The 57,671-nt window shown below is 36.5% G+C and carries 46 protein-coding genes (1 of these 46 running past the window's edge); 16 read left to right on the top strand and 30 right to left on the bottom strand.

Annotated elements, in window-relative coordinates; genetic code table 11:
* The 4 genes from HGC4_RS13790 to HGC4_RS13775 form a co-directional block, all read right to left on the bottom strand.
* Positions 1 to 338 carry the beginning of a family 16 glycosylhydrolase gene (locus tag HGC4_RS13790; RefSeq protein ID WP_242047190.1) on the bottom strand. It extends 745 nt beyond the left edge of the window, so 338 of the gene's 1,083 nt are visible here — the first part of the coding sequence; its start codon is at positions 336 to 338; its stop codon lies off the left edge, out of view.
* A gap of 76 nt (positions 339 to 414) precedes the next feature.
* Complete coding sequence (locus HGC4_RS13785; RefSeq protein ID WP_050710718.1) at positions 415 to 1,287, bottom strand: hypothetical protein; 873 nt, start codon at positions 1,285 to 1,287, stop codon at positions 415 to 417.
* 76 nt (positions 1,288 to 1,363) lie between these two features.
* Entirely contained in the window at positions 1,364 to 2,872 is a 1,509-nt protein-coding gene (locus tag HGC4_RS13780) for a RagB/SusD family nutrient uptake outer membrane protein (RefSeq protein ID WP_050710717.1), read from the bottom strand.
* Between the two features lie 19 nt (positions 2,873 to 2,891).
* Complete coding sequence (locus tag HGC4_RS13775; RefSeq protein ID WP_242047191.1) at positions 2,892 to 6,038, bottom strand: SusC/RagA family TonB-linked outer membrane protein; 3,147 nt, start codon at positions 6,036 to 6,038, stop codon at positions 2,892 to 2,894.
* Positions 6,039 to 6,307: 269 nt separating this feature from the next.
* Between HGC4_RS13775 and HGC4_RS13770 the strand changes: the two genes are divergently transcribed.
* From HGC4_RS13770 to HGC4_RS13750, 5 genes are all read left to right on the top strand, one after another.
* A complete protein-coding gene (locus HGC4_RS13770) occupies positions 6,308 to 9,139 on the top strand; it encodes a triple tyrosine motif-containing protein (protein ID WP_050710716.1) in 2,832 nt (943 codons plus the stop codon).
* A gap of 648 nt (positions 9,140 to 9,787) precedes the next feature.
* Positions 9,788 to 10,966, top strand: coding sequence for a hypothetical protein (locus HGC4_RS13765; protein ID WP_242047192.1), 1,179 nt, complete (start codon positions 9,788 to 9,790; stop codon positions 10,964 to 10,966).
* A gap of 92 nt (positions 10,967 to 11,058) precedes the next feature.
* Entirely contained in the window at positions 11,059 to 12,276 is a 1,218-nt protein-coding gene (locus tag HGC4_RS13760; protein ID WP_050710715.1) for a quaternary amine ABC transporter ATP-binding protein, read from the top strand.
* Positions 12,277 to 12,353: 77 nt separating this feature from the next.
* Entirely contained in the window at positions 12,354 to 13,235 is an 882-nt protein-coding gene (locus HGC4_RS13755) for an ABC transporter permease (protein WP_050710714.1), read from the top strand.
* Positions 13,235 to 14,092 (top strand): glycine betaine ABC transporter substrate-binding protein, encoded by an 858-nt coding sequence (locus HGC4_RS13750; RefSeq protein WP_050710713.1) that lies wholly within the window; start codon positions 13,235 to 13,237, stop codon positions 14,090 to 14,092. Before HGC4_RS13755 ends, HGC4_RS13750 begins: the two co-directional genes overlap by 1 nt.
* 159 nt (positions 14,093 to 14,251) lie before the next feature.
* Here HGC4_RS13750 and HGC4_RS13745 read toward each other — a convergent pair whose 3' ends face one another.
* From HGC4_RS13745 to HGC4_RS13730, 4 genes are all read right to left on the bottom strand, one after another.
* A complete protein-coding gene (locus HGC4_RS13745) occupies positions 14,252 to 15,031 on the bottom strand; it encodes a gluconate 5-dehydrogenase (protein ID WP_050710712.1) in 780 nt (259 codons plus the stop codon).
* A gap of 176 nt (positions 15,032 to 15,207) precedes the next feature.
* Positions 15,208 to 16,362, bottom strand: coding sequence for a DUF4861 family protein (locus HGC4_RS13740; protein ID WP_050710711.1), 1,155 nt, complete (start codon positions 16,360 to 16,362; stop codon positions 15,208 to 15,210).
* 367 nt (positions 16,363 to 16,729) lie between these two features.
* Positions 16,730 to 17,452, bottom strand: coding sequence for a porin family protein (locus tag HGC4_RS13735; protein WP_050710710.1), 723 nt, complete (start codon positions 17,450 to 17,452; stop codon positions 16,730 to 16,732).
* 411 nt (positions 17,453 to 17,863) lie between these two features.
* On the bottom strand, positions 17,864 to 20,686 hold the full coding sequence (locus HGC4_RS13730) for an FAD-binding and (Fe-S)-binding domain-containing protein (protein ID WP_050710709.1): 2,823 nt from the start codon (positions 20,684 to 20,686) through the stop codon (positions 17,864 to 17,866).
* Between the two features lie 290 nt (positions 20,687 to 20,976).
* On the opposite strand from HGC4_RS13730, the gene HGC4_RS13725 reads away from it, so the two are divergent.
* From HGC4_RS13725 to HGC4_RS13715, 3 genes are read left to right on the top strand one after another with little or no spacing between them, the layout of a single operon-like run.
* On the top strand, positions 20,977 to 22,209 hold the full coding sequence (locus HGC4_RS13725) for a DUF438 domain-containing protein (RefSeq protein ID WP_050710708.1): 1,233 nt from the start codon (positions 20,977 to 20,979) through the stop codon (positions 22,207 to 22,209).
* 1 nt (position 22,210) lies between these two features.
* Entirely contained in the window at positions 22,211 to 22,729 is a 519-nt protein-coding gene (locus tag HGC4_RS13720) for a DUF1858 domain-containing protein (protein WP_050710707.1), read from the top strand.
* A gap of 4 nt (positions 22,730 to 22,733) precedes the next feature.
* On the top strand, positions 22,734 to 23,030 hold the full coding sequence (locus tag HGC4_RS13715) for a cupin domain-containing protein (protein WP_050710706.1): 297 nt from the start codon (positions 22,734 to 22,736) through the stop codon (positions 23,028 to 23,030).
* A gap of 108 nt (positions 23,031 to 23,138) precedes the next feature.
* Here HGC4_RS13715 and HGC4_RS13710 read toward each other — a convergent pair whose 3' ends face one another.
* Positions 23,139 to 23,510 carry a DoxX family protein gene (locus HGC4_RS13710; RefSeq protein WP_050710705.1) on the bottom strand — a complete coding sequence of 124 codons (372 nt, stop codon included), beginning with the start codon at positions 23,508 to 23,510 and terminating at the stop codon, positions 23,139 to 23,141.
* Between the two features lie 80 nt (positions 23,511 to 23,590).
* Between HGC4_RS13710 and HGC4_RS13705 the strand changes: the two genes are divergently transcribed.
* From HGC4_RS13705 to HGC4_RS13690, 4 genes are all read left to right on the top strand, one after another.
* Positions 23,591 to 23,950 (top strand): winged helix-turn-helix transcriptional regulator, encoded by a 360-nt coding sequence (locus HGC4_RS13705; RefSeq protein WP_050710704.1) that lies wholly within the window; start codon positions 23,591 to 23,593, stop codon positions 23,948 to 23,950.
* A 67-nt stretch (positions 23,951 to 24,017) separates the two neighbouring features.
* Positions 24,018 to 24,383, top strand: a complete 366-nt coding sequence (locus HGC4_RS13700; RefSeq protein ID WP_199327783.1) for a DUF6249 domain-containing protein — start codon at positions 24,018 to 24,020, stop codon at positions 24,381 to 24,383.
* 5 nt (positions 24,384 to 24,388) lie between these two features.
* Complete coding sequence (locus HGC4_RS13695) at positions 24,389 to 24,946, top strand: RNA polymerase sigma factor (RefSeq protein ID WP_050710703.1); 558 nt, start codon at positions 24,389 to 24,391, stop codon at positions 24,944 to 24,946.
* A 43-nt stretch (positions 24,947 to 24,989) separates the two neighbouring features.
* Positions 24,990 to 25,352 (top strand): hypothetical protein, encoded by a 363-nt coding sequence (locus tag HGC4_RS13690; RefSeq protein WP_050710702.1) that lies wholly within the window; start codon positions 24,990 to 24,992, stop codon positions 25,350 to 25,352.
* 80 nt (positions 25,353 to 25,432) lie between these two features.
* On the opposite strand, the gene HGC4_RS13685 is transcribed toward HGC4_RS13690, so the two are convergent.
* The 3 genes from HGC4_RS13685 to HGC4_RS13675 form a co-directional block, all read right to left on the bottom strand.
* Positions 25,433 to 25,924, bottom strand: a complete 492-nt coding sequence (locus tag HGC4_RS13685) for a metallophosphoesterase family protein (protein WP_050710701.1) — start codon at positions 25,922 to 25,924, stop codon at positions 25,433 to 25,435.
* A 3-nt stretch (positions 25,925 to 25,927) separates the two neighbouring features.
* Positions 25,928 to 26,422 carry a pyridoxamine 5'-phosphate oxidase family protein gene (locus tag HGC4_RS13680; RefSeq protein WP_050710700.1) on the bottom strand — a complete coding sequence of 165 codons (495 nt, stop codon included), beginning with the start codon at positions 26,420 to 26,422 and terminating at the stop codon, positions 25,928 to 25,930.
* A gap of 105 nt (positions 26,423 to 26,527) precedes the next feature.
* Positions 26,528 to 27,277, bottom strand: a complete 750-nt coding sequence (locus tag HGC4_RS13675; protein ID WP_050710699.1) for a hypothetical protein — start codon at positions 27,275 to 27,277, stop codon at positions 26,528 to 26,530.
* Positions 27,278 to 27,427: 150 nt separating this feature from the next.
* Here HGC4_RS13675 and HGC4_RS13670 point away from each other — a divergent pair, with 150 nt between their 5' ends.
* Entirely contained in the window at positions 27,428 to 28,495 is a 1,068-nt protein-coding gene (locus HGC4_RS13670) for a M20 family metallo-hydrolase (RefSeq protein ID WP_050710698.1), read from the top strand.
* Positions 28,496 to 28,534: 39 nt separating this feature from the next.
* Here the strand turns inward: HGC4_RS13670 and HGC4_RS13665 are convergent, their stop codons facing one another.
* From HGC4_RS13665 to mutY, 12 genes are all read right to left on the bottom strand, one after another.
* Positions 28,535 to 30,517, bottom strand: coding sequence for a KUP/HAK/KT family potassium transporter (locus HGC4_RS13665; RefSeq protein ID WP_050710697.1), 1,983 nt, complete (start codon positions 30,515 to 30,517; stop codon positions 28,535 to 28,537).
* Between the two features lie 280 nt (positions 30,518 to 30,797).
* On the bottom strand, positions 30,798 to 31,895 hold the full coding sequence (locus HGC4_RS13660; RefSeq protein ID WP_050710696.1) for a DegT/DnrJ/EryC1/StrS family aminotransferase: 1,098 nt from the start codon (positions 31,893 to 31,895) through the stop codon (positions 30,798 to 30,800).
* A 31-nt stretch (positions 31,896 to 31,926) separates the two neighbouring features.
* Positions 31,927 to 33,588, bottom strand: a complete 1,662-nt coding sequence (locus HGC4_RS13655) for an amino acid permease (RefSeq protein ID WP_050710695.1) — start codon at positions 33,586 to 33,588, stop codon at positions 31,927 to 31,929.
* A gap of 89 nt (positions 33,589 to 33,677) precedes the next feature.
* Entirely contained in the window at positions 33,678 to 34,622 is a 945-nt protein-coding gene (locus tag HGC4_RS13650; protein WP_050710694.1) for a GNAT family N-acetyltransferase, read from the bottom strand.
* Positions 34,623 to 34,662: 40 nt separating this feature from the next.
* Positions 34,663 to 35,556: a WxcM-like domain-containing protein gene (locus HGC4_RS13645; protein ID WP_242047193.1), complete on the bottom strand. Its 894-nt coding sequence runs from the start codon at positions 35,554 to 35,556 to the stop codon at positions 34,663 to 34,665.
* On the bottom strand, positions 35,541 to 36,932 hold the full coding sequence (locus HGC4_RS13640; protein WP_050710693.1) for a murein hydrolase activator EnvC family protein: 1,392 nt from the start codon (positions 36,930 to 36,932) through the stop codon (positions 35,541 to 35,543). Before HGC4_RS13640 ends, HGC4_RS13645 begins: the two co-directional genes overlap by 16 nt.
* 96 nt (positions 36,933 to 37,028) lie before the next feature.
* Positions 37,029 to 37,883, bottom strand: coding sequence for a lipoprotein insertase outer membrane protein LolB1 (locus HGC4_RS13635; RefSeq protein WP_082204183.1), 855 nt, complete (start codon positions 37,881 to 37,883; stop codon positions 37,029 to 37,031).
* Positions 37,880 to 39,637 (bottom strand): tetratricopeptide repeat protein, encoded by a 1,758-nt coding sequence (locus tag HGC4_RS13630; RefSeq protein WP_050710691.1) that lies wholly within the window; start codon positions 39,635 to 39,637, stop codon positions 37,880 to 37,882. Before HGC4_RS13630 ends, HGC4_RS13635 begins: the two co-directional genes overlap by 4 nt.
* Before the next feature lie 31 nt (positions 39,638 to 39,668).
* Positions 39,669 to 40,100: a dUTP diphosphatase gene (dut, locus tag HGC4_RS13625; protein WP_050710690.1), complete on the bottom strand. Its 432-nt coding sequence runs from the start codon at positions 40,098 to 40,100 to the stop codon at positions 39,669 to 39,671.
* A gap of 84 nt (positions 40,101 to 40,184) precedes the next feature.
* On the bottom strand, positions 40,185 to 41,087 hold the full coding sequence (locus tag HGC4_RS13620) for an EamA family transporter (RefSeq protein WP_050710689.1): 903 nt from the start codon (positions 41,085 to 41,087) through the stop codon (positions 40,185 to 40,187).
* 128 nt (positions 41,088 to 41,215) lie between these two features.
* On the bottom strand, positions 41,216 to 41,704 hold the full coding sequence (locus HGC4_RS13615) for a low molecular weight protein-tyrosine-phosphatase (RefSeq protein ID WP_050710688.1): 489 nt from the start codon (positions 41,702 to 41,704) through the stop codon (positions 41,216 to 41,218).
* A 133-nt stretch (positions 41,705 to 41,837) separates the two neighbouring features.
* Complete coding sequence (gene mutY, locus HGC4_RS13610) at positions 41,838 to 42,941, bottom strand: A/G-specific adenine glycosylase (protein ID WP_199327784.1); 1,104 nt, start codon at positions 42,939 to 42,941, stop codon at positions 41,838 to 41,840.
* Positions 42,942 to 43,123: 182 nt separating this feature from the next.
* Between mutY and HGC4_RS13605 the strand changes: the two genes are divergently transcribed.
* The 3 genes from HGC4_RS13605 to metG all read left to right on the top strand — a co-directional run bounded on the left by HGC4_RS13605 (position 43,124) and on the right by metG (position 47,498).
* Complete coding sequence (locus HGC4_RS13605; protein WP_026627129.1) at positions 43,124 to 43,399, top strand: HU family DNA-binding protein; 276 nt, start codon at positions 43,124 to 43,126, stop codon at positions 43,397 to 43,399.
* A gap of 292 nt (positions 43,400 to 43,691) precedes the next feature.
* Complete coding sequence (locus HGC4_RS13600) at positions 43,692 to 45,266, top strand: Rne/Rng family ribonuclease (RefSeq protein WP_050710687.1); 1,575 nt, start codon at positions 43,692 to 43,694, stop codon at positions 45,264 to 45,266.
* Between the two features lie 192 nt (positions 45,267 to 45,458).
* Positions 45,459 to 47,498, top strand: a complete 2,040-nt coding sequence (gene metG, locus HGC4_RS13595; protein WP_050710686.1) for a methionine--tRNA ligase — start codon at positions 45,459 to 45,461, stop codon at positions 47,496 to 47,498.
* A gap of 157 nt (positions 47,499 to 47,655) precedes the next feature.
* Here the strand turns inward: metG and thiL are convergent, their stop codons facing one another.
* The 6 genes from thiL to HGC4_RS13565 all read right to left on the bottom strand — a co-directional run bounded on the left by thiL (position 47,656) and on the right by HGC4_RS13565 (position 57,457).
* Complete coding sequence (thiL, locus tag HGC4_RS13590; RefSeq protein ID WP_050710685.1) at positions 47,656 to 48,702, bottom strand: thiamine-phosphate kinase; 1,047 nt, start codon at positions 48,700 to 48,702, stop codon at positions 47,656 to 47,658.
* Positions 48,702 to 49,520 carry a purine-nucleoside phosphorylase gene (locus HGC4_RS13585; protein WP_050710684.1) on the bottom strand — a complete coding sequence of 273 codons (819 nt, stop codon included), beginning with the start codon at positions 49,518 to 49,520 and terminating at the stop codon, positions 48,702 to 48,704. The genes thiL and HGC4_RS13585 overlap by 1 nt, the downstream gene beginning before the upstream one ends.
* Complete coding sequence (lpxK, locus tag HGC4_RS13580; RefSeq protein ID WP_050710683.1) at positions 49,501 to 50,586, bottom strand: tetraacyldisaccharide 4'-kinase; 1,086 nt, start codon at positions 50,584 to 50,586, stop codon at positions 49,501 to 49,503. The genes HGC4_RS13585 and lpxK overlap by 20 nt, the downstream gene beginning before the upstream one ends.
* Before the next feature lie 100 nt (positions 50,587 to 50,686).
* Positions 50,687 to 52,462 carry a signal peptide peptidase SppA gene (gene sppA, locus HGC4_RS13575; protein WP_050710682.1) on the bottom strand — a complete coding sequence of 592 codons (1,776 nt, stop codon included), beginning with the start codon at positions 52,460 to 52,462 and terminating at the stop codon, positions 50,687 to 50,689.
* Positions 52,463 to 52,643: 181 nt separating this feature from the next.
* Entirely contained in the window at positions 52,644 to 54,236 is a 1,593-nt protein-coding gene (locus HGC4_RS13570) for a SusD/RagB family nutrient-binding outer membrane lipoprotein (protein WP_050710681.1), read from the bottom strand.
* Positions 54,237 to 54,274: 38 nt separating this feature from the next.
* Positions 54,275 to 57,457: a SusC/RagA family TonB-linked outer membrane protein gene (locus HGC4_RS13565; RefSeq protein ID WP_242047194.1), complete on the bottom strand. Its 3,183-nt coding sequence runs from the start codon at positions 57,455 to 57,457 to the stop codon at positions 54,275 to 54,277.
* Between the last annotated feature and the right edge of the window lie 214 nt (positions 57,458 to 57,671).

The following is a 57,671-nucleotide window of genomic DNA, read 5'->3' as shown; positions in this document are numbered from 1 at the left end:
TCGGTTGTATTCATTCGTGCCGATACATAGTTCATTCCATAATATGGTTTCGGGCGTTTTATGGCTGTAATAATCAGATTACCTCCTTTAATTTTGGCAACAGTATCGGTTCCCGCAACACGGTCTGTATAATATTGGAGCTCGTTATTTCCCCAACCATTACCTCCGGTTTCAAACCACCATTTATCTCCCGGTAGAGGCAAAGAGCCATCAGAATTGGGAGCCTCATTAAATTCTTCCTGCCACACCAAATCATATCCTGTCGGAGCTTGTGATTTGCAAAGTAATGTGCTGCAAAACAAGAATACTATACCTATAAATATATGTTTGTTTTTCATGCGCATACTATTTTTTTTAGGTGAAGCAGATTACCTTTTATACTAATTCAGGTAATCTGCTCTCCTGCTTAATGATTTACTGTTTAACTTTAAATCTCATATACCAATTGATACCAGAGCCTTTCCATTGCAGTTGTAATGTATTTTCGGTAAGCTCTAATATTTCGTACCGTACATTACCCAATACATCGGGATGCGCTACATAACTTGGAAAACCTTTATTAGAGAACGTCAAATAAAGCTTGCCATCAGCATCTCTATCCATAAACCAAGTCTGACCCTTAGGCTGTGTGTAAGGAACTGTTACAGCAACATCCGATCCGTTAGGAAATAAATCGGGAGCCATTGTTTTCGCAGCAGCCTCATTCACATAAATATCGTTGTTGGTTTTTAGAGAATAATCACGTGTTGAATTAAGAATAAATGTCAATTCATCATCATAAATACCTCTGCCTTTTAATTCGTTAGGACCCGCACTCCACCAATTAGGAGTAGTTGTGCTTGGCTCTCCACATCCTAAGTGACCCGCAACAGAAGAATCCCATATCCAAACTTTAGGTGTATCCTTTCCTGTCAATATATAGATTATCGGATCATTATTAGGAACACTCACTTTGAATGCCTTAGGTTCACTTAAACCGCCTCTTCCAAATGCTTGTATAGAGCCGTCATATTCTCCAGCCCACATATACTTCATAGAGAATGATCTTTTGTTTGTTGACATTACAGAGCCATCCAATTTCTTGATTGCCCAATAAGGAGAAATAAGATCACTCGTGAAGTCGAACTGAATTGTATTGGCATCTTGGGCACTAGGTGTCATCGTGAATTTAATATCATCTACCGATGGTGCATTGCCAATACTTGGTTTATCTCCTACATCGGGATCGCATGCCGTAAAAAACAGAGCCATACCTAGAAGACCTAATATATATTTTTTTGCTTTCATGATTTTCTAAAATTAAAGTTTCAATTAAGGTCTGAGACCTTTTTAATACTTTGGCAATTATATAGTATATAACCGATTAGTATGGATTTTGAGTTAATGTACCTTGAGCCTTATCAATTTCTGATTGAGGTATAGGTAAATGTTTCTTGTTGGGTGTAAAGCCTCTTTCTCCCAATACTTGCTCAGCCTTGCCAAAGCGAACTAAATCCCAAAAGCGGTGTCCTTCCAATGCAAACTCCAAACGATTCTCCATTAATAGATTGTCAAGCGTTGCTACTTTTTTATAATTACCTGTATTATTATACGCTCTACCTCTTACTTTATTTAGGTATTCATCAGCTAGAGTTTGACTTCCTCCTGTGCGAACAAGTAATTCCGAAGCAATCAGTAATGTTTCAGAGAAACGGTATACACGATAGTTGTTTCTGTAATTCAAATCTTTATCCCCCGCACTCTTGCTGTTTCCCCCTTGACGAGGCAGATATTTACGATTGAAAAATCCGGTATCATCGTAACGTGGATCATAACTTGCTTCTGGAAATTCTTTTTTATGTTGATCAAAGCTCAAAATACCTCCATCTTTACGTTGGTCAGCCTCTTGATAACTATCATACAATGCTTTTTCAACAGGCTCAAAACCCCATCCTCCTGCAAACTCAGGGCTTTTCAAACTATTAATACCTATTAGAGTAGGATATACGCTACCACCGGTTGCTAAAGGATTACCCCAGCTACGTCCACTCAAATCATCCGAATAATTAACCTCGAAAATCGATTCTTTATTCCACTCTCCTTTATCTTCCCATATATCAGCAAAAGATGCGGTAAGATCATATAATCCTGTTCCAATGATTGCTTGCATATCTTTCAAAACAACAGCATATCTGGTTTCATCATTTTGATACATAACAGTATTAGCTCTCAACATTTGAGCACCAGCCTTTGTTAAACGTCCAATCTGATTGCTAGCAACTGTTGCCGGAAGTTTATCGCCATCCAGAGCAAAATCCAGATCTTGAATAATCTTAGTATACAGTTCGTCAGCAGTTATCTGAGGTACAAGGAAAGGTGGTGTTGATGGATTTACATCATAATAAGGTACATTGCCCCATAGTTTCCATAACCAGAAATAATAGTATGCTCTCAAAGTATGAGCTTCTGCTAATATTCTATCTTTTGTTGCAGGGTTTAGATTTGGCACATCATCTATACGTTGTATTACAATATTCGAACGGTTAATACCTGAGTAAAATACTGTCCAAAGTGCATCACATACATACACCGGCGTTGCATTAAAGAAACGCATACGTTGTAAATGCTCGTTATCCTTGGCGTTTCCACCTCCTACACGTGCATCATCAGACATTACATCTGATACAAACTGAAGGGGATTATACTGCCCGAATGCCCAATCAGGCCATTGAAGCGGAGCATAAGCTGCTATTAAACCTTGAGTGATTCGTTCTTCCGAATTATAAAATTCTTCTTTGGGTATTTGTGTTGTTGGCGAAGACTCCAGAAAAGAGTCTGTACAAGAGCTTAACACTAATAGTGAAGTCAAGCCAAATATCAATATCTTTTTCATTGTAATTTCTTTTTAATAGTTAGAATGTAATGTTTGCACCTATAGAAACTGTTCTAGCCTGAGGATATACGCCTCGGTCTACACCTAATGAGGTACCTCCTGATGAAATTTCAGGTTCAAAGCCATCATAAGAAGTGAAAGTCAATAAATTTTCAGCTGAAACATAAACTCTTACACCTCCTAAGTATGCTTTTTTCACTATAGTTGCAGGTAGGTTATAACCAATTTGCAAATTCTTTACTCTAAGGAAAGATCCATCTTTCACGTATAGATCAGAAGATTGCCAGTTGCCGTTATCATCGGTTAAAGTTAAACGTGGTATTCTATTTGAAGATCCAGGTCCTGTCCATCTATCCAGCATATATCCGGGTAAATTGATGCTTGCAAGATCAATTCTTCGAGTACCATCGAAAATATCATTACCCGATGTTCCTTGAAGTATTATATTAAGATCAAAACCTTTCCATTGCGCTCCAACATTAAATCCAAACATCCAATCAGGCATACCTTTACCCAATTTTGTACGATCTTCATCATTAATTACTCCATCTCCATTAAGATCCACAAATCTCACATCACCGGGCTGTGCCTTTGGTTGTATCAGCTTCCCATCTTTATTTACATATTCGTTTATCTCTTGTTGAGTCTGGAATATTCCATTTGTCTTAAGTCCATAGAAGAAAGGGAATGGCTCTCCGTTTGCAGCTCTGGTTATTGTTCCGATACTTTGTATAGCATCATAATTGGCCCATCCATTGCTATTACCTAATTCTATCAGTTCATTTTTGATATAAGAAGCATTTCCACCTACATGAAGAGATACATCTCCAACTTTAAATTGATAAGAAGCATCAAACTCAATCCCTGTATTTTTCATATCACCTACGTTACCCATTGGAGGGGTGTCGCCAATATAAGCAGGTAAAGGCATTTGCATCAACATACCGTTGGTTCTTTTATCAAACCAATCCACAGTAAATGATAGAGCACCATTAAAGAAACGAGTATCAATACCTATATTGGTTTGTTCTGACTCCTCCCAACCAATAGTTTCATTAGGATATCCATTCGGTTTAGAGCCCGGAGCAACTATAATAGCCCCCTCTTTACCTAATATGTAGTTGTTTCCACCATCAATCATTGTAGTATATCTGAAATCTCCGATTTGGTCATTTCCATTTTGTCCCCAGCTACCACGCAATTTCAACGATGTGATAAAATCGGGTCTGTTAGCCATGAACTTTTCATTTGTAATATTCCATCCCAGTGAAACAGAATAGAAATTAGCCCACTTATTACTTGGTCCGAATTTGGTTGAACCGTCTTTACGGAACGTAAATTCACCCATATATCTTTCTTGGTAATTATAGCTTAAACGACCAAAATACGAAGCAAGTCTATAATAAGGACTCATTCTACCACTTGCCTCTCTAGCTTTTTGAGGTTGATCTGTAAAGTCAATATTAGCTCTATCAGGATTAGTATCTCTCAATAAATAACTTTGTCCCCACAAAGAACGAGATCTCTCAGACAAAGCGGATTGACCTAGTAAGATTGTAAAACTATGGTCTTCGATTTCTTTCACATAAGATAATGTATTTTCGACCTGCCATTTAAACCCTCTGTTCATCGATGACCAAACTCTTGACTCATCCACATGGTTACTCTTTCCTAGATAATAAGGTTGAATGTATCCATCAGTACCCCAAAATGCAAGGTCAACACCATAAGACGATCTGAACTTAAGATTCTTATACAGTTCTACTTCTCCCCAAAAATTAGCTATAATTTTATCGGAGTTATTTTTTTCTGGAGGTAATGACAAATATGCCAAAGGGTTAGTAATTTCGTTATACTGATCACCAACAATTGTAAATACGTTTCCGTTTCTATCTCTTACCGCTGTTGGATGAGCTGCTAAAGTAGCTTCGGGGTCTTGTGCCAATACGGGTAGCATTGGGGAAATAGATAAAGCACTACCTAATACCGAGCCAAACTCACTATTTGTTCCAATACCGGTAGAGTTAATACGACCATATGTAAGGTTACTACCTATCTTAAGAGTAGAAAGAAAGCTTCGTGTTTTCGATTCGTCGAATACAGTATAATTATTATTCAAACGGATAGAATATCTTTCGTAATTAGATCTTCCGAAGTTACCACCTACGATACCCTCTTGATTGAAATAACCCAATGACAAATAGTAGTTTCCTCTGTCACTACCACCTGCTACACTCACTTGATGTTCATACATCGGAGCATCAGCATTAAATACTTCTTTTTGCCAGTCGGTACCTCTACCATATGATTGAGGGTCGCTATAAATAGGAGATTTACCCGAGTTCATATTCTGCTCATTCATCAAGATAGCATATTCAGTAGCATCAAGTACAGCTCTTTTCTTAGCTGCATTTTGCCATCCGTATGTAAAGTTGTAATTAACTACAGCTTTTCCTGATTTACCTTGCTTAGTTGTTACCAAGATTACACCATTTGCACCACGTGTACCATAAATAGCAGCAGAAGCCGCATCTTTAAGGACTTCTACTGACATAACGTCAGCTGGATTGATGTTATCGATACCTCCCGAAATAGGCATTCCGTCTACAATGTATAGAGGATCACTATTGTTGATAGTACCGATACCACGGATACGAACTCTAGATCCATCGCCGGGCTGTCCTGATGCTTGGGTAATGTTCACCCCTGATACCATTCCTTTCAGAACGTTATCAATACGTGTAGGAGCTTTTAATGCTAAATCGTCTCCTTTTACACTACTGATAGCTGCAGTTACTACGCTTTTCTTTTGAACGCCATAACCTACAATAACAACTTCATCGATAAGTTTTGTGGCTTCTTTTAGTCTTACATTTAAAGATTGTGAAGAGGCTTTAACTTCCAGATTTTCATAACCTAGATAGCTAAATACAAGATCCGAATTTATAGGTGCATTTATTTGAAAAGCTCCATCCAAATCGGTTACGGATCCATTAGTGGTGTTTTTCTGAATAACAGATACTCCGACTAGAGCTTCACCCGTTTGGGCATCTGTAACAATTCCTTTGATTTGATTGCTTTGTGCGAAAGCAATCATCGGGAAAAAGATTAGGAACATAGTAAGTCCTAATAATTGCCGATTGATAGCAAACATTTTTTTCTTCATGGTTTGATTTTTTAAAGGTTGGGCAGATATTGATAATCTGCAGAAAACTTCTTTTCGGTGGATGAAGATATTGTGTCATCTATCTTTCTTAAAAAAATTAACTACGTCAAAAACTCAAAAATCAAAATCTTATATACGACAAGACTACTACACACTAAATATAATTACCTTACAACTAATTTTTTACAGATAAAAAATATACTTCAAAAAACTTTTCTTTACATTTAAAAATGTTTTATAACTTAGTGTGCTTTTAACTATTAGAAACTATGCGATATCGACTATATATAATTTACGGCTTATTGTTGTTTTCATTACCAACTTTTGCATCTTGGCAACGGAACATAATTAACCACGAAAGAAACACCTATAAAGGTGGTTTTCAGAACTGGATGGTTGAGCAGGCAGACAATCAATGGATGTATTTTGCCAATACAAACGGATTACTTGAGTTTGATGGGGTAAATTGGAACTTATATCCCATAAAGAATAAGATTGTGAGATCAGTAGAAATCGCAGGCAAGAGAATATATGTAGGCGGAAGCTCCGAATTTGGCTATTTTGAGGCAAATAGTATTGGGTTACCCACCTATCATTCTCTTTCGGATAAACTTTCTAACTGGTGGGGCGAAGTTTGGAGCATATACACAATAGATAATCAAACCTATTTTCTGGATGATGGAAATATTCTCATCTATAATAACTCAAAAGATACAATTGAGAAGATAGCCACTAATTACAAAATAGATTGTTCTACACTTATAAACAACAAGGTATACTTAGGAACAACCGATGGTATATTTTTTCTAAACCATAGAAATAAGATCGAACTTCTTGCTCCATCTGAAGTTTTAAAAGGAAAAAAGATTGTAGAATTACTTCCTTATGATAATAAAATATTAGTAGTAACCGCACGCAGTGGGCTGTATTTGCTTGACAACTCGTGGTGTGAAAATATACACTCGATAGCAGATAACTTTATTGCTAAAAATCAATTATTCTGTGCATCACTTGCAGAGTCGCAAGTGGCACTAGGATCAGTTCAGAATGGAGTATTCTTATTTGACTTGAAAAAGAAAGATTATCATGAAGAGTTTAATCTGGCAAACGGATTGAGCAACAATACCGTTTTAAGCTCTACTTTCGATCGAAATAACAATCTCTGGCTAGGGCTCGATAAAGGTATTAGCTACATCGATCTACAATCACCCATACGCCCTATGTTTGCCATAAACTCACCTATTGGTACAGGATATTGTTCCGCCTTATTTAATAACGAATTGTATTTGGGTACCAATCAAGGATTATATAAGATGGACAAGAATGGAGGATATCAGCTCATAAAAGATTCGGAAGGGCAAATATGGTCACTAACAATTTATGACAATACTTTATTCTGTGGAGGCGATAATGGCATTACTGTTATTTCGGCACAATCGACCTATAAGATAAATCTTACAGGCATATGGGAAATACATCCTTTGGCATCTAATCCCAATCGTATGATTGCAGGGGCTTATTCGGGATTCAGGATTCTTGAAAAGAAAAACGGTATTTGGCAATTCTCTCATAATGTTGCCAATTTCTTTAATTCATCCAGAGGATTTATTGAAGATGAGATAAATAATACTTTCTGGGTCGTAAACATGGGTACTTCTATACAAAGAATTACATTGAACAGCACTCAAGATTCTCTGATCAACCGTAAAGAATATAATCTGAAAGATATAATAATAGGAGAAAATACCACTTTCAGAAAGATCGATAATAACCTTGTTATATGTGCCTTGGACGGCATTTATCAATACAGTCGTATATCCGATAACTTCGACCGTTATGCACAACTTGAAAAGCTACTTGATGGAAGTAAGTATTATGAATACCTAAAGGTTGACGAACTGAAAAACATATGGTACGTATCAGATAAAAGCCTTAAACTACTACCATACGGAAAGGATGGATACAATCAAAACACCTTTAATATCGGACTGGCAAATGACCTTATCAGTGGTTATGAAAATGTTACCTTATTAGATTCAGTATCTGCGATTGTAGCTGTAGATAAAGCTTTTGTGAAAGTAGACTTATCATCAGATCATAATAGAAATACGAGGCTGAATATAGCCATCCGTAAACTTGTGGCAACAAGCAATGATAGTACTCTATTTTATGGTAACTCGTCCGAACCAATCACAATACCTTATTCACTTAACTCAATCAACATTCATTTTGCAGCGACTGAATACTCTAAGAACGAAGACATTCTTTATTCATACCGCCTTAAAGAAATAGATGATAAATGGAGTACTCCCGCACCCAAAACCATTAAAGAATACACCAATCTAATAGAAGGGGAATATACCTTTGAGGTTAAAGCTATTATAAAAGGAGATAGCAAAGCAGGGGAAACGACTTACATTAAATTCAAAATACTATCGCCCTGGTATCGATCTATGTGGGCATGGATTGTATATGGCTTGTTCTTACTATTACTATCATACATTATATATAAAAGAACGATAGGAAAACAGAAAAAAATAATCAACGAAAAGGGTGAATTGCTTATTGCTCAAAGCAAACAATATGAAGAAGAACGTATGCTTAAGGATAAGAAGATATATGAATTACAGAATGAGAATCTAAAAACCAAACTTCATTATAAGACTCAAGAACTATCGGGCTATATATTGAATATTGTGCGTAAGAATGAAATGCTGGAAGATGTCAGAAAAAATGTGATGAGTATTTCTAAATCTCTCGACGAAAATAAACAGCCCAATATTATAAAACAGAAAGTAGTACGTTTAATTACTCAAATTAATAACAATATAGACCACGATAAAGATTTTGAGGTATTTCAATCGAACTTTAACCTTATACATAAAGACCTCTTTACATTATTAGATAACAAATATCCTCATCTGACAAGAAACGATAAAATTCTATGCGCTTACTTAAAGATGAATCTCACATCGAAAGAAATAGCTCCTCTTCTAAATATTTCGATTCGCGGAGTAGAAGTCAGCAGATATCGATTGAGAAAGAAAATGAATCTGGATAAGGATCTCAATCTCTCTGACTTTTTACATAATTTGAAATAAGGTCACAGACCTTTTTAGGACTTCAAGTATAGAACAACCTTGACTCATTTCAAGTAAAACCGAGTCTACAAATAAAATATACAATAAGTAGCTGAAAGGTGGTAAAATTTAATTTTATCACCTTTTTTTATTGAAAAAAAGTCAACATTTCATAGTTCACCATAACACGCTAAAAAACAGCACGGTGCCACCGTTTTAACGAAATAAAAGTACACCTGTATTTTTAACTAAATTTCAATTAGAGACATTAAAGTCCTGATATTTAATTGTTTTTTTATATCTTTGCATTAATGGAGAGAGTATTCTCTCATTATTCAGATTAGGTCAGCCGTGTATTTTTTGTCAAAAAATCGTTTGACAAAGACCATTCGAAAATCTGAATTCTATTTGTTTTTAGCATAGCATCTTTGGACTCTAATAATCATTTGACATGATTTGTCCTAACATGTGTTGTTATGCGCCTAATGTATAATAGTTGTTTTATTAACACCCGAACCAATTATTTAAAGATCCTTATCAAATAAGGTTCCAGTTGGTTATTTGGCTATAATAGCAAGTCTATTATCGTATAATTAAATCATAATAAGCTTTGGTCTAAACAAATACTAGACCAAACATAAGGTATAAGACCTTAAACATTCGAATTACATGTATAAAATATGTATTAATATTACTTACTTCTTTGTTTTCTGTGCATCTGCTATATGTGCAGAAAATGACAGTATAAAAAAAGATTTTTTCAAACTTGGTGGAGCTGTACGTTTCAATGCAGTTATGGAAAATTACGAAACAAGTAACAACGACTTAGATACATACGTAAGGATGGATACGTGGTTTTTATCTACTGAAGCTCACCAAAAGGGATTCGACCTCAGTTTCCAATACCGTTTCTTCCCCGAATTTAAGACCCATTTTCTACATCATGCTTATATCGGTTATCAAATCGATAGCGATTGGTATGTCAAGTTAGGAGTATTTCAGAAACCATTTGGAATCGGAGATTTTGCATCACACTCATGGTGGTTTCAAGTACCTTACTATATGGGATGGGAAGATACCTATAATACAGGAATCGGATTCTTTTATAAACGAGACAAACTGACCATCGATGCAGCTTATTTCAGACAAGCCGCACCCAAAGGATCAGTATCATCCAATGCAGAAGACAACTCGGTAGGAAACGGTAGATATTCGTACGCCATAGTTCCAACATATGGTTATAGTAATGGAAAGAAGCTAGATGCTTATATCAGAGAGCTTGATCAATTCAACGGACGCGTACGCTATCAAATATCACCGGAGGTAGAATTAGGTTTTTCCGGAGAAATGGGTAGTATATACAACGAAACACTAAACAGACGAAATTGGGGGTTTAGTTGGGCTATACATACCTTAATAAATTGTGACAGATGGAATTTCAAAGGAGAAGTTATAAGCTATAATTACAATGCACAGTCGGATAATGACGAACGTCTTGATATTGTGCAAATGGGAGCATACGGCTCAGCATACGATGTTGCCGCAAAAGGTACTATTTATGTAGCCGGTCTTGCTTATACAATACCCATCAACAGACGATTTATTTCGAGCATACAACCTTATCTCGACTACTCAATTGTACACAAAAGCGAGAACAGGTTTCACGATACTCAACAGTTCGTACCGGGAATGCTAATCACATCAGGTCCCATATATACATACGTAGATTATGCATTGGGCAAGAATCATCCATGGCTAACATCCGATTTTGGTGAAGGCTTGGGAGAAGGCAGTAGCGATGCACGTTGGAACAGCCGTCTGAATATAAATATAGGGTACTACTTCTAAGGTATCATCCTCATTTACATAACAGGTAAAATAGAAACACAAGCAGAAAGTATAATCAATAGGTCTCAGACCTTCAATTACATTCTTAAAATATGAGTAAAATAGAAATAAAAGATTTGTATCTGGTATTTGGATCAGCCAAAAAACAGGCAATCAAAATGTTGAAAAGCGGAAGAAGCAAAAAAGAAATTCATTCAAAAACAAGATGTACCATTGCAGTAAACAATGCAAACCTATCTATAAACGAAGGTGAGATATTTGTTATTATGGGGTTATCGGGGAGCGGCAAATCGTCACTCTTAAGATGCTTCAATATGCTGAATGTACCAACATCTGGCTCATTAGTTATAGATGGAGAAGACATTACAAAAATGGATAAAGATGCTCTCCTCAATCTACGCAGAAAAAAGGTTGGAATGGTTTTCCAACATTTCGGATTACTCCCTCACCGTACCATTTTAGATAATGTTGCTTTCGGGTTAGAAATACAAGGTCTACCTCAGGAAGAAAGGCATAACAAAGCAAAAGAGATACTTAATATGGTAGGACTTTCGGGCTACGAAAGTTCATTTCCACATCAACTAAGTGGAGGTATGCAGCAACGTGTGGGTATTGCCCGTGCTATTGCTACCGATTCGCAGATATTATTGATGGATGAGGCATTTAGTGCCTTAGACCCTCTTATCAGGACACAAATGCAGGATGAGTTGGTCGAGATTCAACAATCCCTAAAGAAAACAATCATATTTATTACTCACGATTTGGATGAGGCAATCAAGGTAGGTAATACAATTGCCATAATGAAAGATGGGGTAATAGTACAACAAGGCACACCTGAAGATATATTGCTTAATCCTGCTGATGATTATGTGAAAGCTTTCATTGGAAATGTAGATATGGCAAAAATCATTACGGCCTCAGCTATAAACGAACCTTTCAAAGCTCGAATATGGCAGGGAAAAGATGGTCCTGCATCTGCACTCAGGTTGATGGAACGCCATTTACTGAAATTTCTCCCTGTTGTCGATCACTTAGGACGTCTTATCGGATATGTAGGAGAGAAAGATGTACGCAAAAAGATTACCAATAAAGAAAACAATATTGACTCTATCATAACAGATATACCTAAAGTTTCGATGGATACTTCTATAACTGACTTATTACCCTTATTTATTAATCAAAAATACCCTTTGGCTGTGGTTGATCATAAAGACCGCCCAGTCGGTTATATCCGACATTCAGACGTGGTATCTATGGTAACAGGTTATGACGATGACAAGGTACAATCTATTATAGAAAGTGCCAACTAAGGTCTCAGACCAATTTACAACTTAATCGGAATAAGAAGAATCAATATTTACAATACTAAAAAAGAAGAAAATATAATATGGAAAATTTAAATATAGGAAAATATGTGGAACACTTTGTTGATTGGCTTTCTGATGCTGGAGAGCCTATTTTCCGACAAATTACCATCATCATAGAAAATTGTGTAGATGTGATGCAAGGGGCATTACTATCCATCCCTTTTTATATACTCATTGCATTATTTGCACTACTTACATTCTTTATCAAGAACAAAAGCTGTCGTAAGTCTAATGTAACAAAAGCAAATGCAAAAGATATATTCGATCTGCCTATCTTCTGCATTTTGGGATTCCTCCTTATCTATTGGATGGGATTTTGGGAAGAAACAATCAATACTTTAGTGTTAGTAATAGTTGCCACATTTATAATTCTGCTCATTGGTATTCCTTTAGGAATATGGTGTGCTCGTAATAAAAATGTGAATGCTATTGTTAGACCCCTACTCGACCTCATGCAAACGATGCCTGCTTTTGTATATCTCATTCCCGCAATCTTGTTTTTCTCGGTAGGAAACGTTCCGGGAGTAGTAGCTACGGTTATTTTCTCTCTACCTCCTGCAGTTCGTATGACTGCTCTGGGTATACGTGATGTACCTAAGGAAATAGTAGAAGCTTCCGTAGCTTTCGGATGTACAGGTAGACAGACCTTGTTTAAAGTACAAATACCATTAGCAATGGCAACCATATTGGCAGGAGTAAATCAGGTGATAATGTTAGCGTTATCTATGGTTGTTATTTCGTCTATGGTAGGAGCCGGAGGGTTAGGAGAAAGTGTATATGCAGGTATTCAGCAAGCAGACGTAGCTCTTGGCTTCGAAGCTGGGTTATGTATTGTAATTCTGGCTATTATACTTGATAGAACAACACAATCAATAGGACAGAAGAAGGAGGCAGCAAAATAATGAAAAAGAATATACTATTTATATTATTGGCTTGCCTTATCGTTATGCCCTCTTGTCAACGTATAAAAAAACAAGACGTACTACTACTCTACCCTAATTGGGCAGAAGGTATAGCCATTACTAATCTCGCACAGATTATTCTGGAAGAAAAAGGATATACAGTCACTATCAAGCGCTTGGAGTTAGGTCCGATCTATGCCTCGCTATCACGCGGTGATGCCGATGTATGTATGGACACTTGGTTACCTAATACTCATAAAGATTATTGGACTCGCTATGGCAACAAGATTGACATCTTAGGCACTACCTTTGACGATGGTATAACAGGCCTTGTTGTTCCAACTTATGTAGACATTAATTCAATAGAAGAATTAAACGCCAACAAAGACAAATTTAATGGAAAGATATACGGAATTGCATCGGGCGCCGGTATTTACAGAACTACAGAAGATGCAATCAAAGAATATAATCTGGAACTGACCCAGATTTCATCTTCCGAAACATCAATGATTACAGCTCTAAAAAAGGCTATTGCTCATAAAGAGTGGGTAGTTATCACAGGATGGAAACCTCACTTTATGTGGGCCGAGTATGACTTGAAACCTCTGAAAGACCCTAAGAATATTTATCCGAAAGATGAAATAAAGATTATTGCACGAAAAGGATTCTCGACAGACAAACCTGAACTTGCCAAATTCTTCACAAACTTCAGTATGGATGAGAAAATGCTCAATGAACTGATGAGTGATGTTTTAAAAGACAACGACCCAACTATTGGTGCTCGGCTCTTTTATAATAAACACAAAGAACTCTTGCAATCGTGGGTAGTAGAAAAAGAAACAGCAAAGCAATTATAATCTTTATAAGGCGAGATACAACTCATTAGAGACTTGCATCTATTCAATACAGAAATAGCAGTTCTTAAGACTGCTATTTTTGGTAATATAGGAATCCCATTGTAACAAAGAGTTACAATGGGATTCTTTTCTATTTTAGCTCGTAAATACTTTACGAAATCAAGGTTGTTTTCCGATATAAGCAAGAATACCTCCATCAACGTACAGAACGTGTCCGTTTACGAAGTTAGAAGCATCTGATGCAAGGAATACAGCTGGTCCTGCCAAATCTTCGGGAGTTCCCCAACGAGCTGCTGGTGTTTTTGCAATAATAAAAGAGTTGAAAGGATGTCCTTCTTCTCTTAATGGTGCTGTTTGAGGTGTAGCAATATAACCCGGTCCTAAGCCATTACATTGAATATTGAATTCTCCATATTCTGAGGCAATATTGCGTGTCAACATTTTCAAACCACCTTTTGCTGCTGCATAAGCCGATACAGTTTCACGTCCTAGCTCGCTCATCATCGAACAGATATTAATAATTTTACCTGCTCCTTTTTTGATCATACTAGGAATAACTGCTTTAGCTACAATAAATGGGCCATTCAAATCAATATCGATTACTTGACGAAATTCTGCTGCCGACATTTCTATCATTGGGATACGTTTAATAATTCCTGCATTATTTACAAGAATATCAATTACTCCCACTTCTTTTTCGATCTGAGCTACCATTGCATTTATCTGATCTTCGTTGGTTACATCGCTTACATAACCTTTGGCATCTATTCCTGCTTCTTTGTAGGCAGCTAAGCCTTTATCTACAAACTCTTGTTTCAAGTCATTGAATACTATTTTTGCTCCTGCACCTGCTAGAGCCGAAGCAATAGCAAAGCCTATTCCGTAAGAAGCTCCTGTAACAAGGGCTACTTTTCCTTCTAAACAAAATTGATTTTTCATGTTATAAATTTATTTAAAGTCCTATTTTTTTTATCCTTTTGAATATGCTTCAACAAACGATATTATACCAAGTACGCATACAGCTCCGATTACTTTCCAGCCACCTTCAACCTTTTTCCATGTACGGAGATTTCTTGTTTCACGTTATCTTATGTTGTGTGTTTATATCATTCAATTTAAAACTTCACAACTAGTGGTTGTTTTAAACCTTTAGAAAAATTACTTGTATATGTTTGGAATGCTGCTTCATCAGCAAAACCAAATTTGCTCCAGCCATAACCTGTATAATATACTATTGGTTGGTTAGCTTTATATGTTGTAACAGCTAAAACATGAGAGAAGGTATCCTCTTTTTTAGTTTTAGCATTAGCTACTTTGTAAGTATCTATAACCATAGAGTCGATACCTGTAGGAAATACTAGTCCTAAGTAAACAGGACCTGCTTTTTCGCTAGGCTCTCTATAAATGATATAGTCTTTTTCAGGTGAAAAAATGATAGTATCATTTGCTGCACGCTTTGCAATTCCGGCAGCAACTGTCATATCTTCAGTTACACCATATTCTTGTATTACTTTCGAGTATTGAGAACCTGCATCAATAGAGAAAGTACGTGTTTCGCTATATGCTTTTCCATCTACATTAAGATCTTTATATGTTAACTTCAATGTAGTACGAAGTGGTCCGTTTTCTAATAATTCTTGAGAAGCAAAATTTTCGTTCAACCATAGTTTTCCATTCACAAATGGAGCCATAGCACCTGCACCCAACGAACGACCTACTTTATAATCATCTAAGCCTTCGCCATGATCTTCGTGATAAGAAGCTGTTTCTGCAATATCGTCTTTGTACCATTGGTCAATTTTCATATCATTAGTACGTTTGTACCAAATATCCAAACCATTGCTTGGTCCATCCGAAGCAATAAGAGCCGGTCCGTAAATACGGAAAGCAACACGATCGTTTTCCCAAGCAAAGTCATCCTTACGCTCAGTAATGAAACGACCATAAGTTTGCGCTTTAAATTCTTGTTTCTCTCCTGCTGAAACTGTAAAAGATACTGTTTCTTTTGCTTTTACGCCTGATTGAAAAATAAATTTTCCATCATAAGTTACTTGTGAAGGAATGATTTCTCCTTTAGTATTCTTTACAACATAAGTCTGACCTTCTGCCAAAGTTACTTTTGCTTTCACTGCATCTAACGATAGCTCTACTAAATCGGTAGTTCGATCAAAATCACTTGGGTTTTCGACTGTTACAGTCATTTCTTTTGGTTTACTGTTGCAAGATGCAAGCAGAACCGCTGCGAATAATAAATAAATTACTCTTTTCATCTTTTATAATTTTATTTTTAAATAAGTAGTCATTCGTTTTTGTCTAAAGTCAACACATGTGTGCCCGAACACACTCTCGTTTATTGAAACAGAGATGTCCATTTTTAAATAATCTTATGCGGATATTACTCTAATATGCAGATATTTAGAAATGTTTTTCATCTTCTCAGAAAATAGATTCGGTTTATTTAGCTCCTAAAGTTAGCAATAAGTGGCAAATCTCATAGTATTTCTATCAGAAAAAGGCGATATAGATATTTCAAACACATAAATAACATTGAAAAGATGAAATAACAAGACAAGTCGTTTAAATAAAAAAGTTGCATCTGACTAGATGCAACTTCGATAAAAAGCTAAAACAATTTATTTAAAACTTATACCCGATAGAGAATACTGCATTTCTATTCTTCCAAGTTGAAAAATCTCCACCAGTATAACTATTTTTTCCTGTAGATAGTTCACGTAAACCCAACTCATAATTGGCATTAAGTGAAAATTTCTTATACTCAATACCAAGGCCTCCTATCAATCCATAATCAGTATCGCCAGATTTGGAATCTTTAGTCTTCTCATAAGAAGTATTAGTTGTTCCATCTGTATTCAAAGTCTTCGTCCATGTTTCATATGTACCTTTAGCATCGATACCATAAGCAAAATAAGCTCCAGCATTAAAAGTTACATTCACATCTTTAGAAACAGGAATTTTATATCCTATTGTCAGTGGCACTTGAAGGTACTTAAACCTTCGCGAATCTTTCGAAAAGCCAGTTGTCAGGAAGCTTTCACCCTCCTCTGAAAGGTAATAAGCGGGATAATTAAAGACCCGGTTATCAGCTCCTTTAGTCGTAAATTCGAGACCGGAGCTCAAAAAGAAGCCCTTACGCAAAGCGTACTCCACGGTCACTCCTCCATTAAACCCAATAGTCCCATCTGTATTACCTGGAGTACTATGAGTATCAACATTGAAGGTTGATGCATTAATACCTGCCTTGACACCGAATGTCCATGGTGATTCAGCCTTTTGTGCCTTAACTACGGGAGCTGCGCACAGACTGATTCCCGAGATAGCTAGTAGTGTAAACGTTTTCATAAATCTAGGTTTAGTGATTTTAACGCTGCAAATCTAAGAGAAGTTTTAACAAACCAATACTGTTAAAAAAAGAATCATTGTTAAAGATTTAACCCAATTTACCCGAATTATATAAAAATGGGAATACCAATCTCTTTTTATAAAAAATTTCATAATTCAAGATTTGGCATCCACGAAATTCGACATTACTCATTTCATATTATTACAAGTTATTTAAGGGATAAGCTTCTTTTGAGAGGACAGAAATACATCAGTAAATTTTAGTGATAAAAGAACATAACACAAGAAAAATAAGGTAATAACCCATTGATAATAAATATATAATGCAATAAAAAGAAACAACTAATACGCAAAAGTATTACCTCTTGTGTATTAGTTGTTATCAATATGAGAGAAATGTGTATACTAGTTTTACCTTGTCACCTCATCAATCAAATAAAATATCGATTTGAAGTTTACATCACTATACTCTGTCATTCCGATCTCGCAAGTACGACTAGTTGAAAATCCATCTTTACAACCCGCAGGAATTTGTTCTGCCAAATGCCTTTGACCATGTTTGTTCAGCTCAGGATATGTGAATCCTCGATCTCCAGCAAAACCACAGCAATTACTTTCTACCATGGCAACTTTGTTAGAACACATTTTTGCTAACTTATATAAGTTCTGCTCCATGCCGATTTTCTTAACCGAGCAAACAGGAAATACACTGACCACTTCACGAGGGTTCTTAACAGGAAGCTTTGGCATAACAAAATCAAGCATAAACTCTATGGGGTCATATATCTTGATATCTTTATTGGTGTATGCTTCGTGGAAGGTATAAAAGCAAGGACTCATATCAAATAGAACAGGATACTTTCCTCCCTCGGAAGCTTTGTACAAAGCATCCTCTAACTCCTGAGACTTGCGTGATCCTTCCTCCTTCAACCCTTTACTGCTAAATGCCATACCACAACAAAGAGCATTAAGTCCTTCAGGGTAGATGATTGTAAAGCCTGCACGTTGAAGTAGTTCTTCTGTCTTACGAGTCAATTCAACATCTTCTTTCTTGTAGTCCTTAGATTTACCCATCGTACGGTTAATACAAGAGGGGAAATAAACGACCTTATTTTCTTGCCCTGGATTTGCTATTGTATGCTTGATCTTACGTGCTCCTTTAGGCATATATTTATTCCACTTCGGAATAGAATTTCCGGTCAAATAACGCATACTTCCGGCAATTCCTCCCATCAAGCTATCACCCAATATTGTTTGGAAGAAGCTCACGGTATTAAGACCGACCCTACCTATATTAGTAATACCCGGCATATGATCGCCAATATATTCAGCTAAATCTATGGCTGTTTCGCTAGCCTCACGATGGCGTAAATCTTTGATAAATTTACCCGTATCTATCTTCACCGGACAAGCCAATGCACAAAGTCCATCGGTGGCACAAGTTTCGTTCGAGAAGTATTGTGCATCGTGCAACATCTTCTTCAATCTATCAGGATCTTCTCCTGCGGCTTTCAATCGCGATATCTCACGAGCAATCACAATTCGTTGACGTGGCGAAAGGGTCAATCCTTCCGAAACACAATTCGGCTCACAGAAACCACACTCCATACATTTGTCAACCAATTCATGAGTTTCGGGAAGAGGTTTAAGGTTCTCTAAGTGAATCTTAGGATTCTGGTTTATAATAACTCCCGGATTAATCAACTTCTTAGGGTCGAATATATTCTTGATGCGCAGCATTATCTTGTAAGCTGCTTCTCCCCACTCTTTTTCTACAAACGGAGCCATATTACGACCCGTTCCATGCTCTGCTTTTAATGAACCATCGAACTGATTCACTACAATATCCGACAAGTCGTCCATCAGTTTAGCATATCGTTCCACCTCAACAGGTGTAGAGAAGTCCTGAGAGAAAACAAGGTGTAAGTTACCTTCTAAGGCATGACCAAACAGAACTGCGTCTGTATATTCTAATCGCTTGAAAAGGTCTTTTATAGCAATACAAGCTTCTGCTAAACGAGGTACGGGAAAAGCCACATCTTCGATAAGGCAAGTTGTTCCTGTTTTTCTTAAACCTCCCACAGAAGAAAGTAATCCTTTACGTGCTTTCCAATTGAAATTATATTCCTTAGGATCGGATGTGAATACATAGGGTTGATAGGTAGGAATAGGAGCAACCGCTTGACGAATTGCAGCTTCCTTCTGATCCATTTCTTCCTTTGTATTTGCTTGAATCTCTACTAATAATACACAAGTAGTTTCGGGTAATTCCTTGAAATAAGCAGGTGCGTCGGGATCGTTTTCTACCGAACGGATAGAATCTCTATCTAATAGTTCGACAGCAGAAACAGGGCTTTCTTTTAATAAAGGAGTTGCTTCGCATGCTTTCTCAATAGTATCGAAAATCATCAAAGTACAAGCCTTGTATTTCTCATCTACTACCGTATGATAGGTAAGATCGGATATAAAGGCTAGAGTACCTTCTGCTCCAATCATCAAATGCTTGATTATCTCAAATGGATCTTCGAAGTCGACTAAAGCATTTATACTATAGCCAGTTGTATTTTTAATTTTAAACTTTCGTTTTATTCTTTCATCTAAAACGCTGTCCGCTTTTATATCATCTCTCAATTGTTCTATTTCTCTGATGATCTCAGGATGTTTCTGGATGAAAGCTTGTTTACTTTCATTATCAGCTGTATCCAGTATCGTTCCGTCATACAGTACGATGCGAATATCAGCTATTGTTTTATATGAGTTTTGCGATGTTCCGCAACACATACCACTAGCATTGTTAGAAGCAATACCTCCAATCATAGCTGCATTTATAGAAGCAGGATCGGGTCCTATCTTACGACCGTATGGAACGAGAAATATATTAGCTCTCGAACCGGTAATACCCGGTTGAAGCCTTATTTTCAAGCCATCATCAAGAATAGAATACTTCTTCCACTGATGCGTTGCTACCATTAATACCGAATCGGTAATTGCCTGCCCCGAAAGGCTGGTACCTGCTGCCCGGTATGTTACCGGAATATTGAGTCTACCTGTTTGACGGATTACCTCTACCGCCTCTTCTTCGGAATGTACCTGTACTACAAGTTTAGGAATAAGCCTGTAAAAACTTGCATCGGTGCCATATGCCAAAAGTTGAAGAGGATTTGTTATCAGACGTTTGGGGTCGATCTTTTTCGACAACTCGCCTACTAGCTGTTCGTAATTTGGGGGTAACATAGTATTTCGTGTTTTAGTTGATCTTAGTTCGGTCTTCTTATAATGAATCGTTCAGTGAACTTAATACCATGCAATTTATAAAACTTATCTGTATTTATTCACTAAAAAGAGTTATTATTCCATACTTTCTAAAAAAAAGTATCTAACATCTAAAAAGAAAAGGCACATAACAACCTATAATAAGAAGTAGCTTCTCGAAGTAAAAACATAGGCTGTAACATTTGATACAAATTTCTGGATAACAATAGTATTAGCTTTGTATACATTCAAATAACAAATACAATTGAGCCATGAGCGAACTTATAAATAATTCAGAAAAAAAGAGAGAACTTCTAAAACACCTAATTCTTCAATTACACAAAGGAGAAGCTCCTGATATTGTACGAAAAAGACTTGAAGAACTACTTCGAAGCATTCCTTACGACGATGTGGTACAAGTAGAACAAGAACTTATAAATGAAGGATTACCAACTGAAGAGGTACTCAAACTTTGCGATATACATACAGCCGTCTTGGATGGTCATATCGACCAATCGGCAGCACGCCCCGTTCCGGCAGGTCATCCTGTTGATACATTTAATAAAGAAAATCAAGAGCTGGCAAAAGTAATAGCTCAAACCAGAGAGTCATTTATAAAAGCCCCCAATTTAAAAGAAGAGGAGATAAAAAGCTATCTGATTGAGTTGAAAGGATGCTTCAACGCTTTATCGGATGTTGACAAACATTACCTCAGAAAAGAATACTTGCTATTTCCTTTTCTAGAAAAGCACGACATAACAGGTCCTCCCAAAGTAATGTGGGGTAAACATGATGAAACACGTACTCTACTCAAAGCAACTCACGAAATATTAAGTATACCCGAAGGTCTGTCTGTTGCCGATTTATGCACCGCCATAGCCTATACGTTAGAGCCTGCATTATCTGCCATAGAAGGTATGATTATGAAGGAAGAAGAGATACTTCTACCCATGTCTATGGATACACTGACCGATGAGGAGTGGTATCAAGTATATCAACAGACGACTGAGTTCGGATTCTGTCTTTATGACCCTACGGACAAATGGACTCCCGAGAATATCGAAATAAGTAAGGTTACTTATTCGGGTAACGGAAGTATGCAACTACCAACTGGAAGTTTCTCGGTAGAAGAACTAACTGCTCTATTTAATATCTTACCACTGGATCTTACATTTGTGGATAAAGATGACAAGGTTAAATTCTTCTCATTAGGACCTCACCGTATTTTTGACAGAAACAGAGCCATCATAGGACGAAGTGTACAATTGTGCCATCCTCCACATAGTGTTCATATAGTTGAACAGATATTAAGTGATTTCAAAAGTGGTAAAGAAACCAACGCTGCATTCTGGATTAATTTTAAAGGTCGTTTCATATACATCGAATATATTGCAATGAGAAACGAAGAAGGAGAATATCTAGGAGTTATAGAATGTACTCAGGATCTTACCGAATATCGTAAACTGGAAGGAGAACAAAGGTTACTTTCTTATACGTCGAAGTAATATGGAAAAGCCACTGGATATAAATCTTCAGACAAAAGTTGCGGAAATGCTCGATCATTATCCTCAATTAGAAGAAATATTATTAGAATTATCACCCTCCTTTGCTAAGCTCAAGAATCCAATTCTCAGAAAAACAATTGCAAGGGTCGCAACATTAAAGCAAATATCTGAGATTGCAGGGCTCAATCCGGGAGAAATGATTTCCACCTTGAGGAAAGGAGTAAATCTATGCCCAGCTAATATAGATATTACTCAATCCGATAATTTTACTCCTAAACCAGAATGGGTGAATGAGAATATGATTGTTGAGGTATTCGACGTCTGTCCTATTATAAACGAAGGCAAAAGCCCCATGAAACAAATTATTGATAAAGCTCAATCATTACAAACAGAGCAGATATTGAAATTGATAACACCATTTGTACCTACTCCCATCATCGATATTTTACAAACCAAGGGATATGTTTGCTGGAGCAAAAATGAGAATAACAAAATAGAAACTTATATTATAAAAAAATAAAGACATGACTATAAAACAAATACTAAAAGACCTAGAGTCTGCCAAACGCCCTATTGCAAAAGTGTTGCAAAGCGGAACAAATTTCAAAGTAATAGCTATTGGCTTTATCAAGAATATGATTCTAGATGATCACAAAACCGATATTCCTGCCAAACTGGTAGTATTAGAAGGCAAAGTAGTATATAAAGAAGGAGATAAAATGGTAATGCTATCTCAATATGAAGAAACTCCAATTCCTGCGGGTGTTATTCATTCAGTTACAGCATTAGAAGATAGTATCTGCTTAGTTATTAAAGGATAATCGCTTTCTCGCACTTTTAAGAATCAAAATGAGGCATCAGAAGTTATTTCTGATGCCTCATTTATTTATATTCAAATAATCGCTATACAGATAATCTGAAAATCAAGATCAAACTGTAATCTGAAAGTGCTTATCTGTAAGCAGTAGAAAACCTGATAGAACACAACATATCAAAGCATTATAATAATGATTATACTCTTGATGAGCAAAATGTGCAGTCAGTGCACCAATTGCGAAGGGAGTCAAAAACAAAACTCCTATATTTCTCACCCCATGATGCCAAAAGCCCACTAATAACAATATAACCCCAATTAATTCGGCTACACCTATTATTATTGTAAAAGGTTTATTGAATCCGAGAGATAACATACTATCCATCATTGTCTTTTTTTGAAAAACTTTGTAAAGACTGGCATATCCAAATATATAGATATAATAAACGTAAGCACTCCAATGTAAAACACTAATTAATTTTTCCATATTCTTTTTTTTTACAAATGTATTGCATTACTTAGCGCTAATCAATTACCTACAAAATTGTAGGTACTACACACCGTAAAATGAAAAAAGAAAACTCTACTAATTCTATCAATAAAAACTATCTGAATGAAAATTGCGGAATGTTTTTCACATTATCCCTAATTGGCGGAAGATGGAAAATAAGTATACTTGCCGTACTTCTAGATAATGGCAGCATGAGATATGGAGAATTGAAAAGAAAAATTCCGGGTATAACAGAGCGTATGTTTATTGCACAACTCAAGGAACTAGAATCTGATGGACTTATTACAAAAACAGTATATTCAATAAAGTATCCACACGTTGAATATCAATTAAGTGAATGTGGATTATCCTTAAGAAACATATTGGATCAAATGAACGAATGGGGAGAAAAAAATAAAAATCATCCAAATTTGTAACCATTTCAAAGTTCGTCTAGTCATATTCATGAAAACAAATTAATAACAACTAAAACAACCAATAATTATGGACTTTATAGAAGATGGTTTAATACCAATTATAGCAATTCTATCAGCAGTTGCTCTTCCTATAGGATTTGGAATGTATCTCGGACTTGTAGCATTACGAACAAGAAGCAAAGAAAATCTGGAGTTGATCAAACAAGGCATCGTACCTCCACCTAAATCGAAACCTACTCCAAACAGATACAGGTCTTTGAGAAATGGATTCCTATGCATTGGTATCGCTCTAGGTTTGATTATAGGAAATATAGCAGAAACATTCCTTGCCTTACAAGAAGGTTACACCATGGCAGCTTGCGTGCTTCTGTTTCTTGGACTAGCCTATGTCTTATTCTACCTTGTGACTAAAGATAAAGATTTAGAGGAATAAAACTAATGGATGAAAAGCTACAAATAAAACAGGTTTTAAAGGGGGATACGTCCGCCTTTGCCTATTTTGTAGATACCTATCAGGATATGGCAATAACCATAGCCTTTCGTATCTGCGGAAATAAGCAGGATGCCGAAGATATCGTGCAGAATGCTTATGTAAAAGCTTTTCATAACTTGCATACATTCAGAACCGACAGCAAATTCTCGACATGGTTTTACCGAATAGTATACAATACTGCCCTAACCCACATAAGCAGTTCGGGCTTCAACACCGAATATGTTGACTACCAACATATGGATACCGAAAGTTCTTTCTCCGAATGGGATACATTAGAGAGGATAGACGAACAAGAAAGAAAGGCCGTTATCAACGAAACTTTAGAAAAGATGCCTAAAGACGAGAGTCTATTACTCACTCTATATTATTTGGAAGAGAACTCCATTAAAGATATAGTTCTGATAACGGGATTGGGTGAATCGAATATTAAAGTAAAACTACATCGGGCACGAAAGCGATTTGCTGATATTATAGGAACAATGATGCATTATGAAAAAGTTTAAAGTCATGACCTTATTGGACATAAAAAAATAGTACATTTATAATATGGAAAAGGATATTAAAAATAACATAGAAGATAGCCAATTCCGTGATTTACTATCCGGAACAAGGCTTGAAGCAAGTGACAATCTGAAATTCAGAATTATGCAACAGATTGAAACAGAAAAAGCTTTATCGAAACAGCAAGCGTCGAAGACACGTTCGGGTTTCGGAAATATATTGTCTATACTTGGAGTAATGTACTCCTTGATAGCCATACTTGGTATTGGAGTATATTTCACTTACGGAAGTGAGGCTCTAACATCGCCCTCACTCTATATGCCTTTTATATTAATAACATCAGCATGCAGTGTATTTCTGTTTATATCTACTTTTGACGACAGAAGACATTCTAAGCACAAAAAATAAGACTGTAGATATTTTAATTGCTTTGGTAGTATAAAATATTGCTATAATATTTAGCATCCCACATTACAAAAGAAGAGCTCTCAATTCGAGAGCTCTATTACTTCTAAGTCTTTGATATTTCCTTCATCAAGCACAAACCTCAACAAAGTCCGTACTTTATGAAAGCCGTACTTGCCGGCAGCACCGGGATTTATATCCAAACAATTGTATTTTTTATCGTACATTACTTTCAGAATATGCGAATGTCCGCAGATAAATAACTTCGGTGGATCGGTCTGTAAAATAGTACGTACCCTAGGATCGTACCTTCCGGGATAACCACCGATATGAGTCATAAGGACATCTACCCCTTCAAGAGTAAACCTTAAAAATTCAGGGTATGCAGCTCTTATATCAGCACCATCTGTATTTCCGTATACTGCCCTAAAAGGTTTGAAAGCTTCGAACTTCAAAGTCAAATCGAACGAGCCTATATCACCGGCATGCCATACCTCATCACAATCTGCAAAATGATGCTTATATTTTTCATCCCAATAACTATGGGTATCCGACAACAATCCTATTTTTTTCATGTTCTAATCTTTTTTATAATGATGAGATTCCCTATAAGGCACACCAAATACTTTTCCGGTCATTTTATCAACAGGGATTTTCCAGATCTTTACATTTCGAACAGCTGGATCTGAATATTTAAAAGGTCGGTCTGTATATTGTTCCATCAAGATGTCAAGAATCTCCACCTTCTCATCAAAATCTTCTACAAAAGTTACTTTACCTCGGCAGATAACACTGCTTCCTTGTACACGGTAGCTACAAGCAACTTCTTCATGTTGATGTGTGATTTCAGAAGGTGTACAAAATGTAATACAGATATTCGGATTATTCTCGAGCGAACGAACGGCAGTACCTTCGGGTCCTGAATGCAAATAGACAACATCATCTTTGTATCCAAAATTCATTGGAATAACATAGGGTAAACCATCGGTATCTATCATTCCTGCAAAACACTCTTTACACTCTTTTATGGTGCGTTCAATAAATTCCCTCTCCTCAATTGTAATAGTAACCATCTCTTATGTTTAATTATATCAGATTTAGACCAAGTATAAAATTACAAAAAAAGCACGACTCTATAAAGTGCCGCGCTTTTAAAATGAGATGCCCTTAGCTTCTTCCTATTTTTTCACTGTAATATATTCAACAGTCAAGAGAAACTTATTTTCGCCATCCACTTCTACACTTATCGGATAGTCTACATCATTGTATTTACAAGTAAATATGTCAGCACTTCCATCTGCATGCAATTCTTGCAGAGTATTATTCACAAAACATAACGGAAACCCTTGCCCTTTTATAAAATACCAAGATGGTGTTTTTATATTCTTAAATAAGCCATTCTTATCATCGTACCTTAATGTTGTCACAGAAGTCTGCCCCCCAAGCATATCTTTTCCAATATATTGCATTAAGTTTCCTTTCGAGTCATACTCATAAGTATAAAGGTATTCTGCACTGTATAATTTCAGAAGTTCACCATTACTTTCCAACTCTAATGTATCTCTATAATAAGTGTCAGCATTATTTTGCACACAAAATACTTTATTGACACTATACGTAAACTGGGTAGTATCAAACGGAGTCACAACAGAAGATAAACGTCCTTGAGTATCATATACGAGACTAAGTGTATCACCTTTTTCAGCAGGAGCTTCATTCATTGACTGAATTATATAAGTCACTCTATTTTCCTTATCATAACGAAAATAAAGGGCTACACTCCCTTCATTGCCTTCTTCCAACGATTTATTAATAATTTTTCCAGGCAGATAAATAATATCAGATTGTCCATTATCATTGTGATCATCATTACATGACACCAAAGAAAAAGACACTAAAGTGATTAGTGTTAAGAAGTAAACTTTCATAAGATGATTTTTTAGTTTTGTATTTGTTTGTTAAGAATAAGCACAAAGATATTCTTTTTGTCTTTTTGATAGATAAATTTCTCCTATACTTCTTTATTTCGTTTGTTCCATCTCGCATATTCAAGTCAATATTTTATCTTTGTTTTTGTTATGGAAAAAGATATTGACGAATTATTTTATGATGCAGTAGATCTATTAAAAAATATGATCCGCATCCCCTCATATAGCAGACAAGAGAACGAAGTAGCCGACATGATCGAATCATACATTCGGGATATGGGCTTCACACCTCAACGAAAAGGGAATAATATATGGATAAAGTCTCCCGATTTTTCGGAAACGAAACCAACCATATTATTAAATTCCCACATTGACACAGTAAAACCTGTTTCAGGATGGAACAAAGATCCTTTTGGAGCGCTAGAGGAAAACGATCGATTATACGGACTAGGAAGTAATGATGCCGGAGCTAGTTTAGTTAGCCTTATGCATACATTTTTTCTATTGACACAAAAAGCCCAAGACTATAATCTTATATTTCTGGCCTCTTGTGAAGAGGAAGTATCGGGTAAAGAAGGTGTAGAATCGGCTTTAAAAGAATTACCTACTCCCTATTTTGCCATTGTAGGAGAACCAACTGGAATGCATCCTGCCATAGCAGAAAAGGGCTTGATGGTATTAGATTGCGTAGCAACAGGAGAATCGGGACACGCTGCTCGTAATGAGGGTGTAAATGCCATCTATAAAGCAATGAAAGATATAGAATGGTTCCGCACTTTCGAATTTCCAAACGTTAGCGATTTACTTGGTCCAGTAAAAATGTCTGTAACAATGGTTAATGCAGGTACACAGCATAATGTTGTTCCCGACAAGTGTTCGTTTGTTGTAGATGTACGCAGTAACGAATGTTATAGCAACGAAGAATTATTCCATATTATCAATAAGCATACAGAGTGTGAAGTTACACCCCGTTCATATCGTCTCAATTCTTCCAAAATTGCAATTGAAAATCCTTTTGTTCAACGGGCAATAGTAATGGGCAGAGAACCTTATGGATCTCCTACACTATCGGATCAAGCTTTAATGTCGTTTCCATCTGTAAAAATGGGTCCGGGAGATTCGGCTCGCTCACATACTGCGGACGAATACATTAAACCCGATGAAATAAGGGAAGCAATAGAATATTATTACAAACTATTAAATGGCTTAAGTATTTAAGACCTCAGATTACATTGCTATCCTTCGTAATAAAAAGGACTAAGCCTCTTGATCTTGCTCCGCCTGATCCGATTGACTTATCAATCTGTCCAGAATATCATCTTTATGATGCACATTCACTAACGGAACAGTTTCTACAACCGCAAACGAAGGGTCAAGATCGAGCATTTGAGTATCAGATGTACTAAATCTCTTAATCAGATTATACCAAGCTAATGTTATTCGTTGGCGTGGTTCAAGTTCAATATTACGGAAGATACGATCTACTACAATAAAAGAAAAATCGCCTTTTGCTTTATGCATAGAGGGGTAACGAGACGATAAATCGACTTTTTTATCCCGTTCCATATTGTAGCATATCAAACGAACATATTTATCTGCATGTACCCCAACTTTAAAACCAACCCTTAGGTCGATTCTGAATATTTTACCGGGAACAAAAGTCTTAACCTCATAATCAAACTCATAAGGAGCATCTGTTCTTTTAATACGGACAAACCAATATGTATCTGCCCTTTTGGGAAATTTCTTAAATAACGAATAGGTAATTTTACTCTCCAAAGCATGTTTGTTATTGGCTTTGGTGATATATACTAGATTAGTTGCAGTCTTAGGAATTGTAGTATCCTCACTTATTTCTTGAATATGAGCTAAATAAGGCTCATTTATCTGATCGTAAGTTGTATAGTGGCGTTTGATCCGACGACCATTGAACCACGAATACATCATAAAGAAAATAATTCCGGCTATAAGGATAGATGCAAAACCTCCATGTGCGAATTTTTGCATATTGGCAACAAAGAAACTAAACTCTATAATGAAGAAGAATAACGAAACAGGAACACTAAACCAAATAGGCTTCTTCGTTTCTTTAAAATACAAGTAGAGTAACATGGTAGTCATCAACATACTCAAAGTAATAGCCAGCCCGTAAGCCGCTTCTAGTCGCGACGAAGATTGGAACATCATAATAATGATAGCACAAAATATCATCATCGTAAAGTTAACAGACGGAATATACATCTGTCCTTTGATATGCGTAGGGTATTTTATCTTCACATTAGGCCATAGATTCAGAGAGATAGCCTCGCTTATTACCGTAAATGAGCCACTAATAAGAGCCTGACTGGCAATAATAGAGGCAACGGTAGCCATAGCCACACCAATGAAGCTAAACCATGAAGGCATCATGCTAAAGAAAGGATTGATACCATGTTGTACAAGAGATGGGTTATCGATAATCCATGCAGCTTGCCCCAAATAGTTAAGTATCAGAGTTATTTTAACGAAAACCCAAGAAATACGAATATTCTTAAGTCCACAATGTCCCAGATCGGAATATAAGGCTTCGGCTCCTGTCGTACAAAGGAAAACCGCACCTAGTATAAACATCGTATGAGGTGCTTCTATCAGAAATCGAATAGCATAAAGAGGATTAAACGCTTTTATCACACTTAAATCTAAAACGAATTGACTGAGCCCCATAACCCCAATCATAACAAACCAAGCTAACATAGCCGTACCAAAATACTTACCCAACGAGCTTGTACCCAGAGGTTGTATGAGGAATATACCCATAACAATAAGCAGAGTAGCGGGTACAATAGGAACTTCGGGAACTATATTATTCAAACCCTCCATGGAGGTTATAACAGTCATTGCAGGAGTAATTACACCATCAGCCAATAAAGTAGCTGCACCTAAGGCAGCAACCACATAAGCCCAACGATATTTCTGTCGGATGAGTGCATACAGAGCTAAGATTCCCCCCTCACCTTTATTATCGGCTCTTAAAGTAAGAATTACGTATTTAAGTGTAGTTTGGATAGTTAAAGTCCAGATTACACAAGAAACCGCTCCAATAATATATTCGGGACGAGAGAGTTGATTGTCGGGAAGTGCCTCCAATACAGATTTCATCACATATAGTGGGGACGTTCCTATATCGCCAAACACTACTCCGATTGCCATAATTATACCTATCGGTCCGAAAGGTACTTTATGCCTTTTATTGCTACTCATAAGTTAAGTAAAAATTAGAATTTAGTGCCACATTTCTCAATTACAATCATCAGTCGTTCTTATCTTTCGATTGACAATAAATAGGTCTGTGACCTTATTCGTTAAAAATAGCCAAATGTATAGCTTTTTTCGAACACAACACATTTCTTAACCATAAAATAAGCAGAACATATCTGTAGTTATACATTATTAAGCTCCAAAATTTGCTGGTTCCTTGTGCCAATATGAGTACAGTTACGAGTTACAACCTTACAATCGCACAGCTTATTTTTACGAATAATTAAAATTTATTCACGACATCAACTATCTCAGTTATTTCAGAAAAAGTTAAAGCTGTATTTAAGGGCAAGCTTAATACCTCATCATGGATTCTTTCTGTTATAGGAAACGAAAGATTATTCCACTCTTTATAAGCTTCTTGTTTATGGGGTGGTATAGGATAATGAACCTGTGTTTGGATACCCTGCTCTAATAGATATTTTTGTAGTTCGTTTCTCTTTTGGCAACGTATAACAAACATATGGAAGGCATGCTCTTCAATAATGCTAACAAAAGGCAGTACAATATGATTGTTTACTATTTCATTTAAATATTTTGAGGCTAGCTCTTGTCTGTATATTGTATCGTCTTTCAAGTATTTTAATCTTACAGCTAGTATAGCTGCTTGCATTTCGTCCAAACGAGAATTAAAACCTTTGTATTTATTTATATACTTAGCCTCTGTTCCATAATTAGCTAATGCTCTGATAACTTCTGCCAATTGTTTATCATTTGTAGTGATAGCTCCTGCATCACCCAATGCTCCCAGATTTTTAGTGGGGTAAAAGCTAAAAGCAGTGGCATCACACACCCCTCCTATCGGAAGTCCGTTATACACTGCTCCATGAGCTTGAGCAGCATCGTCAATTACTTTCAGATTGTATTTTTGAGCCATTTTATTAATCTCATCCATAGGACAACATAATCCATAGAGATGAACGGGCAAAATCGCTTTAGTTCTTGATGTTATTTTCTCTTCGATCTTTTTTGGATCAAGATTATACGTTTTGATGTCAGGCTCTACCAATATTGGAGTCAATCCACTTTCGGTTATAGCTAATATTGTAGCAATATATGTGTTGGCAGGCACTATTACCTCATCGCCATCACTCATTAATCCAAGTTCTTTATAAGCATACAAAATTAATTTAATAGCCTCTAAACCATTGCCAACTCCTATACAATATTCTGCCTGACAATGCTCTGCAAAAGAGTTCTCAAATTGTTTTACTTCTTCACCAAGTATATACCAACCCGACCGAACAACACGCAAAACGGCTTGCTCAATCTCGGACTGATATATTTCATTTACTTTTTTGAGGTCAAGAAAGGGAATCATACGCTTATACCTTTTAAAGTCACAGACCTTTTTATCTCTTAATAATGGTGGCTAATTTACTCTTTTTATATCCATATAGGAAATAGATAGTCAAACCAATAGCTAACCACATTAAAAACATCAACCAATTTGACCATCCTAATTCGGTCATAAGATACAAATTAGTAAGGATACCCAATGTTGGCAACAAAGAAAATCTAAATTTATAGGCTGCAACAGAAAGTCCAACCCATGCTATCCAAAAAACAATCAATAATGGTTTTTCTTCTAGAATAGTCTTATAGTCTAACTTCAATATAAAAAGAGCGAAAGCTACAAGGAAGAGAATCGACACTATATATTTTCCATTCACATAAGGCACTTTAAACTTAGCTTTCTTGCTGTATCCTTTATAGTCGAGATATAAAACTCCTGAACAAACAAGGATAAAAGCAAAGAATGTACCTACACTTGTAAGGTCTACGACAAATTGCATATCCAGAAAGAACGAAGGTACGCTCACCAATATCCCTGCAATAATAGTTGCAAAAGCAGGAGTTTTGAACTTTTTATGAATTTTTCCAAACTTAGGCCACAACAAACCATCGCGACTCATCGTCATCCAAATACGCGGTTGTCCAATCTGAAATACTAATATCGCACTCGTTATAGCTATTACTGCACTTACAGATATTACACCTGCAATAAAATCCATATTGACCAGTTGAAAAACATAGGCCAAAGGATCATCTACACCTAATTCTTTATAGCTTACCATACCTGTCAGGACTAGCGTAATCGCAATGTACAACACTGTACATATTGCCAAACAGTAAAGCATAGCACGAGGCATATCGCGTTGTGGGTTCTTACATTCTTCGGCAGTAGTAGAAACTGAGTCGAATCCCACAAATGAGAAAAAGACAGCAGCAACCCCACCTAATACTCCGCCTACTCCATTGGGAGCAAATGGCGACCAGTTTGCAGGTTTTACAAAAAAGAATCCGGCTAGAATTACGAATAAAATAATTCCGACTTTTAGATAAACTAATAGATTATTTACCGTTTTAGATTCTTTAATCCCAACAAAGACTAATGAAGTAAGCAGTATAATAATACCTCCAGCGGGTAAGTTTATCAATATCTTATATCCAAAAATTTCGGGAGCATTACGGTATATTTCAGCCGATTGCAACACATTGGTTGGCAGATCAGGCAAACCAGCCATTACCTTCTGATATGACTCGTAAGCATTTAGATAACCAATAGACAGGTAATGCGGAAAATGTATTCCAAATCCTTCGAGCATTGTCGTGAAATATCCCGACCAAGAAATAGCAATAACCATATTGGATACTGAATATTCGAGAATAAGAGCCCAACCTATTGCCCAAGCAAAAATCTCGCCCAATGTAGCATATGTATAAGTATAAGCACTACCACTGGTAGAAATCATAGAGGCAAACTGTGCATAACACAAAGCTGTAAAAACACATGCTATGGCTACAAACACAAACAGTAACGAAACGGCAGGCCCTCCATGAAAGGCGGCACGACCGATAGTACTGAAAATACCTGCACCAATTATTGCCGCAACACCAAAAAGTGTAAGGTCTTTTACTCCCAATATTCTTTTAAGTCCATGATTCTGAATCTCTCCAACATGTCCTCCGTTACTAATATCTTTTCTTCTAAATAAGGAATTAAAATTCATTTTTTGTAGTTAAGGTCTCAGACCTTTTTTATCGTTTCATGAAACACAACAACTCTGCTATGATTCTAAAACATATCATTAAACACTTTTTATTTGGTTAGTTCTATTTGGTAGGTATCATACACGACACCTCTGGCTCCAAAGCCTTCTTTTTGGGATATTAACCCTTCGTTGAGGAAATGTCCGTTATCCTCCGTAGAGGTACCGAAGTCGAAATACCTCTTTTTATCGAAAACGTTATTTATCAAGTGATCGAATAGAAAATCTAGTGCACCATTCTCTTTACCTTCTTCCGAAGCAGATATATACTGAGTGTGAGCTACCGTATCGGTTTCAAATATTACACATCCGGCTACTATCTTATCATCTTTTAAGATGCAAAACAATCGGATATTTTCACGAAACTTATCTCTAAGATATTCTATTTCGGATAATGAATGAGTAGCTACTGCCTGATGGTTCTCTTTTAGATTCTGTTCCAAAACAGTCCAAAACTCAGCAAAGGATTCAGATTCACAAACTGTAAGATTCAGCTTATCTGCCTTTTTTATTTGTCTCTTTCTTAATTCGGCATAATCAAGCCTATCAGAGAGATCAATCGTTGAAGATATAGTCCTTGACAGCAATGTCGCATTACTTCGAAAGAGAGCATACAAATCATCTTGTGATGGATGACAATGGTACATATAGGGAATCGATTTATATATAATTTTATTTACTCCGCATTGTTGAAGATATTCAATACCTCTACCCAGTATTTCAATAGTTTGAGAAGTCTTTGTATTACATGACAGAACCAAACCACCATAAGTTAGTCCCTGATGAGAATAAAATACATTCTCTTGAATATTTGCAGGCAACAATGCTACAAGTTTATCTTTCTCAAAAAACATTAATGAGTAATCTGTGAAACGATCAGAATGATACTCCATATAATCCCGATAAAACAAAAAAGTTCCGTTTCGGGAAGAAGACACAAAGTCATCCCAAACGGACTTATATTCAGTATTATATTTTTCTATTCTAAGTAACATCAAATATCAATCGTTAGAGTTATTATTGGGGTTTGTGACCTTAATTCCCATACATCTTTTTAAAATCGCTATACTTGCGTATATAATCTTCTTCAGTATAAGCCTCAGAAGCCAGTACCAGACAAATAGCTCCTGATGAATAATTATATTCTTTAGACCATATTCCGGGCAGAACATGTATACCTTGCGTAGGTCTGTTTACACTTATCGATCTTTTACTCTTTCCATCATCAAGCTCAACGTCAAAACTACCACTGGCAGCCAAAAGAAATTGATGACACTTTTTGTGTGCGTGCATCCCTCTGGTTTTACCATAAGGAATATCATATACAAAGAAAACACGCTTCACATCAAAAGGAATATCCAAGGAACAATGTATTGGTGTTAGATTTCCTGCCCTGCTTTTTATTGTAGGCAATTCAATCTGAGAGCATCCCAAAACGGTACTATCCTGGACTATCGTTTTACTTTCTTGAATAGATTCAGAATCCAAAGAGTTCGCCTCTGTTTGACCTTCTTCTATTTTTAGAAATTGCTTAAACTTTTTGAAATTACGAATATATTCAACCTCATCATAAGCTCCGGACGAAATTACAAGGCAAACCGAATTCGTTGCAAAGTTTTCTAATGTGCGCCACATTTTTGCAGGAACATACAATGCTTTATAGGCTCTATTGAGTTGATAAGTTCGCGTTTCTTTGCCATCATTCAAAACAACATCAAAACTTCCCGAAAGGGCAATTATTATTTCTTCCTGCGTTTTAAAGGCATGGCTGCCTCTCTTCTGTCCTGCAGGAACATCGGATATCCAATAAACACGCGCTATTTTGAACGGAATTTGTCCGCCTTCTTCAATAAAAGAAAGATTGCCTCTTGAATCTTCCACTTTTGGTAGATCCAAGATTTGCTCTTTTACTTTTATTTTTGAAGCCATGGCTCAGGATTCAATTTGGTTGTTCCTTGCCACAACTGAAAATGCAGTTGAGAGTTCCCTGTATCCGAATCGGTATAAACCGTCCCTAGAGCTTGTCCAGCAGATATTTTTTGTCCTTGCTTGACAAAAATCTGCTGAATATTTCCGTAGAACGAATAATACCCTCCATGTCGTATAATAATACAGTTATTAAATCCGGGGAATGCTACCACACGTGATACTTCTCCTCCAAAAACGGCACGGGCTTGAGCTCCCGATCGTGCTTGTATATCTATACCATTACTATTGGTAGTTACTCTCCATTTACTGTTCTGCTGCGTACCAAAACGTCCTACAATACTATAACTACCAGTTACGGGCATTGGTAAGCGTCCTTTATTGGCTGCAAAGTTAGATGAAAGCTTGAAGTTTTCAGCTGTTACCGTAGGTGTAGCCATCGCAACTTCTTCTCGCTCTCTTGGCGATTCTCTTTCTATCTTTGGAGCAACTTCCTCTTCTTTTGGCTCCTCTGATTTTACAGGTGGCTTATTCGCATTTCTTGCAGCTTCACGTCTGTCTCGTTCAGCCTTTGCTGCTCGCTCTGCCCTTTCTCTTTTGAGTTTTTCTCGACGAGCTTGTTCTTCTGCCAAACGTCTGGCTTCGCGTTCTTGTCGCTCAACCTCCTGTGCAATCAGCTTCTCAATCTGAGCGTTCAGATTATTAGCTTGCTTCTGTTTGGTTTGTAATATACTTTGCAGTTCCTTTTGCTTCTTACTGGCATCCGAAACCTCTTGTTTATGAACCTCTTCTTCCTTTTGTAAATTAGTTTGTTCTTTCTCTCTATTACCTAGCAAAGCATTCTTTTCGGCCTTCGATTTTTCAAGAGCCGCTTTTTTCTCCTCTAGAGTCTTCTGCTTTTGTTTGATGTCAGTAATCTGATTATCTCTCCATTCCGAATAATCTTTTAGATACTTCATACGGCGAAGCGATTCAGCCAAAGAACTCCCCGATAAAACAAACAATAATTTATTACCGCTTTGTTTTCTCAAAACAATACCTTGTACTGCTCTGGCATACGATTTTTGCTGATTTTTGAGATTGGCAGAAAGAATCACGATCTCTTTTTCGGTTATTGCTTGCTGCTCAGAAATAGCGGCAACTTCTTGATTAAGCAAAGAAATCAATCGCTGACGAGAACTTATTTGTTCAGTCAAAAGATTGATTCTACTTAGTAATGTGGAAGTATTTTTTTTAGTCTCATTCAGTAACAAGGTTGTACTCTCTATTTCGCGTAGAGCCAGTTTCCTCTTATTCTCCAAGTCTTTTATTTTATTTGACTGGGGAAAGACAACTATAGTCGAGAGAAATAATATAAATACAACAAGTACTGATCTCATCTTATCACTTAAAGGTCGCCGACCTATTTGTTGCTTAGGTAAGCTCACTCACCAAAAGCTTGTTATAACTAAACAATCTAATGACAGTATTTTAGCTTACTTAATGTAATTTTTCAGAATATCTAAGACCGAAACCTTAGTATATTTAGAAGGCAGGCTATTATCTACTGTCAACTCTTTATTAAAATCCAATCCTGAATTGGACATAATTAATTTGACTTTCTTCTTATTGATGTCAACATTCGCTTCCATCGTAGTAGGATACAAAGATGCAGATTCTTTTACAAAATCGCTATACATCCATCGCAATGAATATTTTCCATCCTTAGCTGTAATATGGGTAGCTGACACTCTATCGTTCGGATCGATAACAAATCGATACGATAATCCTGTTTTATCTTTTGTTTCCAGATGGTATTTACCTCCATTCATCGAAATATCGTATGTATTGTAGTCACTTGCTACTACACGGCTTTTTCCGGGAATAAATAAAGCATCTGTAAATAAGGCTTGCAAATTATTATAATTGAATTGGATACCACGTTCCTGCTCCAAATCTTTAATGTTTTCGACTGCATATTTCTTCGATAAGCGATCTATAACATACACCGAGTCGGGCGTAATGCTCACTCTGAAAACTTCTGAATTGATAAATGGGGCACGTATCGACAATTGAATAATTTCGTCTCTTACAATCTTAAGTTGACTATTGACCTTCATCCCCGATGTTTTCGAGCCCGAAATCATTTCCAAAGAAATCTTTCCGCTTATTGTTTTATAGTCAGTTTCAGCAGACAATACGTCTTTCACAACTTGGTCGTGTGTTTTAGAAACTACCGAACCATCGTTACTTACAATCGTTTTCGACGATTTACAAGATGAAATCGCAGCTACCAAACAAAAGAATAAAACCAGCTTATAAATATTTCTTACGCTACTTGTATTCATCATTTTTCGGGATTAGGGGCAATAAACGTTTTTGCTTTAATCTTTTGATCCAAAGTTTTCGATTCGCTGCCTTTTTCTTTGGCTTTTTCCCAATACACAACAGCGTTCTCTTTATCGTCCATCATATACAAAACATCACCATAATGTTCTAATACTTCTGCACTAACCTCTTTTTCTTTCTCTTCGCTATACTTTACAGCATTCTCCAGATATATTTTTGCAGTAGTATATGCTCCCTGCATAAACAGTATCCAGCCATAAGTATCCAAGTATGTAGGATTAGTAGGCTCAGCTTTAATAGTAATGCTACTCATATTTTCAGCTTTATCAAGCTCCTTATGAGCTAATGACAGATAATAACTGTAATTATTAAGCACTCCCAGATTCTGAGGATTGTATTTCAATGCCTGATCGAACTCAACAAAAGCACTATCCTGCTGTTTCAGCTCATAATATATACTCCCTTTCTGTCCGTAAAACTCGGACAATAAACGAGGATTATCTTTTGCAAAAACAATTCCATTCTCTAAAGTCTTTAAAGCTTCTTTAAATTCCTTTTTCTGATATTGACCTACCGAAAGGTAAAAATAGAACAAAGGCTCTTCAGGTAAATATACGATTGCCGACTTACAAACATCAATCAATGCATCTATACTATCTACATCTGTCGATTGTAACAATTGCTCCCAACCTACAGGATTTGTAGGGTCAGATTCAGCATAAACTCTATATTGGAAATTAGCTTCTTTCTTTTTGTCTTGTAACATCAACAAGTTACCATACAGCAAGTTGAACTTTGCTTCTTGTGGATGCTCCACCATTAAAGAGTCCAAAAGCAAATGTGCAGGTTCTAAATCTTGTTGACCCTGTTGAAGTATCCCAATATATTGGCTAAGTATGCCAATTTTAGTATCTATGTCTGTTTTCTCACTAAAAAGTGCTGCACGAAGTTCTGCTTCGGCTTTAGGCTGATCGTTTACCGTTTGGTAATAATTAGCCATAGAAGTTATTAAATAAGGATCTTCGGGATCAATCGATTTAGCCTTACTCAATGAAGCATAGGCCTCTTTATTTTTCCCATCCTGTAAATAGAGGTTTGCCAACAAGATATAATATCTGATATCATCGGGGTATTTGTCTATATACTTCTGAACCTCAGCATACGCCTTTTTCTTATCGTTGAGAGCCGAATAGAGTTTAAACTTCTGGATAGTGATTTTCTCATTCATACCCATAGTACGCTCCAAATCGTTCAACGCCTGAATAGAGTTCAACAAATCCCCATCAAGGCGATACACCTCCGACAGATACATATACAATTCTATTTTTAGCGGATTCTGATTGATCAGCTTTTGATAAATTAAAGCAGCATCTTTATAATCTTGCCTCTCAGCAGAGGAGGCTGCCAAAGCCATATTATAATAGAAATTATCTGCATCATAGCCAACAGCTCTTTTGTAATACGTATATGCCCGATCTTTATTCTGAATAGAGTTAAAGAAATTACCCAATTCAAATAAAACATTGGCATTTGTAGAATCTATCTTCATACAGTATTGCAAGAAATCGTATGTTGAACCGTACTGCTCAATAGATTTAGCATTCAAGGCATTGTAAAAATAATAATCAAACTTACGTTGATCATCTAAGCTCAGAGTCGGATGCTTTACATCCCCCTTAGCTTTCTGTGCAAATATATTACTGATGCCTAAAACAAATACTATAAAAAATAAGATCGGGAATTTATAGTTTGACATATATGTTATGTGCTTAGTGTTTAGCTGATTTTCATTTTCCGGTATGACCAAAACCGCCTGCTCCTCTAACCGTTTCGTCTATGGCATCTACAACATCCCACTCTATAGTAGCATGAGCAGCAATAACCATCTGACAAATACGCTCTCCATTCTGGATTGTAAAAGGTTCGTTAGATAAATTTACAAGTATTACACGTATCTCGCCTCTGTAATCTGCATCAATTGTTCCGGGCGAATTCAAGACTGTAAGCCCATGTTTCAAAGCCAATCCACTTCGTGGACGTATTTGAGCTTCATATCCTTTGGGCAACTCAAGAAACAAGCCTGTTGGAACAAGCGTTCTTTCGAGAGGTTGTAATACTATATCGGCATCTATATTTGCTTTTAAATCAAGCCCTGCCGAATATTCTGTTGCATATTCAGGCAGTGAGTGAGCCGATTTATTTATAATTTTCACTTTCATATCTTGTGTATTCTGCTGTTCAATCTGTTGCGAAATTAATTAATTCTTTATCAAAGATAGTGTAATTGACTAAAAACTTAACATTTAATTAGGTTTCAACATTTTGATAAAGGAAATGTTCATTAATGCTATCGCAAAAAGAATTAAGACAATCCCAATCCACTGATAAACGTTGACCGATTCGTTAATAAAAAGATAAGCCATAGATACCGAGACAGGTAATTCAACAGAAGCTATAATACCCCCAAGACCGACACCAACCAATGGCATTCCTTTTGTAAAAAGTAGAGGAGGAAGGATCGTCCCGAAGAAAGCAATTATAAGCCCCCAAGTCCACAGCACACTCGGATCGAATTTCTCAAACAGAGAATACCCCCAGACTAGCGAAACAACTACCAAAGAACCTATTAACATAAACATACTACGCACCATCGGACGATAGCCTGTTGCTATATTATTCGTAGCCAAAAATGTGAGACTATATGAAATCGCAGCCAGAAATCCCCAGAAAATACCTCTCCAATCTAAATCGGCTTCTGCATTTAATACATTTGTTGCTAGAACAGTACCAATCAAAACAATAACAATTGAAACCAACTTTATAGGAGTCGGCTTAATTTTATTTACCACCAGATCTACAACTACACCTATCCATACCGACTGCATCAACATTACAATACATACCGAAACGGGTATATATCTCAACGATAGGTAATAAAACGTACTTGTTAAACCCAACGGAATACCTCCAAGTAACAATCTTACAATATCCTTACGATGGGGGCGATCGGCAACACTTGAAGGAGAGAATCTATTAAATATCAAATTCAACAAAATCATACATGACGCTCCAATCAGCGCCTGTGCAAATGTCAGTTCAGCAGTTGTGTAGCCATCTGCTAACCCTTTTTTTATAAACGTAGCTACAATTCCGTAGCTTGAAGCTCCAATCGCAACAAGCAAAATACCTTTTAGTGACTTATTCATCTTTATCTCTTTCTCAACTCTTCCTACGAGTGTTCTTAAGGTCACAGACCTGTTTATTTATTTTTGGCAAGTATAAATGCAATTGACAGTTGTAGTAAAATTGCACCTTACTAAATACCTACCATTACTTAAAGTATTACTTTTTCTTCTATATGCTTCATTAACCCATCACAGGCGTCTTCCAATAAATCCAAAACCAACTCGAAGCCATCAGCCCCCATGTAATAAGGATCGGGGATATGATCGTAACCGTGTTTTTGAGAAAACTCAACCATTCGGTGTACTTTTTTTTGCGATTCAAGATCGGGACTAAGCCTCATTATATTACTATAATTACTATCATCCATTGCTAGAATGATATCAAAATCATCAAAATCGTTTACAGTAAATTTTCGTGAAAGCGAATCAAACACATAATCTCTACGTTCCCCATGACGACGCATGCGATGATCGGGCAAATCTCCATCGTGATAACCTGATGTTCCGGCAGAATCTACCTCCAACTTACCTTCTAGGCCTTTTTCTGAAATAATATGTTTCATTATACCTTCACCCGCTGGAGAACGACAGATATTCCCTAAACAAACAAATAATATTTTATATTTTTCCTTTTCCATTTTATACTATTTTGAGTAAACAAACCTATTTAATGATATGTTTAGAGCAATAGCCGATTACAGTTATTAGATCAACCCAAGACATTAAATAAATCTGAGTCTTTATTTACAAAATGACACAAATATACAACTCTTACGCGAATAAATCGCCCTCACTCTGATGTTCTAAGTAGCGATCTACCAGCCGCGAGATAGCAAAATTAAATAAATTAGCTTTATCAATCTTCAAGAATTGCTCTTGAATAGCCACATCATCAGTAATCGTAATAGTATAAAAATTTGCATAAATTATACGATGCGATAGTACATGTTTCAATGTCATACCCATCGGATGGATAGATATATTTCCTGCCTTTTCAAAAATCTGGCGAAAAGCCTCTGTCTCCTGCAATTGATCTAAAGTTAATTTTTCCTCAGTTTCAATAAGAGGCAACTCATATAGATTTTTCCATATATCATTACCCGTACGTTTATTAAGAAACATCGAAGAACCAATTCTTATATCCAGATAATTAAAATAACGCTCTTTCACTTTAACCTTTCCCTGCTTCACAGGATAGGCGGATACTTTATTCTGGCTATACGCCAAACAGATATCAGACAATGGGCAAATTCCGCAATTGGGAGAAACAGGCACACATTGCAATGCCCCTAATTCCATTATAGCTTGATTGTGCTCTCCGGGATGCTCTGGATCCAGTAACTCATTTGCCAGATCGGTAAAAACTTTCTTACCTTGAGTCGTATCTATTGGAGTATCTATACCAAAAAGACGAGACAGAACTCTAAATACGTTCCCATCAACTACTGCATGTGGCAATTCAAAAGCAAAAGAACCCACCGCTGCCGCTGTATATTCGCCTACACCCTTTAGCGACAAAATATCTTTATAAACAGAAGGGAATACTCCGCCAAAATCTGAAATGATCATTTTAGCTGCTGTATGCAAATTTCGGGCCCTACTATAATACCCCAATCCTTGCCACAATTTTAAAACCTCATCCTCATGAGCATTAGCAAGCGAAGCAACTGTAGGGAATGTTTGTGTAAAACGCATATAATAATCATACCCCTGCACCACACGCGTTTGTTGCAGAATTATTTCGGATAGCCAAATAAAATAAGGATCTTTAGTTTCACGCCACGGTAAATCTCTTTTATTTTGGTCGTACCACCTTATTAATATATGGCTGATAAAAAAAGCCTCTTTATCGTTAATTAAATTACCTGTTTCCAATCGTCAAAAATTAAACTTAAAATATCGTTAAATAAAGACAAAGATACTTCATTATTAAAGCCTAGTGAGAAAATAATTAGTTTTTAATGAAAAATGCCTTTCAATTATTTTTAAAGGAAATAAAAAAGCTATATATTTGCAGTCCAAAAAATTAGTAATTAACAATAAAAGGAAATACAAAAATGACAAAAGCAGATATCGTTAACGAAATTGCTAAAAATACTGGCATCGATAAGGCAACCGTTCTAACAGCCGTGGAATCTTTTATGGAAGTAGTGAAAGACTCTCTAAGTAAAAGCGAGAATGTTTATTTGAGAGGTTTTGGCAGCTTTGTTGTAAAAAAACGTGCTCAAAAGACTGCTCGTAACATCTCTAAGAATACAACAATCATCATCCCAGAGCACAACATTCCATCTTTTAAACCTGCTAAAGTTTTTGTAAATCAAGTCAAAAAATAAGTAGAATAACGTAGAGTATTAATTTCTAAATATAAAAGATATGCCAAGCGGTAAAAAAAGAAAAAGACATAAAATGTCTACGCACAAACGCAAAAAAAGACTTAGAAAAAACAGACATAAAAAGAAAAAATAATCTTTTTCACGTCTTATTTTAGAAGAAGTAACAAGAACAAACTTAAATCTATCATAAAATTTTAAGTTTGTTCTTTGTGCATTTCAGAACATCATGATTCTTTAAATACAGCCTCACAACTGTATTGGTACAAATTTTAATAGTCACAAGTAATAGAAAATGAATAGCGAACTTGTAGTTGATGTTCAATCGCAAGAGATTTCTATTGCCGTGTTGGAAGACAAGAAACTTGTCGAACTTCAGAAAGAGGCAAGAGACATCTCATTTGCAGTTGGTAACATTTATGCCGGGAAAGTAAAGAAACTTATGCCCGGATTAAATGCTGCATTTATTGACATTGGGTACAAAAAGGATGCTTTTCTTCATTACTTAGACTTAGGTCCTCAATTTAAATCTGTAGATAAATTTTTCAAACAAGCCTTAAGCGACACAAAACGATTTCCGCTAATACCTAAGATGCCCCTCGAAGCGGACATCGACAAAGATGGCAGTATCAGTGATGTACTGAAAGTGGGACAGGAAATTTTGGTTCAGATAGCCAAAGAACCTATCTCAACCAAAGGTCCAAGACTAACATCGGAATTGTCGTTCGCAGGCAGGTTTTTGGTATTGATTCCCTTCAATGACAAGGTATCAATCTCTCAGAAAATAAAATCCAAAGAAGAAAGAGCCAGACTTCGTCAACTTATTCAAAGTATAAAGCCTAAAAACTTCGGCGTAATAGTTCGTACAGTAGCTGAAGGAAAAAAAGTTATCGAATTAGATAACGAACTAAAAACGTTAGTGAAGCGTTGGGAGGATAATCTTCCTAAAATTCAGAAGGAAAAACTTCCGACATTAATATATGAAGAAACCGGGCGTATTGTAGGTCTCCTACGAGATGTATTCAATCCATCGTTTCAGGCTATTCATGTAAATGACAAGGAGGTACATAACCAAATCAGGGATTATATCAGTATTATAGATCCTGAGAAAAAAGATATTGTTAAGCTTTATACAGACGAACTCCCTATTTTCGATAGTTTTGCTGTCACAAAACAAATAAAAGCACTCTTCGGAAAAACTGTAACCTTCCGGAACGGAGCTTATTTGATCATTGAACATACCGAGGCTTTACACGTAATAGATGTAAACAGCGGGAACAGATCAAAAAACAAAGAAGCAGGACAGGAAAACAACGCATGGGAAGTTAACTCAGCAGCAGCCGAGGAAGTTGCCCGACAATTAAGACTCCGCGATCTGGGAGGAATTATTGTCATCGACTTCATCGACATGTCGGAAGGCGAACACCGCAGCAAGCTGATTGCAAGAATGCAAGAACTGATGGCTAATGATAGGGCAAAACATAATATATTGCCTTTGAGCAAGTTTGGACTGATGCAAATCACACGTCAACGCGTGCGTCCCGAAATGGTAGTAGATACTACCGAAACATGCCCTACATGCTTTGGAAAAGGAGAGATTAAGCCCTCTATACTATTTACAGACTCGTTAAGATCTAAGATAAGTTATTTAGTACAAAAACTAAATGTGAAGAAATTCACCTTACATGTACACCCTTATGTCGCAGCGTTTATAGACAAAGGATTCCCATCCTTAAAATCGAGATGGAAGTGGAAGTACAGCTTCGGGATGAAAATTATTCCCGACCAAAGCTTGGCTTTCCTCGAATACCGATTTTTTGATCAGAACAAAGAGGAAATAGATCTCAAACAAGAGATAGAACTCAAATAATATAAACGGGTGCATTCAACAGAAGATTGCACCCGTTTTTTTATTCCCCTAAGAGAGCCTATTTTATATAGAACTTAGTATATTTGCAAGTCTTTTTCGAAACAAAAAGATCAACTAAGGTCACAGACCTATTTTATTATGTTTTTCAGCGAAAAAGCATCCATATTATTTTATAATAACTACTAATATTCTATGAATAAAAAGTATAACCGAACATTAGTTACTTCTGCCCTACCTTATGCAAACGGACCTGTACATATTGGTCACTTGGCAGGAGTATATATTCCTGCTGATATATATGTCAGATATTTGCGTCTTAAAGGCGAAGAAGTAATACATGTCGGAGGATCTGATGAACACGGTGTACCTATCACCATACGTGCAAAAAAAGAAGGAGTAACTCCTCAGGATATTGTAGATAAGTATCATGGCATTATCAAAAAATCATTTGAGGATTTTGGTATTGCTTTCGATATATACTCACGTACCAGTTCTGAGATACATAAAGAAACTGCATCCGACTTTTTCCTTAAATTATACAACAAAGGAGAGTTTGAAGAGCAAACGAGCGAACAATATTACGATGAAGAGGCTAAAATGTTTTTAGCTGACCGTTATATAACCGGAGAATGCCCACATTGTGGAAACCCAAATGCTTACGGAGATCAATGCGAATCTTGTGGAACATCTTTAAGTCCTACCGATTTAAAGAATCCTAAATCTAGCATTACAGGTAATGCTCCAATCATGAAAGAAACAAAACATTGGTACCTGCCTCTTGATAAACATGAAGCATGGTTAAAACAATGGATTCTTGAAGATCATAAAGAATGGAAGTCAAATGTATATGGTCAATGTAAATCGTGGCTAGATATGGGCTTGCATCCTCGTGCCGTAAGTCGTGACTTAGATTGGGGTGTACCCATTCCATTGGAAGGCGCAGAAGGCAAAGTTCTATATGTATGGTTTGATGCTCCAATTGGATACATATCGAATACTAAAGAACTTTTTCCTGATAGTTGGGAAAAATGGTGGAAATCGGAAGACACAAAACTTCTTCATTTCATAGGTAAAGACAACATCGTATTCCATTGCATTGTATTTCCTGCGATGCTTAAAGCTGATGGTTCGTATATTCTTCCTGAGAACGTTCCTGCTAATGAATTCTTAAATCTTGAAGGTGATAAAATTTCTACCTCACGCAATTGGGCAGTATGGCTTCACGAGTATTTAGAAGAATTTCCGGGTCAACAAGATGTTTTACGTTATGTATTAACAGCTAATGCCCCCGAAACTAAGGATAACGATTTCACTTGGAAAGATTTCCAGGCTCGCAACAACAATGAATTAGTAGCTATACTTGGTAACTTTATAAATAGAGCACTGGTTCTTACTCAAAAATATTTTGAAGGCAAAGTCCCTGCAATTCATGAGCTGACCGACTATGACAAAGAAACTCTTGCTGAGTTTGCTGATGTTAAACAAAATGTAGAAAAATATCTCGACAATTATAGATTCCGAGATGCTTTGAAAGAAGCTATGAATCTAGCTCGTATAGGAAATAAATATCTAGCTGACACCGAACCTTGGAAAACGGCTAAAACAGATATGCCACGTACTGAGACTATTTTGAATATCGCTTTGCAGATAACTGCCAACCTAGCGATTGCATTCGAACCATTCCTTCCTTTTAGTGCTAAGAAAATAAAAGAATTCTTGAATATCGAGCATCTAGAATGGAACCAATTGGGACGCACTGATATACTTTCGGTAGGTCATACATTAAACCAACCTGAGCTACTATTTGCTAAAATAGAAGATGAAACTGTTGAACAACAAATACAAAAGCTTCTAGATACTAAAAAAGCAAACGAAGCTTCTGAATATAAGGCTACGCCTATAAAATCGGCTATTCAATTTCCTGATTTCGAGAAAGTAGATATTCGTGTAGGAACAGTTCTTGAATGTATTAAAGTTCCTAAAGCAGATAAGTTACTTCAATTTCTCATCGATGATGGTATTTCTAAAAGAACTATTATATCTGGAATTGCTCAGTGGTATAAACCTGAAGATTTAGTAGGTGAACAAGTATGCTTTATAGCTAATCTTGAGCCTAGAAAATTACGAGGAATTGAATCGTGCGGAATGTTACTTTCAGCAGAGAACAGCGATGGTAGTTTATCTCTCATCCAACCCTCTGCAACTATTACCCCTGGCAGTAAAGTAGGATAAGTTACGCAATGTACGATTATACGAAAGAGTTAGAGCTAAATATTAATCATAGGCTATAAAAACTGCTCTGAGTAAAAGCAATTAAAGTTGCTGATATAAAACAAGAAGAACCAATTTTAAATAAATTGGTTCTTTTTGTTTTATATAGATAAACTTGTCAGTCTTCTTCTGATAATGAGTTCCAGCCTTGAGCCTTCAACTCGATCTCAGTACTATCTCTTGTTTCCAAAGCCAGTCCTAAAGATTCGTTTGTGATATGTCCTATTACACGCACACCTTTCATCTTCGACACTTTATCGTGTAGATGTAGTGGTACGGTAAATAACAGTTCATAATCTTCACCTCCATTAAGGGCTACAGTTGTAACGTTCAGATTAAATTCTTCTGCCATCACAGCTGTTTGGTAATCTAGAGGAAGTCTTTCTTCATAGATTCTGCAACCTACCTTACTTTGTCTACAAATATGAATAAGTTCTGATGACAAACCATCAGAGATATCCATCATCGAAGTAGGTACAATACCTTCATTCGCCAAAGCTTCTATTATATCCTTGCGTGCCTCTGGCTTTAATTGTCTTTCGAGCAAATACTCTCTTCCCGAAAAATCGGGAGTAAAATCGCTTTTGCCATCAAAAACAACTTTTTCCCTTTCTAGAAGTTGAAGCCCCATATAAGCTGCCCCTAAATCTCCCGAGACACAAATAATATCATTTTCTTTCGCTCCATCGCGGGTTACTATCTTGCCTTCTATACCTTCTCCAATACAAGTAATAGATATACACAAACCGGTTAGAGATGCCGAGGTATCTCCACCTACAATATCTACCCCATATTGCTCACAAGCCAATTCTAAACCTGCATAAAAGTCCTCCAGATCTTCTATAGAGAAACGTTTCGACACACCCAAAGATACTGTGATCTGTTTAGGTTGCCCGTTCATCGCATAGATATCCGAAAAATTTACTACTGCCGATTTGTAACCTAAGTGTTTTAAAGGAACATATATCAGGTCGAAATGTATTCCTTCAAGCAATAGATCTGTTGTTACCAACACTTTTTGACTTGCACTATCTGCATATGACAGAATGGCTGCATCGTCCCCCACTCCTAAAACAGAGCTTGAGTGCTTTAGTTTAATATTTTCAGTTAGATGCTTTATTAGACCAAACTCTCCAAGTGAAGCAATTTCAGTACGTTGTTGCATTATTTATTCAATCTTTTGATAACTTCTTTAATAATAAATGCCATTTTAGGCTGAGCTATTTTAGCTGCTTCCTGCACTTCTTCGTGGGTTACTTCTACTATTTTTCCTATTACTCCTAAATCTGTTATAATAGAAAATGCAAGCACTTTCATTTTAGCATGGTTTGCAACAATTACTTCGGGCACTGTAGACATTCCCACAGCATCGCCACCCATAATACGGAAATAGTTATATTCTGCTGGTGTTTCAAATGTAGGACCTTGAGTTCCCACATACACACCATGTTGTAGTTTTATATTATTTTCTTTTGCAATTTCCATCGCCAATCTGCGAAGATCTTTATCATAAGCATTACTCATATCAGGGAAACGAGTTCCTAGCTCATTAAAATTCTTACCATGTAATGGATGCTCAGGGAACATGTTGATATGATCATCAATAAGCATGATATCTGCAATATCAAAACTTCCATTCATTCCACCGGCAGCGTTAGAGACAAACAAATATTTCACATCTAAAGCTTGAAATACACGAATGGGAAATGTTACTTCCTTCATTGTATAGCCTTCGTAATAATGGAAACGACCTTGCATGGCAATCACTTCATTATCTCCTAATTTTCCAAAAATAAGCTTTCCGCTATGTCCTTCTACAGTCGATACAGGAAAATTCGGTATTTCAGTATAAGGTATTTCTCTTTTATCCGTAATGGCATTAGCAAGTTCACCTAAGCCTGTTCCAAGAATAATAGCTGACTGGGGTATATCTCCGACTCTGCTTTTTATATAATCGGCCGTTTCACGAATTTTCTCTAACATGATCTATGATTTTATTATTAAATAGTTTTTTTTCTTCTTCATTTACAAAGCTTACCCGAATAGGCAAATAATAGAGTATCGATTTTACTTCCTCATCGAGATTACTCATCGATCGAAAACGTGCTGCATCTTTTTCGGTTACAATAATTACCTTTTCTTTATCTCCCATACTTTTTAGACTCGACTTCATATCCGAAATATCTTTAGGTGTGAATTGATAATGATCCGAATATTGAAGTGTCTCGGCTTTCTTTATGTATCTTTTTACTTTTTTGAAAAATGGACGGGGATTTGCAATACCTGCAACAAGCAGAACATCCTTATTTTGAAGTTTCTTTAAAAACAATTCTTCTTCATTTTCTGTAAAGACAGGCATTAACGCTCCATATCTAAACGATGTATAGAATAAATCTTGATAAGGGTATGCCTGAATATCTTTTGCTAACAACCTCAAGTCTAAAGGTGTTATACCATCAGGACATTTAGTTACTATTATTATATTTGCTTTCTCGGCATAATGTACAGGCTCACGCAAACGTCCGGCAGGCAGCAATTTATCACGAGTCATTAATCTATTATAATCGGTAAGCAATATTGTAAAAGACGGCTTCACATACCTGTGCTGAAAAGCGTCGTCTAATAAAATAACATTCGGTTTTTCATTTTCAGGTAAGGCAAGCAGATTCTCGATCCCCCTTTGCCTTTCGCCGTCTACTGCAACTAGAATATTAGGGTATTTACTTTTTATTTGATAAGGCTCATCTCCTATCTCATCAACAGTAGAACCTTTCTGTGCTAATACAAAGCCTTTGCTCTTGCGCTTATAACCTCTGCTTAAGACAGCTATACGATAATCGGATTGTAACAGTTCTATTAAATACTCGGTGTGTGGCGTTTTACCCGTACCACCAACTGTAATATTACCTACACAAATAACAGGAACGTCGTATTCCTTTTGTTTCAAGATCTTACACTCGAACATTTTATTCCGTATAAACACAACGAACCCATACAACCACGATATAGGCAGCAACCATTTTTTTATATGTAAGTTATTATGAGGCATTGATGTTCTAGCTACTTCAAGTAATATTTATATTGATTGATACATTTAAGTTAAACAACCCATCTAGATTAACCCATCTAGGCGATAAAGGTCTGAGACCTTAATTTAACTGTAAACTGTAAGGCATACGTGCTTGTATAAAATCTTGCTCCTTCAAGTCTTTTATATCTTTTATTGTTTTCAGCAAGAGAAAGTCTGAACCTAAATACTCTTTTAAAGCACGAGTAGCAATATCTTCAGTTTGAGTCTTGAAAAGAGCTTCAAAAGGACTTACTTGTTTGGGGTATTCCCTTATTGAGAAATCGGAAACATTCGCAAGTTTAGCGGCTTCTTTAAGAGCATCATCCAGACCTCCAATAGCATCAACAAGACCTATTTCGAGAGCTTGCTTACCTGTCCATACTCTTCCTTCCGCAATCTTCTCAAGCGTTTCTCGTGGAATATTCCTTCCTTCCGAGCAACGGCTCAAAAACAGATTATAACCTCGTTCTATATATTGTTGCAAAATAGCTTTTTCCTGCTCACTCATAGGACGAGTAATATCTCCGTAATCCGAAAATTTGTTTGTCTTTACATTATCAAAACTCAGACCTACCTTATTAGTGAGTCCTGCCACATTAGGAAACATTCCAAATATTCCTATCGATCCAGTAAGCGTTGTAGGTTGAGCATATATCTTAGAAGCATTACTCGATATGTAATATCCTCCTGATGCTGCATAGTCGCCCATCGATACAACAATAGGCTTCTTAGCCTTAAGATCAGTTACAGCTTTCCATATTTGTTCCGAGGCATATGCACTTCCCCCCGGCGAATTAACCCTAAATACAACTGCCTTAATATTATCGTCATCCTGCAATTTCTCTATTTCTTTAATCAGATATTTATCATTAATATCCGTTGGCTTAGTTCCACTTACTATTGAACCCTCAGCATATAGAATTGCAATTTGATCGGTCGATTTCGATTTCTTGATATCTTTCACTGTAACCATATCGGCAACCGAAGCCACATTCAGATTCTTCGAATCATCAACACCAAGCAAAGTCTTCAAATATTGGCGAACTTCCGATTCATACATCAAAGTATCAACCAAATGATTTTTGACACTAAACTCACCCTCTTGAAATGCAGGTAATGTATCGGTCAACTGATTGAGTCGTTCAACTGAAATACCTCGAGATTCGGAAACTTTACCTAAGATAGTTGACCATATATCATTCATATAAGAACCAACCTGCTCTTTACTGGCATCACTCATCTTATCTAGGATGAAAGGCTCAACGGCAGACTTATAAGTCCCGACTTTAAATATTTGCATCTCTACTCCAATTTTATCAAGCAGACCTTTATAAAAGGTAGGATTAGCAGACAAGCCTTGTAAATTGAGCGAGCCTTGAGGATTCATTATTACTTTATCGGCTACCGTAGACAGGAAATAACCACCCTGCATATAATCATCAGCATAGGCAATTATAAACTTGCCACTTTCCTTGAAATCGGACAATTGATCTCTAATCTCAGTCAGCGAAGCACTCGAAGCCATAAAATAGCCTGAGCTTATATATATTCCTTTAATGTCGTCATTCTCTTTGGCTTTCTTTATGGCAGATAGAATATCTGTCAATGCCATTTCTTTGGCTTCTCCTAAATTAAAAAACTCTATTATCGGATTCTCTAAAACCCGATCTTTCATTACTCCGGTTAGACGAATCGTCAGAACCGAATTATTTTTTAGAACAAATGTATCTGAAGAACTACTTAATAATACTCCGATAAACCCAAAAAACAATAGGACAAGAACCCCTCCTATAATAAAACTGCTGATAAATATTCCTACTATCGAAGCCAATACGCTTTTAAAGAAATCTTTCATGCAAGAAAAAAATTAAGTAATTCGTGAAAACACATTACCACAATCTAACAAATATAGACAAAAATATTTTAGGAGAAAGCGATATTAACCTAAAATAGTGCCATCCAGCGTATCTATCAAAACAAAAGGATCGAACCATCAACGGCTCGACCCTCTCTAATTGATTGAATAAATCAAGTAATTATTTGTTTGCAGGATGCGGATTCCCTACACTCCTTACATCCCAAAACATTTTGCTGTAATAGTTATTACTTCCATCAGTAAGTTTAGATACAGCATCTTTAAACCCAGTTGGGTTTAGAGTACTTTCATTGGTCGGATATTTCACACGAGCAGGTATATCTCCTTTGGTCTCAGATAAAGTTGTAAAATCTAAGACTGCACCTCCAACAACATACGAATGTTCTCCCGGTTTCAATAATGTAGTGGGATATCCTGTCCGGCGATATTCAGACCACGCTTCAGTACCATTCATGTACAAGTGAATATATTTTTGCGTTGCTACTGTTTCGGCATCAACTCTTGCACTTACCACAGCTACATAATCGGCAATACTAGCACTGCTTAAAAGAGCTTTACCCATTACTTTTGTATAAAGATCATTCCAATATTCCAAAGATGCTTTAACCCCTTCTTTATATTCTGGTACTGAAAAACCTTTATATTCGGAAAGAATAAAACAGATTTCGGAGTATGATAATAAGGAAATAGCAAAGTTCGGTTGTACAACCAAAGGTTCATCAGCATAAAAAGAAGGAGCAGCATTTCTAATAGCCGATGTCATTTGCGCACTTGTTAATCCATAAGGCAGTCCAATATACTTTCCATTACGAGCAGATGTATAAATAGGTAAACGTGGGTCTACTACACCTTTCCATGGGTGAGTTTTCACATTCAATGTATCAGCTTGTCCTTTCAGTAAGTCAACAAAAGGCTTAGCAACTGAAAAATCATTTCTTCCGTCCTCAAAAAAGCCTTTATAAAAATAGCTTTGATTGGGAGCTGTTGTTGAATAGTTAAACACTGCATTATCGCTATTGCTTGTAAAGATTCCCGACGTTACTGCTTCTGCAATATATGTCTTCCATTTAGGATCAACCTTTGATAAACGGAGAGCAATTTTACACTTCAACGAATTTCCAAACTTTTTCCAGGCCGTAGCATCTCCATTATAAATTAAATCGCCTTCAGTAAATACTTCGGCATCTTCATTAATCATCGCTGTTGCTTCATCCAATTCTGTAATAAATTGATAATACAAAGTATTCAAATCATCATACTTGGGATACAACACACCTTCCTCTAATTTAAACGCCTCATTGTAAGGTATAGCCCCCCAAGTGTCAGCCATAAGCTGCATCAACCAAACTTTCAGAATTTTAGCTGCTGCAATCTGATTATTATTATCACCATAGGTAGCCATTCCTTTTTTTGTAGCCTCATCGGTATTCAATTTTTCAATATTATTTAAATTGCCTGCCACTCGGTATAAATAATTGAAATAATTATTATTTACACTCTCGCGAATTTGATAGCGATCTTCCTCGGTATAAGTTCGTTGTGCCCAGTATTGAGAATATACTAATGCTTGTCTTCCACTAAACCAATTATCGTAAATATAATCTAGCATACTTTTTTGAGCTCCCGTCATCAACGTCGCCGTTGAGACCGAAGAAGGTTGGTTCGGATCAATATTCAACTCTTCCAAATCTTTACAAGAACCAGCCGTAAAGATCAAAGTCGCAAATAATAAACCTTTTATAATTGTTTTCATATCTTTCTTCAAATCTTAAATAATTAATACTCGCGGAATTAGAATTGAACTCCGACATTGAAACCAAAGTTTGCTACCGAAGGAAGTGCTCCACCTTCGATACCTTGTACGTTTCCTGAACTTGTTGTTGCCATTTCAGGATCAAAGCTGCTGTTATCTAATCCAAACATGGCAAGATTACGTCCATAGGCAGAAACTTTCAATGCTTTGATATACTTTGTTGATCGAAGAGGGATATTATATCCAAGAGTAATTTCCCTAAGTTTTATAAAGTCGCTCTTAAAGACGCTTTGTGCGGCAGGACCACTATTAATTGCTCCAGCCCAGTCTTCGGCTTCCAAACGAGTTGTATTAGGAGTACCATCAGCATGCACACCAGCTAGCAACACACCTCCACCATCTTCAACCGCATCACGTATTGGATTTCCAAGTTCATTATTACCCACAGTTCCTGCAAGCATACCCGAATACATGCCAAACATATATGAAGTGGAAAAGAATTTTCCGCCAAACTGAGCATCAAATAAAATACTTAGGTCGATACCTTTATAAGAGAAAGTATTAGAGAATCCAACTAATGCTTTAGGATAAACACTACCCAATGGAACATTGCCATCAGTAGAAGCATAGGTTCCATTAGCATTTATGATTCTATTTCCATTGTCATCATATACAAAATCAGTACCCATAAGCACTCCGTATCTATCTCCAACAAGAGCACCAACTTCTACTTTGAAAGGAGCAGCTGCCAATCTAAAATAACCTTCTTCTCTGTTACCTAACAACTCTTTTACTCTATTCTTATTTGCAGAAAGAGTACCTACAACACTCCATTCAAAGTCATTTGTTCTTACGGGCACACCTCGTAACATCAACTCAAAACCCTTGTTAGTAATAGTTCCACCATTAACAACCATAGATGTATAGCCAGTTGCACCTGATAGAGACAATGGTATAATCTGATCTTGGGTTTCGGAATTATAGTATGTAAACTCAACTCCTACACGATTTTTAAGTAAATTAAGTTCAAGCCCAAGCTCTACAGAATACGTTGATTCAGGTTTCAAATCAGTACTATTCTTTTTATATGGCAACGTATAAGCATGCGAACCATCAAAAGAAGTATAGAATCGGTAAGCGTCATACACATTGTAAGGATCAGTATCACTACCTACTTTAGCCCAACCTAAACGAACCTTACCTAAATCCAACCAATCTTGCTTCAACAATTCAGAAAATAAGAAGCTACCCGTTACCGAAGGATATAGGTATGAATTATTTCCTTTAGGTAAAGTGGAAGACCAGTCATTACGCAATGTTGCATCCACAAAAGCAAAACCTTTATACCCGAAAGCTGCACTTGCAAATACACTATTAATTGATTTTTGACTTAAGAAATTAGTCGATTTAGCTTGACTTCTTGAGTTATCGAGATTGTAAAACTCGGGTAACACTAATCCCCCTACACTCTCACCAATCAATCTTGTATATTTACGATACATAATATTACCTCCGGCATTTACATCCAAAGTCATATTATCATTCATTTTTTTAGAGAACATCAATAAGAACTCATGATTTATTTCATGTTGCTGTCTATGTGTCTCACTATAAGAAGATAATTCCTGAGAATACACTGCGTTTCTCTCATATTGCTTATCACTAAAGTAATCTAGATTTACTTTATATTGTGCTTTTAAATTAGGTAGTATATTTACTTTTATACCCACATTACCATACAAACGATCACGCGTATCGTTTTGATAATTCATATTACGCGACCAATAAGGGTTATTAGAGTATTGAAGTGTAGGATCATCCCATGCACCTCTATTCCATCCGGCTTGAGTACCATCAGGGAACCTGTAAAGATCTTTAAGCTCTTTCATATCCAACTGACGCTGTCCCCACTGAATAAATTTCTGCATAACGTTATTGTCTCCATATCCTGTATCGGGACGACCTTTAGCCGCTTGGTTCAGATAGGTTACATTTGTAAATAGCTCGTAATACTTACTTGTATTAATACTTCCTGCTACATTAAAGCTGTTTTTATCCAAGCTACTGTTGGGCATATAACCGCTCAATGTCATATTCGTATACGAAACACGAAGACTTGTTTTATCCGTTGATTGTGATAAACTGATATTATTAGTAAACGAAACACCTGTTTCGAAAAAATCATCAATATCGTGTCTAGGACTTACCCATGCTGACGTTGTTGGATCTCCGACTTTACCTCCGGCTTCCCATCTAGCAACATCGTACCACGAAAGATACTGTACACTAGGATCATATTTAGGTCCCCAACTTTCATCAATACCATAATCAGGCACTAAATAAGTCTTTCCATTAATTAGTGTAGGAGTTAAACTATAACCGCCACCATATTCTTTTTGCATCTTGGGCAATTTGTTCACAGTCTCAAACCCGATAGAAGAATTTACGCTAATACCTAACCCTTGATTTTTTTCGCCCTTTTTAGTTGTAATCATAATCACCCCATTTGCTGCACGAGAACCATAAAGAGCCGATGCATTAGGACCTTTCAATACCGAAATATTGGCTACATCATCAGGGTTTATATCCTGAATTAAGTTACCATAATCATAACCTCCGCCGCCACGTTGGGTATCGGTACTATTAAAATCTGTTCCTTCAATAGGAACACCGTCAATAACGAATAAGGGCTGATTATTTCCTGAAAGTGATTTTATACCACGAAGCAGTACTTTTGTTGAACCACCCATATTACCTGTAGCACCTGTTATTTGTAAACCGGCAACTTTCCCTGCTAGTGAATTTATTGGATTTGCAACTCCTCCACGAGACTTAAGCATCTCGTCACCATTCACTTCAGCCACAGCATACCCCAACGCTTTTTTCTCGCGAGAGATACCCATTGCTGTAACCACAACCTCATTCATTAATTTGGAATCGTCTTCTAACATGATTCGCAGATCACTACCTACTGCTACCTCTTTAGTCTTCATACCAATCAAAGAAACAACCAACGTTTTTCTTTCAGATGGAACATTCAATGAAAATTTGCCATCAACATCGGTAACTGTACCAACCATACTTCCTTTAGCTACAACTGAAGCTCCTATCACTGCTTCGCCGGTATCGTCTACGACTACCCCGGATACTCGCGTAGTTTGAGCTAGAGATAACCCCACGCTTGCCACTATACAAGCAAAAATCATCATAAATCTTCTCATAAATACCTCTTTTATTAAACTCAATTTGATAAAATAACTTAAAATAAAATTTCAAACAACTTTAGACTACATTATGCAAATGTATTTATATATTCCAAACAGAAAAACACACATCCACAAAACAAGAGCATAAACTATCTATTTAAAACCCATTAAAGACAAAATCAATCATATTGATTAATAAACCAATCATATAGTTTCAAAAGAAACTATA

This window comes from Dysgonomonas sp. HGC4 (genome assembly GCF_001261715.1).
Classification (GTDB): Bacteria; Bacteroidota; Bacteroidia; order Bacteroidales; family Dysgonomonadaceae; genus Dysgonomonas_A.
This window is presented reverse-complemented; position numbering and strand designations above follow the sequence as displayed.

Bases quoted from the DNA above. Each gene is read 5' to 3' on its own strand.
- HGC4_RS13650 (WP_050710694.1), bottom strand. From the start codon at position 34,622: ATGTTACTTAGAATAGAAAAATATAATACTGAATATAAGTCCGTTTGG.
- HGC4_RS13620 (WP_050710689.1), bottom strand. From the start codon at position 41,087: ATGAATAAGTCACTAAAAGGTATTTTGCTTGTTGCGATTGGAGCTTCA.
- HGC4_RS13775 (WP_242047191.1), bottom strand. From the start codon at position 6,038: ATGAAGAAAAAAATGTTTGCTATCAATCGGCAATTATTAGGACTTACT.
- HGC4_RS13710 (WP_050710705.1), bottom strand. From the start codon at position 23,510: ATGGAAAAATTAATTAGTGTTTTACATTGGAGTGCTTACGTTTATTAT.
- HGC4_RS13645 (WP_242047193.1), bottom strand. From the start codon at position 35,556: ATGGCTTCAAAAATAAAAGTAAAAGAGCAAATCTTGGATCTACCAAAA.
- HGC4_RS13605 (WP_026627129.1), top strand. From the start codon at position 43,124: ATGACAAAAGCAGATATCGTTAACGAAATTGCTAAAAATACTGGCATC.
- HGC4_RS13760 (WP_050710715.1), top strand. From the start codon at position 11,059: ATGAGTAAAATAGAAATAAAAGATTTGTATCTGGTATTTGGATCAGCC.
- HGC4_RS13585 (WP_050710684.1), bottom strand. From the start codon at position 49,520: ATGTTAGAGAAAATTCGTGAAACGGCCGATTATATAAAAAGCAGAGTC.
- HGC4_RS13785 (WP_050710718.1), bottom strand. From the start codon at position 1,287: ATGAAAGCAAAAAAATATATATTAGGTCTTCTAGGTATGGCTCTGTTT.
- HGC4_RS13780 (WP_050710717.1), bottom strand. From the start codon at position 2,872: ATGAAAAAGATATTGATATTTGGCTTGACTTCACTATTAGTGTTAAGC.
- HGC4_RS13730 (WP_050710709.1), bottom strand. From the start codon at position 20,686: ATGTTACCCCCAAATTACGAACAGCTAGTAGGCGAGTTGTCGAAAAAG.
- HGC4_RS13670 (WP_050710698.1), top strand. From the start codon at position 27,428: ATGGAAAAAGATATTGACGAATTATTTTATGATGCAGTAGATCTATTA.
- thiL (WP_050710685.1), bottom strand. From the start codon at position 48,702: ATGCAACAACGTACTGAAATTGCTTCACTTGGAGAGTTTGGTCTAATA.
- HGC4_RS13755 (WP_050710714.1), top strand. From the start codon at position 12,354: ATGGAAAATTTAAATATAGGAAAATATGTGGAACACTTTGTTGATTGG.
- HGC4_RS13570 (WP_050710681.1), bottom strand. From the start codon at position 54,236: ATGAAAACAATTATAAAAGGTTTATTATTTGCGACTTTGATCTTTACG.
- HGC4_RS13725 (WP_050710708.1), top strand. From the start codon at position 20,977: ATGAGCGAACTTATAAATAATTCAGAAAAAAAGAGAGAACTTCTAAAA.
- HGC4_RS13695 (WP_050710703.1), top strand. From the start codon at position 24,389: ATGGATGAAAAGCTACAAATAAAACAGGTTTTAAAGGGGGATACGTCC.
- HGC4_RS13705 (WP_050710704.1), top strand. From the start codon at position 23,591: ATGAAAAAAGAAAACTCTACTAATTCTATCAATAAAAACTATCTGAAT.
- HGC4_RS13680 (WP_050710700.1), bottom strand. From the start codon at position 26,422: ATGGTTACTATTACAATTGAGGAGAGGGAATTTATTGAACGCACCATA.
- HGC4_RS13720 (WP_050710707.1), top strand. From the start codon at position 22,211: ATGGAAAAGCCACTGGATATAAATCTTCAGACAAAAGTTGCGGAAATG.
- HGC4_RS13615 (WP_050710688.1), bottom strand. From the start codon at position 41,704: ATGGAAAAGGAAAAATATAAAATATTATTTGTTTGTTTAGGGAATATC.
- HGC4_RS13690 (WP_050710702.1), top strand. From the start codon at position 24,990: ATGGAAAAGGATATTAAAAATAACATAGAAGATAGCCAATTCCGTGAT.
- HGC4_RS13770 (WP_050710716.1), top strand. From the start codon at position 6,308: ATGCGATATCGACTATATATAATTTACGGCTTATTGTTGTTTTCATTA.
- lpxK (WP_050710683.1), bottom strand. From the start codon at position 50,586: ATGCCTCATAATAACTTACATATAAAAAAATGGTTGCTGCCTATATCG.
- HGC4_RS13765 (WP_242047192.1), top strand. From the start codon at position 9,788: ATGTATAAAATATGTATTAATATTACTTACTTCTTTGTTTTCTGTGCA.
- metG (WP_050710686.1), top strand. From the start codon at position 45,459: ATGAATAAAAAGTATAACCGAACATTAGTTACTTCTGCCCTACCTTAT.
- HGC4_RS13750 (WP_050710713.1), top strand. From the start codon at position 13,235: ATGAAAAAGAATATACTATTTATATTATTGGCTTGCCTTATCGTTATG.
- dut (WP_050710690.1), bottom strand. From the start codon at position 40,100: ATGAAAGTGAAAATTATAAATAAATCGGCTCACTCACTGCCTGAATAT.
- HGC4_RS13565 (WP_242047194.1), bottom strand. From the start codon at position 57,457: ATGAGAAGATTTATGATGATTTTTGCTTGTATAGTGGCAAGCGTGGGG.
- sppA (WP_050710682.1), bottom strand. From the start codon at position 52,462: ATGAAAGATTTCTTTAAAAGCGTATTGGCTTCGATAGTAGGAATATTT.
- HGC4_RS13740 (WP_050710711.1), bottom strand. From the start codon at position 16,362: ATGAAAAGAGTAATTTATTTATTATTCGCAGCGGTTCTGCTTGCATCT.
- HGC4_RS13655 (WP_050710695.1), bottom strand. From the start codon at position 33,588: ATGAATTTTAATTCCTTATTTAGAAGAAAAGATATTAGTAACGGAGGA.
- HGC4_RS13700 (WP_199327783.1), top strand. From the start codon at position 24,018: ATGGACTTTATAGAAGATGGTTTAATACCAATTATAGCAATTCTATCA.
- HGC4_RS13640 (WP_050710693.1), bottom strand. From the start codon at position 36,932: ATGAGATCAGTACTTGTTGTATTTATATTATTTCTCTCGACTATAGTT.
- HGC4_RS13630 (WP_050710691.1), bottom strand. From the start codon at position 39,637: ATGTCAAACTATAAATTCCCGATCTTATTTTTTATAGTATTTGTTTTA.
- HGC4_RS13665 (WP_050710697.1), bottom strand. From the start codon at position 30,517: ATGAGTAGCAATAAAAGGCATAAAGTACCTTTCGGACCGATAGGTATA.
- HGC4_RS13715 (WP_050710706.1), top strand. From the start codon at position 22,734: ATGACTATAAAACAAATACTAAAAGACCTAGAGTCTGCCAAACGCCCT.
- HGC4_RS13685 (WP_050710701.1), bottom strand. From the start codon at position 25,924: ATGAAAAAAATAGGATTGTTGTCGGATACCCATAGTTATTGGGATGAA.
- HGC4_RS13735 (WP_050710710.1), bottom strand. From the start codon at position 17,452: ATGAAAACGTTTACACTACTAGCTATCTCGGGAATCAGTCTGTGCGCA.
- HGC4_RS13600 (WP_050710687.1), top strand. From the start codon at position 43,692: ATGAATAGCGAACTTGTAGTTGATGTTCAATCGCAAGAGATTTCTATT.
- HGC4_RS13635 (WP_082204183.1), bottom strand. From the start codon at position 37,883: ATGATGAATACAAGTAGCGTAAGAAATATTTATAAGCTGGTTTTATTC.
- HGC4_RS13745 (WP_050710712.1), bottom strand. From the start codon at position 15,031: ATGAAAAATCAATTTTGTTTAGAAGGAAAAGTAGCCCTTGTTACAGGA.
- HGC4_RS13675 (WP_050710699.1), bottom strand. From the start codon at position 27,277: ATGAAAGTTTACTTCTTAACACTAATCACTTTAGTGTCTTTTTCTTTG.
- HGC4_RS13660 (WP_050710696.1), bottom strand. From the start codon at position 31,895: ATGATTCCCTTTCTTGACCTCAAAAAAGTAAATGAAATATATCAGTCC.